50 protein-coding genes and 2 pseudogenes (1 of these 52 cut by a window edge) are annotated in these 55826 nt (G+C 71.5%); 18 read left to right on the top strand and 34 right to left on the bottom strand.

Features of this window, described 5'->3' with window-relative positions:
• Both ACWBNA_RS04915 and ACWBNA_RS04910 read right to left on the bottom strand, forming a co-directional pair.
• On the bottom strand, nucleotides 1-78 hold the 5' end (the start) of the coding sequence (locus tag ACWBNA_RS04915; RefSeq protein ID WP_482702658.1) for a DUF6233 domain-containing protein. Its footprint begins 342 nt before the window's first position; 78 of the gene's 420 nt are visible here — the first part of the coding sequence; its start codon is at nucleotides 76-78; its stop codon lies off the left edge, out of view.
• A 556-nt stretch (nucleotides 79-634) separates the two neighbouring features.
• A complete protein-coding gene (locus ACWBNA_RS04910) occupies nucleotides 635-1477 on the bottom strand; it encodes a hypothetical protein (protein ID WP_482702656.1) in 843 nt (280 codons plus the stop codon).
• Nucleotides 1478-1825: 348 nt separating this feature from the next.
• On the opposite strand from ACWBNA_RS04910, the gene gad reads away from it, so the two are divergent.
• On the top strand, nucleotides 1826-3340 hold the full coding sequence (gad, locus tag ACWBNA_RS04905) for a glutamate decarboxylase (protein ID WP_482702654.1): 1515 nt from the start codon (nucleotides 1826-1828) through the stop codon (nucleotides 3338-3340).
• 414 nt (nucleotides 3341-3754) lie between these two features.
• On the opposite strand, the gene ACWBNA_RS04900 is transcribed toward gad, so the two are convergent.
• The 3 genes from ACWBNA_RS04900 to ACWBNA_RS04890 form a co-directional block, all read right to left on the bottom strand.
• Nucleotides 3755-4399: a GAP family protein gene (locus ACWBNA_RS04900; RefSeq protein WP_482702652.1), complete on the bottom strand. Its 645-nt coding sequence runs from the start codon at nucleotides 4397-4399 to the stop codon at nucleotides 3755-3757.
• 438 nt (nucleotides 4400-4837) lie between these two features.
• Complete coding sequence (locus ACWBNA_RS04895; protein ID WP_482702650.1) at nucleotides 4838-5245, bottom strand: MFS transporter; 408 nt, start codon at nucleotides 5243-5245, stop codon at nucleotides 4838-4840.
• Complete coding sequence (locus ACWBNA_RS04890) at nucleotides 5203-5415, bottom strand: hypothetical protein (protein WP_482702648.1); 213 nt, start codon at nucleotides 5413-5415, stop codon at nucleotides 5203-5205. The genes ACWBNA_RS04895 and ACWBNA_RS04890 overlap by 43 nt, the downstream gene beginning before the upstream one ends.
• On the opposite strand from ACWBNA_RS04890, the pseudogene ACWBNA_RS04885 reads away from it, so the two are divergent.
• Nucleotides 5344-5499, top strand: a pseudogene (locus ACWBNA_RS04885) (ArsR family transcriptional regulator); the annotation flags it as partial. The gene ACWBNA_RS04890 and the pseudogene ACWBNA_RS04885 sit on opposite strands and share 72 nt — an antisense overlap.
• Before the next feature lie 125 nt (nucleotides 5500-5624).
• Here ACWBNA_RS04885 and paaE read toward each other — a convergent pair.
• The 13 genes from paaE to pdhA form a co-directional block, all read right to left on the bottom strand.
• Complete coding sequence (gene paaE, locus ACWBNA_RS04880) at nucleotides 5625-6728, bottom strand: 1,2-phenylacetyl-CoA epoxidase subunit PaaE (protein ID WP_482702646.1); 1104 nt, start codon at nucleotides 6726-6728, stop codon at nucleotides 5625-5627.
• Entirely contained in the window at nucleotides 6725-7243 is a 519-nt protein-coding gene (gene paaD, locus ACWBNA_RS04875; protein ID WP_482702644.1) for a 1,2-phenylacetyl-CoA epoxidase subunit PaaD, read from the bottom strand. The genes paaE and paaD overlap by 4 nt, the downstream gene beginning before the upstream one ends.
• Nucleotides 7237-8103, bottom strand: a complete 867-nt coding sequence (paaC, locus tag ACWBNA_RS04870; RefSeq protein ID WP_482702642.1) for a 1,2-phenylacetyl-CoA epoxidase subunit PaaC — start codon at nucleotides 8101-8103, stop codon at nucleotides 7237-7239. Before paaC ends, paaD begins: the two co-directional genes overlap by 7 nt.
• Nucleotides 8104-8154: 51 nt before the next feature.
• Complete coding sequence (gene paaB, locus ACWBNA_RS04865) at nucleotides 8155-8451, bottom strand: 1,2-phenylacetyl-CoA epoxidase subunit PaaB (RefSeq protein WP_482702640.1); 297 nt, start codon at nucleotides 8449-8451, stop codon at nucleotides 8155-8157.
• Complete coding sequence (gene paaA, locus ACWBNA_RS04860; protein WP_482702638.1) at nucleotides 8448-9386, bottom strand: 1,2-phenylacetyl-CoA epoxidase subunit PaaA; 939 nt, start codon at nucleotides 9384-9386, stop codon at nucleotides 8448-8450. The genes paaB and paaA overlap by 4 nt, the downstream gene beginning before the upstream one ends.
• A 94-nt stretch (nucleotides 9387-9480) precedes the next feature.
• The gene (locus tag ACWBNA_RS04855) at nucleotides 9481-10290 is read right to left on the bottom strand and encodes an enoyl-CoA hydratase/isomerase family protein (RefSeq protein WP_482702636.1); all 810 of its coding nucleotides are present in this window, start codon (nucleotides 10288-10290) and stop codon (nucleotides 9481-9483) included.
• 80 nt (nucleotides 10291-10370) lie between these two features.
• Nucleotides 10371-11237 (bottom strand): 3-hydroxyacyl-CoA dehydrogenase family protein, encoded by an 867-nt coding sequence (locus tag ACWBNA_RS04850; protein WP_482702635.1) that lies wholly within the window; start codon nucleotides 11235-11237, stop codon nucleotides 10371-10373.
• Nucleotides 11234-12040, bottom strand: a complete 807-nt coding sequence (locus tag ACWBNA_RS04845; protein ID WP_482702633.1) for an enoyl-CoA hydratase/isomerase family protein — start codon at nucleotides 12038-12040, stop codon at nucleotides 11234-11236. Before ACWBNA_RS04845 ends, ACWBNA_RS04850 begins: the two co-directional genes overlap by 4 nt.
• Nucleotides 12037-13218 carry a thiolase family protein gene (locus ACWBNA_RS04840; protein WP_482702631.1) on the bottom strand — a complete coding sequence of 394 codons (1182 nt, stop codon included), beginning with the start codon at nucleotides 13216-13218 and terminating at the stop codon, nucleotides 12037-12039. The genes ACWBNA_RS04845 and ACWBNA_RS04840 overlap by 4 nt, the downstream gene beginning before the upstream one ends.
• Nucleotides 13208-14911, bottom strand: a complete 1704-nt coding sequence (paaN, locus tag ACWBNA_RS04835; protein WP_482702629.1) for a phenylacetic acid degradation protein PaaN — start codon at nucleotides 14909-14911, stop codon at nucleotides 13208-13210. Before paaN ends, ACWBNA_RS04840 begins: the two co-directional genes overlap by 11 nt.
• A gap of 78 nt (nucleotides 14912-14989) precedes the next feature.
• Nucleotides 14990-16321, bottom strand: coding sequence for a dihydrolipoamide acetyltransferase family protein (locus ACWBNA_RS04830; protein WP_482702627.1), 1332 nt, complete (start codon nucleotides 16319-16321; stop codon nucleotides 14990-14992).
• Nucleotides 16318-17337, bottom strand: coding sequence for an alpha-ketoacid dehydrogenase subunit beta (locus ACWBNA_RS04825; protein WP_482702625.1), 1020 nt, complete (start codon nucleotides 17335-17337; stop codon nucleotides 16318-16320). The genes ACWBNA_RS04830 and ACWBNA_RS04825 overlap by 4 nt, the downstream gene beginning before the upstream one ends.
• A gap of 5 nt (nucleotides 17338-17342) precedes the next feature.
• Nucleotides 17343-18464 (bottom strand): pyruvate dehydrogenase (acetyl-transferring) E1 component subunit alpha, encoded by a 1122-nt coding sequence (pdhA, locus tag ACWBNA_RS04820; RefSeq protein WP_482702623.1) that lies wholly within the window; start codon nucleotides 18462-18464, stop codon nucleotides 17343-17345.
• 120 nt (nucleotides 18465-18584) lie between these two features.
• On the opposite strand from pdhA, the gene ACWBNA_RS04815 reads away from it, so the two are divergent.
• Nucleotides 18585-19085: an Lrp/AsnC family transcriptional regulator gene (locus tag ACWBNA_RS04815; RefSeq protein ID WP_482702621.1), complete on the top strand. Its 501-nt coding sequence runs from the start codon at nucleotides 18585-18587 to the stop codon at nucleotides 19083-19085.
• Nucleotides 19086-19096: 11 nt separating this feature from the next.
• Here ACWBNA_RS04815 and ACWBNA_RS04810 read toward each other — a convergent pair whose 3' ends face one another.
• Nucleotides 19097-20794, bottom strand: coding sequence for an aldehyde dehydrogenase family protein (locus ACWBNA_RS04810; protein ID WP_482702620.1), 1698 nt, complete (start codon nucleotides 20792-20794; stop codon nucleotides 19097-19099).
• Between the two features lie 5 nt (nucleotides 20795-20799).
• Nucleotides 20800-21846 carry a histidinol-phosphate transaminase gene (locus ACWBNA_RS04805; RefSeq protein ID WP_482702618.1) on the bottom strand — a complete coding sequence of 349 codons (1047 nt, stop codon included), beginning with the start codon at nucleotides 21844-21846 and terminating at the stop codon, nucleotides 20800-20802.
• A 376-nt stretch (nucleotides 21847-22222) separates the two neighbouring features.
• On the opposite strand from ACWBNA_RS04805, the gene ACWBNA_RS04800 reads away from it, so the two are divergent.
• From ACWBNA_RS04800 to ACWBNA_RS04790, 3 genes are all read left to right on the top strand, one after another.
• Nucleotides 22223-22882 carry a hypothetical protein gene (locus ACWBNA_RS04800; RefSeq protein ID WP_482702616.1) on the top strand — a complete coding sequence of 220 codons (660 nt, stop codon included), beginning with the start codon at nucleotides 22223-22225 and terminating at the stop codon, nucleotides 22880-22882.
• Nucleotides 22883-22986: 104 nt separating this feature from the next.
• Nucleotides 22987-23787: a hypothetical protein gene (locus ACWBNA_RS04795; protein WP_482702614.1), complete on the top strand. Its 801-nt coding sequence runs from the start codon at nucleotides 22987-22989 to the stop codon at nucleotides 23785-23787.
• 76 nt (nucleotides 23788-23863) lie between these two features.
• Complete coding sequence (locus ACWBNA_RS04790; RefSeq protein WP_482702612.1) at nucleotides 23864-26764, top strand: ATP-binding protein; 2901 nt, start codon at nucleotides 23864-23866, stop codon at nucleotides 26762-26764.
• Between the two features lie 10 nt (nucleotides 26765-26774).
• On the opposite strand, the gene ACWBNA_RS04785 is transcribed toward ACWBNA_RS04790, so the two are convergent.
• The 3 genes from ACWBNA_RS04785 to ACWBNA_RS04775 are packed head-to-tail and all read right to left on the bottom strand — an operon-like array spanning nucleotide 26775 to nucleotide 31922.
• Complete coding sequence (locus ACWBNA_RS04785; protein ID WP_482702610.1) at nucleotides 26775-28949, bottom strand: bifunctional serine/threonine-protein kinase/ABC transporter substrate-binding protein; 2175 nt, start codon at nucleotides 28947-28949, stop codon at nucleotides 26775-26777.
• A gap of 40 nt (nucleotides 28950-28989) precedes the next feature.
• Nucleotides 28990-31281 carry a bifunctional serine/threonine-protein kinase/ABC transporter substrate-binding protein gene (locus ACWBNA_RS04780; RefSeq protein ID WP_482702608.1) on the bottom strand — a complete coding sequence of 764 codons (2292 nt, stop codon included), beginning with the start codon at nucleotides 31279-31281 and terminating at the stop codon, nucleotides 28990-28992.
• The gene (locus ACWBNA_RS04775) at nucleotides 31281-31922 is read right to left on the bottom strand and encodes a hypothetical protein (protein ID WP_482702606.1); all 642 of its coding nucleotides are present in this window, start codon (nucleotides 31920-31922) and stop codon (nucleotides 31281-31283) included. Before ACWBNA_RS04775 ends, ACWBNA_RS04780 begins: the two co-directional genes overlap by 1 nt.
• Here ACWBNA_RS04775 and ACWBNA_RS04770 point away from each other — a divergent pair.
• Entirely contained in the window at nucleotides 31915-32172 is a 258-nt protein-coding gene (locus ACWBNA_RS04770; RefSeq protein ID WP_482702604.1) for a hypothetical protein, read from the top strand. The genes ACWBNA_RS04775 and ACWBNA_RS04770 overlap by 8 nt on opposite strands.
• 89 nt (nucleotides 32173-32261) lie before the next feature.
• Here ACWBNA_RS04770 and ACWBNA_RS04765 read toward each other — a convergent pair whose 3' ends face one another.
• The 5 genes from ACWBNA_RS04765 to ACWBNA_RS04745 all read right to left on the bottom strand — a co-directional run bounded on the left by ACWBNA_RS04765 (nucleotide 32262) and on the right by ACWBNA_RS04745 (nucleotide 37252).
• Nucleotides 32262-33101 (bottom strand): oleate hydratase, encoded by an 840-nt coding sequence (locus ACWBNA_RS04765; protein WP_482702972.1) that lies wholly within the window; start codon nucleotides 33099-33101, stop codon nucleotides 32262-32264.
• 4 nt (nucleotides 33102-33105) lie between these two features.
• Complete coding sequence (locus ACWBNA_RS04760) at nucleotides 33106-33336, bottom strand: oleate hydratase (protein ID WP_482702601.1); 231 nt, start codon at nucleotides 33334-33336, stop codon at nucleotides 33106-33108.
• 205 nt (nucleotides 33337-33541) lie between these two features.
• Complete coding sequence (locus ACWBNA_RS04755; RefSeq protein WP_482702599.1) at nucleotides 33542-33964, bottom strand: hypothetical protein; 423 nt, start codon at nucleotides 33962-33964, stop codon at nucleotides 33542-33544.
• 43 nt (nucleotides 33965-34007) lie between these two features.
• Nucleotides 34008-35222 (bottom strand): globin domain-containing protein, encoded by a 1215-nt coding sequence (locus tag ACWBNA_RS04750; RefSeq protein ID WP_482702597.1) that lies wholly within the window; start codon nucleotides 35220-35222, stop codon nucleotides 34008-34010.
• A gap of 317 nt (nucleotides 35223-35539) precedes the next feature.
• Complete coding sequence (locus ACWBNA_RS04745) at nucleotides 35540-37252, bottom strand: SulP family inorganic anion transporter (protein ID WP_482702596.1); 1713 nt, start codon at nucleotides 37250-37252, stop codon at nucleotides 35540-35542.
• A 359-nt stretch (nucleotides 37253-37611) separates the two neighbouring features.
• On the opposite strand from ACWBNA_RS04745, the gene ACWBNA_RS04740 reads away from it, so the two are divergent.
• From ACWBNA_RS04740 to ACWBNA_RS04730, 3 genes are read left to right on the top strand one after another with little or no spacing between them, the layout of a single operon-like run.
• Complete coding sequence (locus tag ACWBNA_RS04740) at nucleotides 37612-38517, top strand: universal stress protein (RefSeq protein WP_482702595.1); 906 nt, start codon at nucleotides 37612-37614, stop codon at nucleotides 38515-38517.
• 30 nt (nucleotides 38518-38547) lie between these two features.
• Nucleotides 38548-39570, top strand: coding sequence for a zinc-dependent alcohol dehydrogenase (locus ACWBNA_RS04735; protein WP_482702593.1), 1023 nt, complete (start codon nucleotides 38548-38550; stop codon nucleotides 39568-39570).
• A 5-nt stretch (nucleotides 39571-39575) separates the two neighbouring features.
• Nucleotides 39576-40451 (top strand): universal stress protein, encoded by an 876-nt coding sequence (locus tag ACWBNA_RS04730; protein ID WP_482702591.1) that lies wholly within the window; start codon nucleotides 39576-39578, stop codon nucleotides 40449-40451.
• Between the two features lie 15 nt (nucleotides 40452-40466).
• Here the strand turns inward: ACWBNA_RS04730 and ppk2 are convergent, their stop codons facing one another.
• From ppk2 to ACWBNA_RS04715, 3 genes are all read right to left on the bottom strand, one after another.
• Entirely contained in the window at nucleotides 40467-41270 is an 804-nt protein-coding gene (gene ppk2, locus ACWBNA_RS04725) for a polyphosphate kinase 2 (protein WP_482702589.1), read from the bottom strand.
• Between the two features lie 162 nt (nucleotides 41271-41432).
• Nucleotides 41433-42125, bottom strand: coding sequence for a CBS domain-containing protein (locus tag ACWBNA_RS04720; RefSeq protein WP_482702587.1), 693 nt, complete (start codon nucleotides 42123-42125; stop codon nucleotides 41433-41435).
• 41 nt (nucleotides 42126-42166) lie between these two features.
• Nucleotides 42167-42631: a cyclic nucleotide-binding domain-containing protein gene (locus ACWBNA_RS04715; protein WP_482702585.1), complete on the bottom strand. Its 465-nt coding sequence runs from the start codon at nucleotides 42629-42631 to the stop codon at nucleotides 42167-42169.
• A 553-nt stretch (nucleotides 42632-43184) separates the two neighbouring features.
• On the opposite strand from ACWBNA_RS04715, the gene ACWBNA_RS04710 reads away from it, so the two are divergent.
• From ACWBNA_RS04710 to ACWBNA_RS04690, 5 genes are all read left to right on the top strand, one after another.
• Complete coding sequence (locus ACWBNA_RS04710; RefSeq protein WP_482702584.1) at nucleotides 43185-44093, top strand: universal stress protein; 909 nt, start codon at nucleotides 43185-43187, stop codon at nucleotides 44091-44093.
• Between the two features lie 205 nt (nucleotides 44094-44298).
• On the top strand, nucleotides 44299-45222 hold the full coding sequence (locus ACWBNA_RS04705) for a carbamate kinase (protein ID WP_482702582.1): 924 nt from the start codon (nucleotides 44299-44301) through the stop codon (nucleotides 45220-45222).
• A gap of 154 nt (nucleotides 45223-45376) precedes the next feature.
• Entirely contained in the window at nucleotides 45377-47638 is a 2262-nt protein-coding gene (gene pflB / locus ACWBNA_RS04700; RefSeq protein WP_482702581.1) for a formate C-acetyltransferase, read from the top strand.
• Between the two features lie 5 nt (nucleotides 47639-47643).
• Nucleotides 47644-48381, top strand: a complete 738-nt coding sequence (gene pflA / locus ACWBNA_RS04695; protein WP_482702579.1) for a pyruvate formate-lyase-activating protein — start codon at nucleotides 47644-47646, stop codon at nucleotides 48379-48381.
• A gap of 446 nt (nucleotides 48382-48827) precedes the next feature.
• Entirely contained in the window at nucleotides 48828-49454 is a 627-nt protein-coding gene (locus ACWBNA_RS04690; protein WP_482702577.1) for a hypothetical protein, read from the top strand.
• Nucleotides 49455-49646: 192 nt separating this feature from the next.
• Here the strand turns inward: ACWBNA_RS04690 and ACWBNA_RS04685 are convergent.
• The 3 genes and pseudogenes from ACWBNA_RS04685 to ACWBNA_RS04675 all read right to left on the bottom strand — a co-directional run bounded on the left by ACWBNA_RS04685 (nucleotide 49647) and on the right by ACWBNA_RS04675 (nucleotide 54053).
• Nucleotides 49647-50145: pseudogene (locus ACWBNA_RS04685) on the bottom strand (pyridoxamine 5'-phosphate oxidase family protein).
• A gap of 201 nt (nucleotides 50146-50346) precedes the next feature.
• Nucleotides 50347-53022, bottom strand: a complete 2676-nt coding sequence (adhE, locus tag ACWBNA_RS04680; RefSeq protein WP_482702576.1) for a bifunctional acetaldehyde-CoA/alcohol dehydrogenase — start codon at nucleotides 53020-53022, stop codon at nucleotides 50347-50349.
• A gap of 302 nt (nucleotides 53023-53324) precedes the next feature.
• Nucleotides 53325-54053 carry a CBS domain-containing protein gene (locus ACWBNA_RS04675; RefSeq protein WP_482702574.1) on the bottom strand — a complete coding sequence of 243 codons (729 nt, stop codon included), beginning with the start codon at nucleotides 54051-54053 and terminating at the stop codon, nucleotides 53325-53327.
• Between the two features lie 743 nt (nucleotides 54054-54796).
• Here ACWBNA_RS04675 and ACWBNA_RS04670 point away from each other — a divergent pair.
• From ACWBNA_RS04670 to ACWBNA_RS04660, 3 genes are all read left to right on the top strand, one after another.
• Nucleotides 54797-55000, top strand: a complete 204-nt coding sequence (locus tag ACWBNA_RS04670) for a hypothetical protein (RefSeq protein WP_482702572.1) — start codon at nucleotides 54797-54799, stop codon at nucleotides 54998-55000.
• Entirely contained in the window at nucleotides 54997-55419 is a 423-nt protein-coding gene (locus ACWBNA_RS04665) for an ATP-binding protein (protein ID WP_482702570.1), read from the top strand. Before ACWBNA_RS04670 ends, ACWBNA_RS04665 begins: the two co-directional genes overlap by 4 nt.
• 17 nt (nucleotides 55420-55436) lie before the next feature.
• Nucleotides 55437-55826, top strand: a 390-nt coding sequence (locus ACWBNA_RS04660; protein WP_482702568.1) for an STAS domain-containing protein, incomplete at its 3' end; no start/stop codon positions are given.

The raw sequence follows: 55826 nt of genomic DNA, 5'->3' as shown, positions 1-55826 counted from the left end.
GATGCGCGCCAGGCACATGGCGTGCCACACCCGCAAGGTGTGCAGGCGATCAAGGTCGGGCGGCAGCTCATCGAACATACTTTTGATTCTATGCTCATGATCTACGCCTTGCGCCTCTCGCGTGCTCACGGTGATCCATGTGCGCTGCCCGGGACGGCTGCGGGAGGAGCTGGACCCGTGGTTCTGCAGCAGATGGCGGAGCTGTCCCGGTTGTGCAGGCGCTGACCGCGGACCTGGGTGGAGCTGAGGGGCGCGCTGCGCCATTACGGCGCGGAAGTCCCCTGAGGGAAGCGCCGCGGGGACGCACCCTCTCGCCTCTCCGCCGACGTCTGGGACGGTTTCGGGCAGCCCCCCACGGCCGCGGCGACCGCCTCCGGTTTGAGCCGGGCGCCTGGTGGCCTCCTCGCCGTCACCGCTTGCCGGTCGCCGACCGGGTGGGGCTGATGCCGTCGGCCTCCGGCATGGCCGCTTGACCTAGCTGACGAAGAGGGCAGACCTGGTCGGCGCCGACCAAGTGGGGAAGGCCATAGGCGCGGCCGACATGCCTGACTTCCCCACCCTTCGACGCCGTCGGAACCGGGCGGGCCGGTGAGGCGGTTGCTCGGTGTCAGCTCGCCTACGAGCCCTACGAGCCCTACGAGTGTTCGCCGAGTTGGAGGATGCCTGCGAGGGAGAAGCACAGGGCGCCGGTGAGGGTGCCCCAGTTGGCGATGTCGGCGTTGACCAGACTGCCGGTGGCAGGGCGAGTGAATGCTGCGAGCGCCGAGACCATGAACAGGACCGACCCGAGCTGGTTGACGGCGACGATCCACCAGCCGATGTTGTGCGGCCGGACGCAGAGCCTGCCGTGGCAGATCTCGACGAAGGCCAGGTGGCCGGAGAACAGGAAGAGGACACAGCCGATCACGTCGGGCGTCCAGATCAGCCGGTTGACCTGCTGGACGGTCAGACCCCGCAGGAAGGAGTCCAGCAGGTCGACGGCGAAGACGAGCGTGCCCGCGAAGAGGACGAACGTGCTCAGCCAGTCGACCCGCGCCGGCTCGTAGCTCCACCATTGCCAGCGACGGGTGACCAACCGCCCTTCGCCGCCGGCGGCGTGGCGGGGTGCGTTGATCACCTGGAGCAGCGAGACGTACCCGCCGGTGGTGAAGAACAGGCCGCCCGCGAAGTAGATCGAGGCGCACTCGGTGGCGTCGCCGGAACCGAATTGGGCGTTGGCAGCGCCTGCCGCGAACAAGGCCCCTCCGATGACGAAGGCGATCGCGGCAATGGCGTTGAGTCGGCGCAGCCGGGTGCGGGAAACGGCGTCCGCACGGATGTGACGAGGGGCCGCCGCGCTGACGGGACGGACGGAGAGCACCCCACGCCGCCGCGCGAGCCGGGACTCCCACACGGCCGTACCGCCGTCGGGAAGGTGCCAGGTGAGCCGGGTGGTGAACGGTCCCGCGCCTTCGGCACACTGCTCAGGTTGCCCCACGGCCCGAGCCTAGAACCCCAGGCAGGACCGAGGACGGGCGAAACGCCGTCCCGCCGACCCTCTGCGACATGCCGCATCCCGCACGCGGCATGTCGCCCGGGCGGAGCGGGGCGGGCAGGTCGAAAGCTCCGACACGCCGCGCTGCGCGATGCTCCCAGCCGATGCGTCGACGGGTTCGCCTGAGCCACAACCACCAGGACCGCAGCACCTGATCGAGGGGTAGTTTGACCCATCGTGCCTGTAGGCCGCCACGTGGCCCGCGGTGCGACGATCAACAGCAGACGCATGATCACCGGATGATCCGACCCGGACGTACTGCGGCTCAGAGCGTGCGCGGAGTGCCCCAGCGTGGAAGGAATCACGTCGCCGTCTCATCACGCTGCGGCCCAGGGGCTGTCAGCGACTCCGCGCCGGGTCCCGTTCGTGACCGGCGTGGGGTTCCGTCGTCTCGGTGTGTCCCTTGGCCGCAGTAGGCTCCGGCGCTGTTTGAATCGCTGCATGACCAAGCGCGATGATGCCGCTCTTTTCGGTAACCGATTCCTGACCGCGCCCGCTCCCTCGGAGACCTTCCCCGAGGAAGGCATGGCCGCGACGGACGCCATGAGGCTCGTGGATGTGGATCTCGCCATGGAGGGCGACCCGCAGCGCAACCTCGCCACGTTTGTCACCACCTGGATGGAGCCGGAGGCGCAACGGCTGATCGCCGAGAACCTCCACCGCAACTTCATCGACCATGCGGAGTACCCCATTTCCGCCGAGATCGAGCAGCGTTGCGTGCGTATGCTCGCCGACCTCTTCCACGCGCCGGGCAGGACGACTGGATGCCGGACCCAGGGCTCGTCCGAGGCGATCATGCTCGGTGCGCTGTCGCTGAAGTGGAAGTGGCGCGAGCGCCGCCAGGCAGCGAACCTTTCGACCGACCGGCCCAACTTGGTTTTCGGGGGAGACGTCCACGTCGTGTGGGAGAAGTTCTGCCGCTACTTCGACGTCGAGCCGCGGATCGTGCCGCTTGCCGAGGGCAAGTACACGATCGGCCCTGAGGACGTGGAGCCCCACCTCGACGAGAACACGATCGGCGTCGTCGCCGTCCTCGGCACCACCTTCACCGGCCACAAGGACGATGTCGTCGGCATCGACAAGCTCCTGCGGGACGTCCGCAAAGAGCGGGACCTCGACATCCCGATTCATGTCGACGGTGCCAGCGGTGCTTTCGTGTGGCCGTTCCTCTACCCGGACTCGAAGTGGGACTTCCGGCTTGAGCAGGTCCGCTCGATCAACGTCTCGGGACACAAGTACGGCCTGGTCTACCCCGGCATCGGATGGTTGGTTTTCCGTGAGGAGTCCGACCTGGCCGAGGACCTCGTGTTCTACGAGAACTACTTGGGCAAGACCGACGCGACGTTCACGCTGAACTTCTCCACCGGTGCGTCGATGGTGCTCGCGCAGTACTACAACTTCGTGCGGCTCGGTCGCCAGGGCTACACCTACGTCATGAAGATCATGCAGGAGAACGCCCGCGCGTTGGCGGACAACCTGCGGAGCAGCGGCCGCTTCGAAGTGATCGGGAGCGACCTCGAGCAACTGCCGCTGGTCGCTTTCCGTCTCGCCGGGAAGCACTCGTACGACGAGTCCGACATCGCCTGGCAACTCTCGGCCGAGCGGGGCTGGATGGTGCCGGCATACACGCTCCCGCCCAACGCGGAGAGCGTGAAGATCCTGCGCGCCCTGGTGAAGGAGACTCTGAGCCGCGAGCAGATCGATCACCTGAGCCAGGACATTGCCGACGCGTGTCATACGTTGGACAACAAGGGCGCGACCCACGGGATCGAGCGGAGCCAGGTCAAGCGCGGCACCGGCTACTGACGCACTGTGACAGGGGCCTTGAGCTGTGGCGTCGCTGGCCCTTGGTCGGTGCCATCCGGACTGCGGAGCCCGTCACACCGGGCTCAACGCAGGGCGCCCGGGGCATGGTTCGGTGGTGGAAGGTGATGCAGATGCACGCCGGGAGCTTGTGTCGGCTCATGGTGCGGAGCACGCCGCCTGGTTGGCTGCGAGCCGCTGACCCCGCACCTGCTCGCTGCGCCGCTACTCACCCGTCAGCCGCTCAGGCGCGACGACCGGTTCCAGAGCTCTAAGGTGATGATCTGATAGCTGCGGGAAGCCGCCCACGAGCGCGGTCGACAGGAGCAGGGATCTCGGGCGGGTGGTACCTGTCCGCAGCGGCAAGCGGGCTCCGGCACGTCCTGTGTCCTGGACGAGATCAGCCAGCCGTCCGTGTCAGGCGACCAGCTCGACGATGCTCCGGGCCGTCAGCCACAGGCCGAGAAGCAGGGAGAGCGTGACGATCAGCTGTTCCTGGTGCTGCTCCAGCCAGCTCCGCAGGGCGTTCAACCGGGCGTTCGCGGCCGCGGGCGCCCGGACCATGTACATCTCCATGACGATGAGGCTCAGTGTGGCCAGCAGGCAGTAGCCGGTCAGGGCCAGCCAGCCGGCGAGAGTGGAGAGGTTCGCGTCCACGGCGGTCGCGGCGCCGACGCCGACCAGTGCCCAGGGCTGCAGCAGCCATGCCAGGCCGGCTGCCGTGGCCGGGGAGGCGTTGTCGATCCGGGCGGTCCAGCGTGGCGGGCCGTGCGGGCGGGGCGGTCGACGGTGGCGGTATGCGCCGTACAGCACCAGTGCCAGGCCGATGGCGAGTTTCGCAACGATCGCGGCGGTCGAGGGCACGCTGTGACGGGCCGGAGGCTGACCGCCGGTCAGCAGCACCACGCAGGCGATCACCACGATCAGGTTGGCCAGCCACGACAACAGGAAGGCCAGGCCCTGGCGAATGCCGCGCCGCGAGGAGAGCAGCAGAATGAAGGCGCTGTTGTGCAAAGGCCCCAGGGTGACGGCCGTACCGATCACAACCAGGTCGAAGACCATCGGATCAGTCGCTCCTGGATATCAGGGCCGTCTGCCACCTGGACGGACGGACCGGTCGGCGGAGGAAGGCGGCGCTGCTGCGGTGCCGCATCTCGACTCTGCGGGTGGCGGCCCGGCCGGTCAAGCAGGCCACACCCGCATGGCGGCACCGGTCCCCCGGAGGACTACTTCCGGGCGAGCATGGCCTCGGCCCCTGCTTCGAGGGTGGCAGGTTGCTGCATCCACTCATCCTGGTTGACCGAGCCCGAACCCGCCCAGCGTGAAGCGCTCCGGGATCGGTGCAGGCTCCATGCGTTGACTCCACCGGCTGTCAGGAACGCGAGCAGCAGCGTCGCGGCCGATGCCGCAGTGCGCAGGGGGGTGATGATCGCCGAGGCTGTCATACGGGCCGGCCGCCGGGCCGGATGCCCGGATCGCCGCAGCCGGTGCCGGGCCGTGTCAGGCGGGTTCGGGCACCCGGCGCCGACTGGCGAGGACCACGAGGCCGCCTATGACCGCAAGGCTCATCAGGGCGGTGGCGAAGATGGTCGCTCCGGTGGTCAGTCCCACCGCGTCGCTGAGGTAGCCGGCCGGCACCGGCAGGATGCCCGCCGGAACGTAACCGCCCACGTTGAGCGCCGCGTTGGCCTCGGCCAGCCGCTCTGGTGGGACAGTGGAGTTGAGCAGGGACAGTCCGCCGAGCTGGCCCATGCCCTGGCCGGCGCCGGCCGGCAGCGCGGAGGCGATGAGCACGGGGACCGACGACATGTGCACGGCGATGATGAGCGTCACCATGCTGGCGGTGGTGCTGACCGCCCCAGCGATCAGGATCGTGCGCCGGCGCAGCTTCTGGACCGCGAACTGCACGCCGGTGGCGGCGAGGCCATGACGAACGCCATGGCCCCGGCGACGATCCGGCTGGTGGTGCCGAGCAGGCCGGACAGCAGCGAGGGGCCGAACGAGAGCACGAACGAGGCGCCCTGCGCGAGGCGGGCATCACCCGCCGGCGCCAGTACGGCCTGGAACGCCGCAGCCACGTCCGAGTCGACGACCTCAACGCCCGTTTTCCCGGCCTCCTGGACCTGGTGACGGCATGGACTCCGGACTCACCGTCACAGTGAGCTGACGCGGAAGGGCGCGGGCGTGGCTCGATGCGTGAGGCGACGGCGTACCAGGGCGTTCGTGTCTGCCTCGGCCAACCGCACGAGCCTTCTTCCTCGATGGGCCGGGTCTGCCTCCGACACTCTCACCTGTCGAAGTCGACCGTGAGAGTGTCGGAGGCGGCATAGGTCTGGCAGGTGAGGACGTAGCCTGCCGAGACCTCAGCCGGTTCCAGGGCGTAGTTGCGGCGCATGTCGGCGTCGCCGTCGGTGACGAGCGCGCGGCAGGTTCCGCAGACGCCGCCCTTGCATGCGAACGGCAGGTCCGGCCGGGCCTGTTGGGCGCCGTCGAGGATGCTGCGGTGGCGTGGCGCGGCGAACGTGGTCGCCCGGCCGTCCAGGACGACGGTGACCTCGCTCTCGGGGCCTCGGTCGGTGGTGTCTTCGCGGTCGGTGGTGGCCGGCGTGGGCGGATCCTCGTCCGCGTGGAACAGTTCCTGGTGGACACGGTCCGCCGGGACCCCGAGCGCGGTCAGCAGCGTGCGGGTGTCGCGCACCAGGCCGTGCGGGCCGCACAGCCACCAGTGGGCGACCTCCCGGACGTCGAGGAGCGCGCCCAGCAGTGCGGTGAGCCGCGCCGTGTCGAGGCGGCCGGAGAGCACCTCGGCCTCGCGCGGCTCGCGGGACAGGACGTGGGCGAGCTGGAAACGGGCCGGGTACCGGTCCTTGAGGTCGGCGAGTTCGTCCGCGAACATCACGGTGCCCGAGCGCCGGTTGCCGTACAGGAGCGTGACCCGCGCGTCCTCGTCCGCGGCGAGGACGGACGCGGCGATGGACAGCATCGGCGTGACACCGGACCCGGCGGCGACGAGCACCTGGTGGCCGAAGCCGCCGGTACTGGCCGGATCCGGGGTGAACGCACCGGCCGGGGCCATGACCTGCAGGGTGTCCCCGGCGCGTACGCCGTGCACGAGCCAGGAGGAGAACAAGCCGCCCGGTACCACGCGGACGCCGATGCGCGGCGCCGTACCGGCCGGTGAGCAGATCGAGTACGAGCGTCGTTCGTCGTGACCGTCGATCTCGCGGCGCACGGTGAGGCACTGACCGGGCCGGAACGCGAACTCGGCGGCCAGGTGGTCGGGGATGTCGAAGGTGAGAGCGGCCGCGTCGGCGCACAGCGGTTCCACGGCGGACACCCGCAGGGCGTGGAAGCCGGGGCGACGGTGGGACCGAACAGGGGACGGAGTCATGGCAGGTCCTTGACGTGAGGGAAGGGCTCCAGACACGTGCGGCACCGACGCAGTGCCGTGCAGGCGGTGGCGGCGAAGGGCGAGATCTCCTCGGTGTCGGCCGAGGCGCAGCGCGGGCAGGGAACCTCGGGCGGCTTGACGGTCAGGCTCAGCCAGGTCCGGGCCGGTGCGGGACCCGGCGCGCTGCGTGGGCCGGGCGGTGCGATGCCGTGCTCCGTCAGCTTGCGGCGGCCCTCGTCGGTGATCCGGTCGGTGGTCCACGGCGGGTCGAGCACCGTGACCACCCGAACGTCGGCGAAGCCGGCGGCCAACAGCCGGGCCGCCACCTCGGCGCGCATCTCGGCCACGGCGGGGCAGCCCGCGTACGTCGGGGTGAGCCGTGCGACGACGGTTCCCTCCGGCGTCACCTCGACGCCGTGCAGCACCCCGAGGTCGGCGAGCGTCAGCATCGGCAGTTCGGGGTCGGGGACCTCCGCGGCGATCCGCAACGCCCGCTCCGCGGACGCCGTCACCACGACGCGTCCGGATGGGCGCGGGCGACGCTCTGCAGTTCGGCGAGGAGGGGCGCCAGGTGCGGGGTGTGCTGACCGTTCCTGCCCGAACCCGCGACCGCGGACGCCGGCGGGTCGAGCGGGGACACCTCGGCGGAGCGGTTCAGCCCGGCGTCGGCGAGCACGTGGAACAGCTCAAGCCGGGTCCGCGCGGCTACGGCGGCTGGATCCGCGCCGAGGCGTGCGGCCGTACCGTCCGACAGCAACTCGTCGAGCCAAGGGGCGAGTTCGTCCAACGCGGCCCGCATCCGTGCGGCGGACTCGTCGGTGCCGTCCCCGAGCCGGACCGTCCACTCGGCGGCCCAGCGACGGTGGTAGGCCAGCTCCTTGACGCTCTTCGCGGCGATCGCGGCCAGCACCGGGTCGGGTGCGGTGGCGAGCGCCTCGCACACGGCCAGCCGCCAGACGGACAGCACCAGCAGGCGGGCGACGGTGAACGCGAAGTCGCCTCCCGGCAGTTCGGCGAGGCGAATGTTGCGGAAGTCCTCCGGATCACGGAAGTAGGCGTACGCGTCCTCGCCACGGCCCGTGCCGTCGGCCCGGCCCGCCCTGGCGTACAGCAGACGGGCCTGGCCGAGGAGGTCGAGTCCGATGTTGGCCAGCGCCAGCTCCTCCTCCAACTCCGGGGCGCGGGTGCACCATTCGGCCAGGCGCTGCGCGGTCACCAGGGCGTCGTCGCCGAGCGCCAGACAGCAGGCGGCGAGGTCTTCTGCGTCCACCCCGTCGGGCACTGTCTGGTCGACGCCGTGCAGCGGGTCGGTGAACCCGGTGCCGAATGCCCACCGCGAGCCCTCGCCGTCGACGTACAGGTCCTCTTCGGTCATGCGCTGCTCCTGGATGTTCCTGGGGGTTGTCGGACGTCTCGTCGGACGTTCCTAGATGTGGGGGACGTCGTCGGGGATGTCGTAGAAGGTGGGGTGCCGGTAGACCTTGTCGCCGCTGGGCGCGAAGAAGGGATCCTTCTCGTCGGGCGAGGAGGCGGCGACGGTGTCCGAGCGCACGGCCCAGATGCTCACGCCCTCGTTGCGCCGGGTGTAGAGATCGCGGGCGTGCAGCAAAGCCATGTCGTCATCGGCGGCGCGCAGGGAGCCGACGTGGACGTGGTTGAGCCCGCGCTTGCCGCGGACGAACACCTCGTACAGGGGCCAGTCGCCGGTGCTCGTCGTGCTCATGCCGCCGCTCCTTCCCGCAGCCGGGCGGTCCGCTTGACGGCGTGCGCGGTGGCGGCCCGCCGTACCCAGGCGCCCTCCTCGTGGGCGGCCCGCCGACGGGCGATCCGCTCGGCGTTGCACGGTCCGGCACCGGAGACGACCCGCTTCAGTTCGTCCCAGTCGGGGGCGGAGAAGTCGTGGTGGCCGCGTTCCTCGTTCCACCGCAGGTGCGGGTCGGGCAGGGTGACGCCCAGCTTCTCGGCCTGAGGGACGGTCATGTCGACGAAGCGCTGTCGCAGGACGTCGTTGGAGTGCCGCTTGATCCTCCAGGCCATGGAGCGCGCCGAGTTGGGGGAGTCGTCGTCGGGCGGGCCGAACATCATCAGGGACGGCCACCACCAGCGGTCGACGGCGTCCTGCACCATGGCGCGCTGTTCGTCGGTGCCGCGCATCATCGTCAGCAGCAGTTCGTAGCCCTGCCGCTGGTGGAAGGACTCCTCCTTGCAGACGCGGACCATGGCACGTCCGTACGGGCCGTACGAGGTGCGGCACAGCGGGACCTGGTTGCAGATGGCCGCTCCGTCCACGAACCAGCCGACCACCCCGACGTCGGCGAAGGTGCGGGTGGGGTAGTTGAAGATCGACGAGTACTTCTGGCGGCCGTCGATCAACCGTTCCGTCATGTCGGTGCGGTCGGCGCCGAGGGTCTCGGCCGCCGAGTAGAGATAGAGCCCGTGCCCCGCCTCGTCCTGCACCTTGGCGAAGAGGATCGCCTTGCGGCGCAGCGAGGGTGCCCGGGTGATCCACTCGCCCTCCGGCTGCATGCCGATGACCTCGGAGTGGGCGTGCTGGGCGATCTGCCGGACGAGGGTGGCCCGGTAGGCGTCGGGCATCCAGTCGCGGGGTTCGATGCGCTGGTCACGGGCGATGGTGTCCTCGAACAAGGACATGTTCATGGAGGCGGGTGTGTCTTGCCTGGGTGCCTTTCGCATGGGTGTCTCTTGCGGGGGTTTCGGTGACATGGGTGCTCCGTTCATGGATGACGGGCGGTCAGCGGCCGCGGAAGACCGGGCCGCGCCGTTCGAGGAAGGCGGTGACGGCCTCGCGGTGGTCGTCGGTGGTGCCGAGCCGCCGCTGGACGACGGACTCGCGCTCCAGCGCCGCCGGCAGGGCCGTGATGGCCGCCGACCGCAGCAGTGTCTTGGTCTCCCGGTGCGCGGCGGTGGGCCCGGCGGCCAGCGCGCGGGCCAGGGTCACTCCCTCGGCGGGGGCCGAGCCGTCCGCCACGACGCGGTGCACCAGCCCCCACTGTTCGGCGTCCCGTGCGGAGAAGGTGTCGCCGAGCAGCATGAGGCCGGCGGTGCGGGAGGGGCCGAGCTGCCGGGCCAGGGCGCGGGCGACGCCGGAATCCGAGGCGAGGCCTACACCGCCGAACGCGGTGGCGAAGCGGGCGCCCTCGGCAGCCACGCGCACGTCGGCGCAGAGCGCGAGGCCCAGTCCGGCACCGACGCAGGAGCCCTCGACCGCGACGACGAGCGGGATCGGCAGCGCGTGCAGCTCCTTCACCAGCGGGTTGTAGTGGTCGGGGATGTTGGCGAAGGCGGTGGCGGGCGAGGTCTTCAGCAGCTGGGCGTGCTCCTTGAGGTCCTGGCCGACGCAGAAGTGGCGACCGCGAGCGGTGATCAGGGCCGCCCGCACCTCACGCCGGGCGTCCGTGGTCAGCCGTCGGGCGGCCATGAGGAGGGCGCTGCGCAGGTGTGCGTCGAGCGCGTTGCCACCCGTGCGTCCGCGCAGTTCGATCACGGCCACGGCATCGGTGACCTCGTACGAGACACCGTGCGACGCAGGGCTCTCGCTCACTGTCGGCGGTCTTTCGGTCGATGTCGACGCTCTTTCGCTCACCGTCTTCGGTCGTTCGGTCGATGGCGACGGTCTCTCGCTCACTGCCATCGGTAGAACCCCTGACCGCTCTTGCGGCCCAGCTCACCGCGGGCGACCTTCTCCCGCAGCAGCCGCGGCGGCGCGAACCGCTCGCCGAGCGCCGTGTGCAGGTGCTCCGCGATGGCGAGCCGTACGTCGAGTCCCACCACGTCGGTGAGGCGCAGCGGGCCCATCGGGTGCCGGTAGCCGAGGCGCATGGCCGTGTCGATGGCCTCCGGGTCGGCGACCCCTTCCTCGGCCATGCGGATCGCCTCAAGACCGAGGGCGAGGCCGAGGCGGCTGCTGGCGAACCCGGGTGAGTCCTTGACGACGACGTCCTCCTTGCCGAGGGCGTGTGTCCAGCGGACCGCCGCGGTGCGGGTCGCTTCGCTCGTGTCGGGGGCCAGGACCAGTTCGACGAGGCCGGAGACGGGCACGGGGTTGAAGAAGTGCATGCCCAGGAACCGTCCGGGATGCCGCAGCACGGCCGCGAGTTCGGTGACGGACAGGGAACTGGTGTTGCTGGCCAGTACGCATCCGTCGTGCACGACGTCCTCGGCGGCGGCAAGCAACTCGACTTTGAGGGACGCGACTTCCGGCACGGCCTCGACGACCAGGTCGGCGTCGTGGGGCAGTTCGTCGACCGAGGAGACCACGGCTACCCGGTCCGGCACGCCGAGGTCCGACAGCCCGGCGAGGGTTCCGCGCTCGGCCGCCTGCCGAAGTCCCGTGGCGATCCGCTCCATCGCCGCGGCGGCCGCGGAACCGTCACGTTCCACGACGACCACGCGCGACCCGGCGGCCGCGAACGACTGCGCGATACCGGCGCCCATGCGACCGCCGCCGATCACCCCCACCACGGGCGGTGGTGCTGCTGCCGAGGTCATGCCCGGCCTCCCTTCTTCTCCAGGAAGCGCGTCATGCGCTCCTCCTTGTCCGGGCTCTCGAAGAGCACCGCCTGGGCGAGGTCGTCGGCCACGGGGTGGGCCCCCGAGGCGTCGGTGACGAGCTTCGTGAGCCGCAGGGCGAGCGCCGAGGAGCGGGCCATCCGGTCGAGCAGCGCGTGCGCCTCGGCGGTCAGCCGGTCCGCCGGTACGACGTCCATGACCAGCCCGCAGGCGAGTGCGGCCCGGGCGTCGAGGGTGCGCCCGGCGAGCAGGAGCTGCTTGGCCACCGACTCGCCCACCAGTTCGCGTAGCCGCCAGCACGCACCGGCGCCGGCGAGGATGCCCAGGCCCGGCTCGGGGTTGCCGAAGACCGCGTCCGTCCCGGCGATCCTGAGGTCGCAGGCGTACGCCAACTCGGCGCCGCCGCCCAGTGCCCAGCCCGGCACGGCGGCCAGGGTGGGCAGCGGCAGCCTGCGTACCCGCTCGAACAGGCGGCTGTTGATCCCCTCCAGCGCCTCGTCCCGGCCACGCCGCCGCAGTTCGCCGATGTCGGCACCGCCGGCGAAGACCCCGCCGTGCCCGGTGAGCAGCAGGAGCTTCGGGGAGCCCTCCAACTCCTCGCACACGCTGTGGAGTTCGGAGATCATGCGGCCGTTGATCGCGTTGCGGGCGGCGGGCCGGTGCAGGGTGACGACGACCCGGTCCTCGCGCTCCTCGACCGACAGCGTCTCGTACGCCGGTTTCCCGTACGGCGCGTTCACGTCCGGCGGCGTCTCGTGCGCCGGTTCGTCGCGCGTGTTCATATGCGTTCCACGAGCATGGCCACGCCCTGTCCGACCCCGACGCAGAGGGTCGCCAGGCCTCGCCGGCCGCCCTCCCGTTCCAGTCGGCCCAGCAGGGTGAGCAGGATGCGGGCGCCGGAGCAGCCGAGGGGGTGGCCGAGGGCGATGGCGCCGCCGTCGGTGTTGACGCGGTCAGGGTCGAGCTTCAGCCGGTGCATGACCGCGAGGGCCTGGGCGGCGAAGGCCTCGTTGAGTTCGATCGCGTCGAGGTCCTCGGCCGTCCAGCCCGCCCGCTCCAGGGCCTTGGTGGTGGCCGGCACCGGGCCGAGCCCCATCAGGCGGGGCTCGACCCCTGCCGAGGCCGTGGTGACGACTCGGGCGCGGGGAGTCAGCCCGTAGCGCTCCACCGCCGCCCCGCTCGCCACCACCAGGGCTGCGGCCCCGTCCGACAGCGGCGAGGAGTTGCCCGCGGTGACGATGCCGTCCTGCCGGAACGCGGTGCGCAGGCTGCCCAGCCTCTCCAGCGTGGTGGTCGGGCGCGGTCCTTCGTCCTCGGTCACCTCACCGTCCGCCACCGGCACCGGGACGATCTCCGCCGCGAAGCGGCCCGCCGTCCGCGCGGCCACCGCCCGACGGTGGCTGCGCAGCGCGAAGGCGTCCGCCTCCAGGCGGCTGATGCCGTCCAGGGCGGCGACCTCCTCCGCGGTCTCGCCCATCGACAGGGTCGTCGTCGCGGCGAAGCGGGGGTTGGTGAAGCGCCAGCCGAGTGAGGTGTCGTGGACGTCGCCGGGCCGGGCCCAGGGCGTGCCCGGCTTGGCCGTCACCCACGGCGCACGGGTCATCGACTCGACCCCGCCGGCCACGACCAACTCGGCCTCGCCCGCACGTATCGACTGAGCGGCGGACGCGACGGCCGTGAGCCCCGACGCGCACAGCCGGTTGACGGTGTATCCGGGGACGGTGTGCGGAAGTCCGGCCAGCAGTACGGCCATCCGCGCGACGTCCCGGTTGTCCTCACCGGCCTGGTTCGCGGCGCCGAGGATCACCTCGTCCACGGAGCCGGCCGGGGCCCCGGCGCGTCGCACGGCCTCGCCGACGACGAGCGCGGCCAGGTCGTCGGGGCGGACGGAGGCCAGCGCCCCGCCGTAACGGCCCTGCGGGGTACGGGCCCCGTCGATCAGGTAGACCTCATCGGACATCGGTGTGCTCCTCGTGCTCCTGGTCGGGTGCGTGGCGGCGGGACTGGAGGACGGAGAACCGGCCGGTGACGAACGCCGGGTCGGTCAGGGTCGCGTTGGCGGCCGGGTTGGCCGACGTGCCGTGGAAGTCGCTGAAGGCGGCGGACTGGTTGGGGAACACCTCGCCGGTCAGGTTCTCCGACAGGTGCACCCCCGCCTGAAGAGCCGTCGCACGTGACGCCGCCAGCACGTCCTCGCCGGTCGCGTACACGCAGGCGGTGAGCGCGCCGTGGCGCCGTACGGTGTCGTGCAGGACGCGCAGGGAGTGCGCGGTGTCGTCGGTGGCGATGACGAAGGAGACCGGACCGAACCACTCGTCCGTGTAGGTCTTCTCGTCGGCCTCGGCGTCGAGCCGGACCAGCAGTGGGGTGCGCACGACGGCGTCTGGGTGGTCGGGGTGTGACAGGGCACGGGAGGGATGCGCGATACGGCCCAGGGCGGTCGCCTCCTCCAGACGCGCGAGGACTCCGCCGTTCACGATCGCGCCGAGGGTGGCGGCGGCGCGGGTCGGGTCGCGGAGCAGGCGGTCCAGCGCGGAGCCCAGATCGGCGGCGAACTCGTCGGCCGTACGCGGACCTTGGTCGGTGGGGAACCCGTCGCGGGGGACCAGGATGTTCTGCGGGGTGGTGCACATCTGCCCGCTGTAGAGCGACAGCGAGAACGCGAGGTTGCGCAGCAGTCCGGCGTAGTCCTCCGTGGAGTCCACGACGACGGTGTTGAGGCCCGCCTTCTCCGTGTGCACGGCGGCCTGGCGGGCGTTGGTCTCCAGCCAGTCGCCGAACTCGCTGGAACCGGTGAAGTCCACGATCCGCACGTCGGGGTGGGTGGCCAGGGCGGGAGCGATGCGCTCCTCGGGCGACGAGGCGGCCAGCAGCACCAGGTCCGGGTCGAAACCGGCCTCCGCCAGCACCTCGCGGGCGATCCGCACGGTGATCGCCAGCGGCAGCACGGCCCGCCGGTGCGGCTTGACGATCACCGGGTTGCCGGTGACCAGGCTCGCGAAGAAGCCCGGATAGCCGTTCCAGGTGGGGAAGGTGTTGCAGGCGATGAGCACGGCCACACCACGGCCGACCGGGGTGAACGTCTTCTCCATCACCAGCGGTCCGCCCCGCCGCCGGGGCTTGCTCCAGCGCGCGGTGGCCGGGTGGCGCCGCTGCGCCTCCCAGGCGTACGCCACCGCTTCGAGGCCGCGGTCCTGGGCGTGCGGGCCGCCCGCCTGGAAGGCCATCACGAAGGGCTGGCCGGTGGTGTGCTGGACGGCGTGCGCGATCTCGAAACTCGCCGTGTTGAGGCGGGCCAGGATCTCGGCCGCCACGCCGGCCCGGACGTCGGGGCTCGCCGAACGCCACGCCGGGGCCGCGGACTTGGCGATCGCCACGGCGGCCTCGGGCGCCAGATGCGGGTAGCTGATGCCGAGGGGGAAGCCGTACGGCGACACCTCCGTGGCCGGGACGGTGCCGGCGCTGGGGTGCCCGTCGAGTGGGAACGGGCGGTCGAGGAGGGCGCGGAAGGCCCCCTCGCCCGACTCCGGCGTTCCGGCCCCGTACACCGAGGCGCTGGGGATTTCCGGATACGGCGTCCAGTAGCCGCGGTCTGTGGTGCGGGCCACCGCCTGTTCGAGCAGGGCCGCGTGGCGGGTGTAGAAGGCTGACATGAGAACTCCAGGCCGAACGTTCGGTCGGTTGGTGGGTGGAGTGCGCCCAGGCGCGGGGCAACAAAGGGGGAGGGTTGGTCAGACGTCGGCGAGCAGGACTGCCGGGCGCTCCACGCAGTCGGCCACGAAGCGCAGGAAGCCGCCTGCGGTACCGCCGTCGCAGACCCGGTGGTCGAAGCTGAACGACAACTGCGTGACCTTGCGGACGGTCAACTCACCGTCCACCACCCAGGGTTTGTCGATGATGCGGCCCACGCCGAGGAGCGCCGCCTCCGGGTGGTTGATGATCGGTGTGGAGCCGTCCACGCCGAACACGCCGTAGTTGTTGAGGGTGAAGGTGCCCCCGGTCAGCCGGTCGGGCGGCAGCTTTCCGGTCCGGGCCAGCTCGGTCAACCGGGCCAGTTCGGCGGCCAGTTGGACCGTCGTCAGTCGGTGGGCGTCGCGGACGACGGGGACGACAAGGCCGCGTTCGGTCTGGGCGGCGAAGCCCAGGTGCACCTCGTCGAAGCGCAGGATCTCCCGGCGTTCGGTGTCGACGGTGGAGTTGAGTTCGGGGTAGCGGCGCAGACCGGCGACACAGATGCGGGCGAACAGGGCCAACAGGCCGATGCGGCGGCCGGGTTCGGCGGCCTCCAGCGCCCTTTTGGCCTGGAGCAGGCCGGTCGCGTCCACGTCGACCCAGGTGGTGGCGTCGGGGATCTCGGTGCGGCTGCGCGCGAGCTTGTCAGCGACGGCCTTGCGGATTCCGCGCAGGGGGATGCGGACGGGGCCGTCGCTGGCGGGCTCCGGGGTGGCGATGGATGCGGTCGAGGCCGGTTCCTGTCGGGCGACGGCCTGTTCCACGTCCCGCCGCAGGACGACCCCGGCCGGACCCGAAGGGGCCAGCTCGGCGAGGTCGATCCCGTGGTCCCGGGCCAGCCGCCGGACCAGCGGCGAGATGACGCGGGGAGCATGCGCCTCCGTGACCGGTGCGGGTGCGGGTGCGGGTGCGGGCGTCGCCGTTGCGGCGGCCGTACGTCGGCGGCGACGGCGCGGCGCCGGTTCGTGCCCGGTGCCGTAGCCGATCAGGACGTTGCCGGAACCGGCCTGCTCCTCCTCGCGGTACCGCTCGGCGGCGGTGGTGTCCAAAACGGTCGGCTCCGGTGCTGCGGCTGCCCCAGCCCCCACCGTGATCAGCGGTTCCCCCACCCCCAGCGGCGTACCCGCCTCCGCGTGCAGCCGCAGCACCGTGCCCGCGTACGGCACCGGCACCTCCACCGCGGCCTTGGCGGTCTCCACCTCGACCACGATCTGGTCGATCGTCACGGTGTCGCCGACGGCGACCTTCCACTCGACGATCTCCGCGTCGGTCAGGCCCTCGCCGAGGTCGGGCAGCCGGAACAACTGCTCCTGCGACGTCGCGGTGGTCATGCGACCGCTCCCTTCACCAGGTGCCGGGTGTCGGGCTCGTCGGAGAACTGCAGGCGGTCGACGGCGTCGAGGATCCGGTCGACGCCGGGCAGGTGCGCGTGCTCCAGCTTCGGCGGCGGATACGGGATGTCGAAGCCGGCCACCCGCAGCACGGGAGCGGCGAGCGAGTGGAAGCAGCGCTCCTGCACCCGGGCGGCGATCTCCGCACCGACTCCGGCGAAGCCCTGCGCCTCCTGCACGACCACACAACGCCCGGTCCTACGGACCGACTCCGTGACGGTCTCGTCGTCGAAGGGCACCAGCGTGCGCAGGTCCACGACCTCCAGCTCGATCCCGTCCTCGGCGGCGGCCTCGGCCGCGGCCAGCGCCACCGGGACCGACGGGCCGTAGGCGACGACGGTGGCGTCACGCCCCGTCCGCCGGATCGCCGCCCGTCCGAACGGCAGCGCCCCGCGTGTCTCAAGGTCGGTGTCCTCGCGCGACCAGTACAGCTTCTTCGGCTCCAGGAACACCACCGGGTCGGGGTCCGCCACAGCGTCCCGCAGCAGCCAGTACGCGTCCTCGGCCGTGGCCGGGGTGACGACCTTCAGGCCCGGTGTGTGCGCGTAGTAGGCCTCGCTGGAGTCGCAGTGGTGCTCGACCCCGCCGATTCCGCCCGCGTAGGGGATGCGGATCACCATCGGTAGGCCGATCCGGCCCCGGGTGCGGTTACGGGTCTTGGCGACGTGCGAGGCGATCTGCTCGAACGCCGGGTAGGCGAAGGCGTCGAACTGCATCTCCACCACGGGCCGGAAGCCGCCCATCGCCATGCCGACCGCCAGCCCGACGATGCCGGCCTCCGCGAGCGGGGTGTCGAAGCAGCGCTGCTCGCCGAAGTCGCGGGTCAGCCCGTCAGTGATGCGGAACACTCCGCCGAGCGGACCGACGTCCTCGCCGAAGACGAGGACGCGTTCGTCCTCGCGCAGCGCGTCGCGCAGGGCGGTGTTGAGCGCCTGCGCCATCGTGACTTTGGCCATGGTCGTCAGTTCTCCTGGGTCTGGGCGGATTCGGCGAGCTCGACCGCCAACTGGGCACGCTGTTCGCGCAGTTGTGGGGTGGGCTCGGCGTAGACGTGGTCGAACAGCTCCAGCGGGTCCGGCACGGAGTCCGCGTTCAGGCCGGCGCGCACCCGTGCCGCCAGCTCCTCGGCCTCCTCCCGCAGGGCCGCCACGGCCTCGTCGGTGAGCGCGCCGCGCGAGCGCAGGTACGCCTCGAGGCGGTCGACCGGGTCGGCGGCCCGCCACTGGTCGACCTCGTCGTCCTCCCGGTAGCGGGTGGCGTCGTCGGCGTTGGTGTGCGCGTCCATGCGGTAGGTGTGCGCCTCCACCAGGACAGGACCCTGGCCCGCCCGCGCGTGCTCCACGGCCGCCGTCAGCACCGCCAGCACCGCGACCAGGTCGTTGCCGTCGACCTGCTCGGAGCGCACCCCGTAACCGATGCCCTTGTACGCCAGGGCGGGCGCCGCGGTCTGCCGGGCCAGCGGTACGGAGATCGCGTACTTGTTGTTCTGCACGAAGAAGACGACCGGGGCGCGAAAGACCGCCGCGAAGTTCAGCGCCTCGTGGAAGTCGCCCTCGCTGGTAGCCCCGTCCCCCACGAGCGCCATCGCCACGCCGTCCTCGCCCTTGCGGCGCAGCGACTCGGCCATGCCGACGGCGTGCAGCACCTGGGTGGCCAGCGGGGTGCACTGGGGAGCGACACGGGTGGCGGCGGGGTCGTAGCCGCAGTGCCAGTCGCCGCGCAGCAGCGTCAGTACCTCGACCGGGTCGATGCCACGGGTCACCAGGGCGACGGAGTCACGGTAGGTGGGAAACAGCCAGTCGTCCGTGCGCAGCGCGAGCACGGCGCCGATCTGGCAGGCCTCCTGGCCACGGCTGGAGGGGTAGACCGCAAGGCGGCCCTGCTTGGTGAGGGCGGTCGCCTGGGTGTCGAACCTGCGGCCCAGGACCATGCGCCGCCAGGCATCGAGCAGGGTCTCGACGTCGGGCTCGGTGTAGTCGGCCGGCGGCTTGGCGACCGGGGTGCCGTCCTCGGCCACGAACCGCACCGGCACCGGGGACGGCAGGAGGCCCTGGACCGTCTGTCGGAGGCTCTTCACAGACATGGAGGGCACTCGCTTTCTCTGGACACTTGACAGGAGAATGGTGACTACTACGGAATATGTGTTCAATAGCTCGGCCGAACTGGCGATGAACTGCCGATCACATAGGTCTTGGAGGACAAAGTGTCCGAGGAAAGCTCGCTGCCGACGGCAGTGGCCGGACGAACTGCCGTCCCGCTCGACGACATCGACCGGCAGATCCTGAGCCGGCTCCTCGAGGACGGCCGGATCTCGGTCCGGGCCCTCGCCGAGCAGGTGCACATCTCCCGGGCCAACGCGTACACGCGCATCGGCCGGCTCGTGGCCGAGGACGTCATCACGGGCTTCACCGCGCAGCTCAACGCCCAGCGGGCGGGCCTCGGCACGAGTGCCTACGTGACGCTGTCCACCGACCAGAACGCCTGGCGCGAGATCTCGCGCGAACTCCGGGAGATCCCCTACGTGGAACATGTCTCCCTCGTCACGGGCGACTTCGACGTCCTGGTGCTGGTGCGGGCGCCGGACAACCTGGCGCTGCGCAAGGTGGTGCTGGAGAGCATCCAGGCGGTGCCGGGCGTGCGCTCCACCCGCACCTGGCTCGTCTTCGACGAGGTGCGGGGGCGCGGTGCCACCTGGACGGTCTGAAACGGGTCCGGTCATACGTCGATGAGTTCGGCGGTGACCTCGAACCCGGCCGGTGCCGGGACGGCAGCCGCCGGCGGTGCGTGCCTCCGGGAGCGCACGACGCGGAACCGCCCGGTGACGAAGTGGGCGCCCGCGCCCGGCAGTTCGGCGAGGGCCGAGGACGGGTCGGCGGGCAGGTCGTCGAGGTTCTCCACCAGGTGCACCCCGGCGTCCAGCGCCGCCGTCCCGGCGGCGGCCAGCACCAACGGGTCCGTGGAGTGCACCGAGGCGTAGAGCGCCCCGTGCCGCGCCACCGTCCGGCGCAGGAGCGCCAGGCTGTGCGAGGTCGAGTCGGTACCCACCAGGAAGGTCACCGGTCCGGGCCACTCGCGCGTGTAGACCCGCTCGTCCGAGGCACGCAGCCGCACCAGCAGGGGGCTGCGCAGATCGGCCTCCGGGTGGTCGGGGTGGGCCACGGGGCCGGAGGCGTGCAGGACCGGGCCGTGCCGCGCGGCCTCCGTCAGAGCGTCGCGTACCTCGTCGGTGGTGACCGCGCCCAGCACCCTCGCCGCGCGGGCGGGATGCCCGAGCAGCCGGTCGACGGCGTCAGCGAGGTCGGCCCCGAGGTCCCGCAGCGTCTTGTGCCCTTCGTCGGTGCTCAGGCCCCGCTCGGGTACCAGGATGTTCTGCGGCGTGGTGCGCACCACGCCGTTGCATCGGCACGCGGCGAGGGCGAGACCCCGTACCAGGCTCCGGTAGTCGTCGGTCGAGTCCACGACCACGGTGTTCAGGCCGGTCCGGTCGGCGAACACGGTGGCCTGACCGGCGTGTTGCTCCAGCCAGTCGGCGAAGCGCGCGGAGCCCGTGAAGTCGACGATGCGCACCGCCGGGTGCGTGGCCAGCCGCCGGTGCACCTGCCGCTCGGGTTCCGCCACCGCCAGGGTCACGAGGTCGGCGGAGTGACCGGCCTCCGCCAGCACCTGCCGGGCGACCCGCACCGTGATCGCCAGCGGCAGCACCGAGCGCGGATGCGGAGCCACGACCACCGGGTTGCCGGTCACCAGGCTGGCGAACAGGCCCGGACAACCGTTCCAGAGCGGGAAGTCGGGACAGCCGACGAGCAGCGACACCCCACGGGGCACGAGGACGCAGGTCCCCCGCAGCGCGCGCGACCGCCCGCCCCGTTGGGCGCTCTCCCAGTGCTGGTCGGCCGGGAGACGTTCCGACTCGGCGAAGGCCCGGGCCACCGCCTCCAGGGCACGGTCCTGGGCGTGCGGGCCGGCGGCGCGGAAGGCCGCCTGGAGGGACTGTCCGGTGGTGTGGTGCGCGGCGAGGGCCAGTTCGTGGCTGCGCGTGTTGAGCCGGCGCAGGATCTCCACGGCGAGCCCGGCGCGCTCCTGCGGCCCGGCGGCCCGCCAGCCGGCCGCCGCCCGCTCGGCCGCCGCGACCAGCTCAGCGGGATCGCAGCGCGGGTAGGCGACGGCCGGACCGACGCCGTACGGCGACGACTCGGTGCGGACGAGGCCGAGCTCACCGGGCTGCCCCAGGTCGAAGGGCCGTCCCAGCAGCGAGCGGAACACCTTTCCCCCGGTGCGGGTCGACCTCATGCCCGCGTCGGCCGCGTCCTGGCCGGTCGCCTCGGTGAAGGGGCGACGGCACTCGCCGGCGGCGATCGCGCGGACGACGCTCTGCAGCAGCTCGCGGTGGCGCTCGTAGGGACCGGGGCGCATGGCCGTCAGCCTCTCCGGCTCGCGGCGAGTGCGAGGAAGGCGTCGTTCTCCTCCGGCAGCCCGACCGTCACCCGGACGCCCTCGCCGGGGAACGGCCGGACCACGACCTTCCCGTCGGCGCAGTGCCGGGCGAAGTCCGCGCTGTCGTCGCCGAGCGGCAGCCAGACGAAGTTGGACCGGGACTCGGGTACGTCGTGACCCAGCGCCCGCAACCGTCCGGTGACACGGTCGCGTTCGGCGACCGTGAGGGCGGCCCGCCGAGCGACCTCCGCGCCCTCGCCGAGGGCGACGACGGCGGCCCGCTGGGCGAGGGCGCTGACGCTGAACGGCACCTGCGTCCGACGCACGTGCGCGGCGATCCCGGGTGGCGCGACGCAGTAGCCGACGCGCAGTCCCGCCAGCCCGTACGCCTTCGAGAAGGTCCGCAGCACCGCCACGTTCGGCCGGTCGCCGAGGAGGGCGAGGCCGTCGGGGACCCGGTCGGGATCGGCGTACTCCCGATACGCCTCGTCGACGACGATCAGCACGTCCCGCGGCACCCGGTCGGCGAAGTCGCTCAGGGCGCGCGCCCCGACCGCCGTGGAGGTCGGGTTGTTGGGGTTGCACACGAAGACCAGCCGGGTCCGGTCGGTGATCGCCGCGGCCATGGCGTCGAGGTCGAGGGTGTGGGCGCGCAGCGGCACCCGCACCGCCGTACCGCCTGCCACGGCGGTGAGGATCGGGTACGCCTCGAACGAACGCCAGCCGAAGACGACCTCGTCACCGGGCCCCACGACGGTGTGCAGCAACTGCCCGCACACCTCGGAGGAACCGGCGCCGACCGCGATCCGGTCGGGCTCGACCCCGTGGTGCGCCGCCAGGGCCTCGACGAGCGAGGCGGCGTGCAGATCGGGGTACCGCGAGACGCCGCCGGCGGCCTCCGCGAGGGTTGCGGCCACCCCCGGCAGCAGGCCGTAAGGGGACTCGTTGCTGGCCAGCACGACGGCCCCGGGCAGTTTGAGGCCCGGGACGTAGGCGGGCAGCTGGGACAGGGACGCACGGACACGCACCATGCTGGTCTCGCTTCTGCAGCGCTGGGACCCGAGGCCTGGCCGTCGGGCACTTGACAGGCACATCGTGAAGAGAGGACGACAAGCGTTCAACAGTTTGGGAAATTCGGCTACGAATCGCCGAAATCGGGGCAGTGGATCGGCAAACCGTCTCCCGGCGAACCCTGCGGGACCTTTGGTGCGAGACGGACGGCACACCCCGTGTCGGACCCCGGGTCGCCTCCTTGATCACGAGACGGACACAGCGGCCCATCGAGGCCCCCGCCGCGGGCAAGGCGCCAGCAGACTGCTCGCCGCCCCGGGCAAGGCGCCAGCAGACTGCTCGCCGCCCCGGGCCGCGCGATGTCCGCGGCCCGTCCCGTTGTGATCGAGGGAGACCATGCACAGCACCCAGACCCGCTTGCGCCACGGAGCCCTGACGGCAGGCGCGGCGGTCCTCGCCGTACTCGCCGTCGGCTGCTCGAAGGCCTCCGCGGGCGCGCAGACCGGCGGCTGCCGCGAGGACGGCGACTGGTCGGGACGGCAGCAGGCCGCCTGGCTGCGGACCGCGGTCGCCTTCCACGGGACGGCCGACGGGGCCGGACCGTCGTACGCGAAGGCATCGGTCCTCGTCCGCCCACCGCGTACGGGCGATGTCCGGGTGCTGTGCCAACCGCTCGCCGTGCAGGTCGGGTTCTGGACCTTTACGGCCACGACGACGGGAACGGAGAGGGCGTTCGTCATGCGCTACCGGCTGTCCACGGACGGCAGTGGGACCCGGACCGTTGGCTTCCCCGTCGGCCTTCCCCTCACGCAGGACGGCACCTGCACCCGGGTCCTTGTGGCGGTGTACGCGGGCCCAGCCCTGGATGACGACCAACTGCCGAAGATGACACGGGACGTGGCCACCGCCGGGGACGCGGACGTGCGGTTCGGGACGGAGCGGATCGGTGCGCACCGGCTGCTCCCGGCGAAGGATTCCGCACAGTGTGACGCGGGCCGGTCGACGCCGACCCCCTCACCCACCCTGTCGACGAGCTGGGACATTTATCATCCGTGACGCGGTCACGACCGGGTCGTCGGCCGCAACCGTGGTCTCTTGTGCGGCGTGTGATCAGGTGGGCGGCTCTCGCCCGTCCTCGAACGCAAGGCGGGGGGCGACCGATGACGCAGGAGCAGACCGGGGACACGACCTCGCGGACGACACCGGGCGTGAGGCGGACCAGGACCGTGCGAGCCCGTGCGGTGCGCTGGATGTTCCGCCTCGTCATGGCTGCCCTGATCCTGCTGCTCGCCGTACGCACCTACGAGGAGACGGCCGTCGCGCACGCACGGTCGAACGGGTCGCTGCGCACGGCCGAGGCCACCATCACGAAGCTGACGTCCCACACGACGAGCGGGAGGGACGGCGGAGGGCAGGACGGCGGCAGTGGCGAATGGGTCGTCACCACCACGAACACGTTCGATTTGCGCTTCGACGACGGGACGAAGACCCTGAACGACGTCCCGGACCAGTCCGCGCACGACCTCCAGAAAGGACAGCGGGTTCAGGCGGGCCTGTGGCACGGGCGGGTCGTGGAGATCGACGGACGCGACGTGTGGCGCGGCTGGCACCCCGGGGGGTGGGACATGACGCTGTTCGTGACGTACCCGCTGATCATGGGGTATGTGATCGCACTCGCTTTGGCTGCCGCCGGGTACCTGGCCGGGCTGCGCGACGACCGAGTGCGGCTGGAGCAGCAGGACCGGATGGGGCCCTTGGGATTCGGGCTCGTCGTCGGGACGGCAGCGGTCCTCGCGCTCATCGCGTGCGGGACTTTGGGGCACTTCGCCGCCTTCTGGCCGCTCATTCCCATCGCCGCCGGAACCACGGCCGCGCTGGCGGGGCTACGGGGGAAGCTCCTGAGGGCCCGGATCCCCTCCGTCACGGACACACCCGGCGGGAGAGCACCGTTCCACGGGTGAGAGCCGGGGCTTCGACCGCCCTGTGGAACCACTCTGTAATGATCAGGCGAACTCGGTGGGGAACGGAGACGCGCTGGTGCCGACATGGGACAAGCCGGCGACGACGCTGGTCGGCAGAGCCGAGGAGACGACCCGGCTCGACTCGGTGATCGGCCGACTCGGGCAGGACGGCGTTCCCGCGGTCGTCGACATCGAAGCGGACGCCGGCATGGGCAAGAGCCGACTGCTGAGCGAGCTGTGCGCGCGGGCGCGACGGCGTGGGCTGACCGTACTGCGCGGCCGTGCCACGGAGTACGAGCAGTACAGCCCGTTCCAGACGTTCACCGACGCGTTCGCCGACGTCGATCACGCCTTCCTCGACTCGGACGCCGTGCCCGAAGCGGCGGCACCGGTGCTGCGCGGCACCGACAGCGTGCTGAGCGCCGCGTCGGGCCCCGCGAACCGCGATCGCTTCGGCCTCTATCGCGCCGTGGCGGACGTACTGAACAGACTCGGGGAGCGGAGCGGGCTGGTGATGGCCCTGGACGACCTGCACTGGGCGGATCCCGCGTCCCTGGAGCTGCTGGACCACTTGATCCGGCACCCCGCGCGTGGCCGGGTGCTGCTGGTCGTGGCGCGGCGGGGACGGCAGACGCCGCACTCGCTCGTCGCCGCTCTGACACGCGGCGTCGACAGCGGAGCCGTCCTGCCCATGGTGCTGCGCCCGCTGCCCGAGCGGGACTCCATCGCGACGCTGGCCTCCGACCTGCCCCCGCGTGACGCGAAGGAGATCTACGAATCCAGCGAGGGCAACCCGCTGTATCTCCTTTCCCTTCTGCAGGCCCACCGTCACGGCACGTCAGTGGGCCACGGCCTTCCCCGGGCCCACGACGACACCGTGTCCGGCGTGCCGAGCGGACTGGGCTCGCTGCTCCTGGAGGAACTGACCGCGCTGACCGAGGCACAGCGCCGCACCGTCGAAGCAGTGGCCGTCCTCGGCGATCACGCCACGCCCGCGATGCTGAGCCGGACGACCGGCCCTGGCGAGGCCGAGGAACTCGACGACTGCATCGGCGCACTGGTGCGGCGAGACCTGCTGCGCACGGGGACCGACGGTCGCTGGACCCTGCGTCACCCGCTGCTGCGGGCACTGGTCTACGAGAACACCGCGGCATCACGCCGCGCCGAGATCCACCGCGCCGCGGCGGACGAACAGGCGCGAGCAGGCGCCCCCGCGACCGAGCGGGCCCACCACCTCGAAAGGTCGCTGGTCGGCTGGGATCCCATGGCGGCGGCCGTGTTGAGCGAGGCGGCCGCCCAGTTCGCCCATACGGCGCCCGCGACCGCCGCCCATCTGCTGGACGTCGTGCTCCGGCTCATGCCCGACACACCCGTGTTCGCGCGCCGGCGCGGGGAGTTGACGCTGTCGCGCGCCAGAGCCCTCGGTACGGGCGGCAGCCTGCGGGAGAGCCGCGATCTGCTCCACACACTGATCAGCAGGTCCGGTCAGGACGACGACGCGTTACTGCGTGGGGACGCCATCGCGCTGTGCGCCATGATGGAACGGCACCTCGGACACTCCCCGGAAGCGATCGCCCTGCTGCAGCGGGAACTGGTCCGCATCCCCGGTCCGGAGCCGCGCCAGGCGGTCTCCCTGGGGCTCGCGCTGGGCATGGCCGCCCTGAACACCGTCTCCTACCCCGACGTGCGCGACGACGTCGAACGGACCCTCGCGGTGGCCCGCTCCCACGGCGATCTCATGGGAGAGATGGGGGCCTTGGCGCTGGCCTCGTTGGGCGAGGCCTACGAAGGGCAGACAGCGGCGGCGCAGCGATTCGCCGATGCGGCCGCCGGGCTCGTGGACGGTCTGACCGACCCCAGCCTCATCGAACTGTGCGAGTCGCTGGTGTGGTTGGCCTGGGCGGAAGCCCTGCTGGAACGCTATGCCGACGCGGAACGCCACGCCGACCGGGGCCTGGACATCGCCCGCCGCAGCGGCCAGGTCCACGTCCTGCCCCACCTGCTGAGCAGCAAGGCCTTCGTGCACCTCAACACCTGCCGGCTGCCGTCCGCCCTGGAGTCGGCAGAGGAGGCGGAATCCGTCGCACGCGCCATCGGCAGCAGCGACCTCCTGGCTTTCACCCTGACCTTCAAGGCACTGATCCTTCTCCTGCGCCGCCCCCTGGGCGACACCAGCGCCCTGACGACCGCCGAGGAGGCCGTGGCCACGGCCGGCCGCAGCAGCCACTGGTGGGCGTCGCTGGCCAGGTGCGTGCTCGGTCACACGGCGCTGGTGGGCGGCGACCCGCGCCGCGCGCAGGACTCGATCCTGAAGGCCGGGGGTCCCGAACTCCTGGGGCTGCAGCCCTCCGTACGGCCCGGCCAGCTGGACACCCTCGTCGGCACCGCCCTCGCGATCGGCGACGTGGAGCAGGCCACGCGCTGGGCGGCACGAGCCGTCGAGGAAGCCGACCGGATGGGGCTGCACGGTCAGCGCGGGGCGGCACTGCGCGCCGAGGCGGCGCTCGCCCAGCACCACGGCGACGCCCGCACGGCCGCGGACCTCTTCGAGCGCGCCGCGCAGGCGTACGCCCCCTCCGGCGCCGCGGTCTGGGAGGCGTACTCCCTGCTGCTGGCGAGCGTCCAGGCGCAGGCTGCGGGTGAGGGGCGGCGCGCTGTCGCGATGTGGGAGCGGGCCCGCCGTATCGCCGACGCCGGCGGCGCGCGCCTGCTGTCCGACCTGGCCGCGCTCGTGCGCCCGCAGGCCGGGCAAGCCCCGCGCGCACCCACGGAGCTCGACCAACTGACCGCACGTGAACGGGAGATCGCCGAGCTCGTCGCCGAAGGACTGAGCAACCAGGCCATCGCGACCAAGCTGTATCTCAGCCGCCGTACGGTCGAGACCCACCTGTCGGCCGTCTACCGGAAGGCCTCGGTGTCGTCCCGTTCGGCACTGGCGGGCCTCGTGACGCGTGCCGCCCTCGACCGGCGCACGTGAACACACAGGCTCACGTCGTGGCGTCCCGGTAGTCGCCGAGACAGCGGAAGGCGCCCCCGGTCGCCCGGAACAGGTACATCGCGTCCGTGTAGCGGTAGGTGGACGAGTCGTAGTGCAGCCGTTTGGTGATCCCCCGGTAGTCCGTCTCGCGCAACCGGCCCACGATCGCGTCCCGTTGCGGTCGGGACGTGCCCAGGGCCGTCATGGCACGGGTCACGAAGAGCGTCGCGTCGTAGGTCTCGACGGAGTACCAGGGCGGTGCGGTGCCGAAGCGTGCGCGGTAGGCGGTGACGAACGACTTCGCGGCCGGCACCCGGGTCGGATCGAGGAAGGAGGCCGCGAACACCCAGCCCTCGGCGGCCTCGCCCGCCGAGGTGAGGAAGCGGGGGTCGAGGGCGCGCTGCCCGGCCAGCCGCGCACCCGAGTAGCCGGCGGAGCGCAGCGCGCGGGCAAGCCGCGCGGCCCGCGCGTATCCGCCGCCGAACACCACCGCGTCCGCTCCCGCATCGGTCACCGACTCCGCGAGGGCGCGGAAGTCCTGAGCCGAGCCGTCCCCGGCGGCGAGGGTGTGCCGAACCGTGGTGCGCGGCCCGGATCGCACGGCCTCGTCGACGCCGGCGCACAGACGCCAGCTGAAGTCGCCCTCGGCGGCGTCGTCGATCAGTACCGTTTTGCGGGCCCCGGCGGTGCGCACGAGGTACGCGACGACCGGCGCGGCCAGGGTCGCGTCGTTGGGGCGGGTGGCCGCGTACACCCGGTACTTGTTGGTGTCCACCTCGTCGAGCCCGACCGAGACGGTGAGCATCGGCAGCCGTGCCTGCTGGTAGAGGCCGAGGGTGGCCTTCGCGCAGGCATCGGTGGACGGTCCGAGCACCGCGCGGACCCGGTCGTCGGCCGCCAACCGCAGGGCGATCCGCCGTGCCCGGTCCGTATTTCCTTCGTCGTCGTGCACCTGGAGAGCCAGGTCGAAGCGGCGGTCGGTGCGGGAGTTGAGATGGTCGACGGCGAGGCGGAGGCCGTTCTCCTGGGCGCGGCCCGTCGTACGACCGCTGCCGCTCAGGTCGGCGTGCAGGGCGACCACCAGGCGGGGGCGCGGGGTTCCGCCGTCCTGGGCGGATGTGGGGGCAGGACCTCGCGCCCTCCACCACGCCGCCGTTCCGCCGGCCGCCACGACTCCGGCGGCCGAACCCAGTACCAGGAAACGGCGGCGGGAAGCCCCTCCCGAGGGGACGGCTGTCGTGTCACCGGACGACGCGTCGGCGACCGTCGCCGCGGTCACCTCGGTGGCGTCTACGGCCGGCAGGGCGAGCACCGCGGCCGAACGACGCGCGATCAGCCGGATCAGGGACTCCGGCAGCCAGCCCTCGCCCTCGCCCCCGCCCTCGCTGTCCAGTGCCTGCCGTACGTCGGCCACGGTTGGCCGGGAGCCGGCCGCTTTCGCCAGACACCCCCGCAGCAGCGGCAGCAACGCCTGCGGTACGCCGTCCAGTTCCGGCTCGTCATGGACCGTGCGCACCAGCGTCTCGGCCGCGGAGCCGTGTCCGAACGGGCGCTCGCCCGTCACCGCGTACGCCAGCAGACAGCCGAGGGAGAAGACGTCACTGGCGGGCCCGATCTCCCGGCCCCTGCCCTGGGCCTGCTCGGGGGAGAGGAATCCGGGGGAGCCGACCACCATGCCGCTGGCGGTGAGCGCCGTGTCCTCCGGCATCCGGGCGATACCGAAGTCGATCACCCGAGGGCCGTCGACGGCGAGCAGAACATTGCCGGGCTTGACGTCCCGGTGCACAAGGCCCGCCCCGTGCACCGCGTCGAGTGCCTCGGCCAGCCGCGCGCCCAGGACGCGGACGGTCTCGTACGGCAGCGGCCCGCACTCCTCCACCGCCTCCGCCAGCGAGGGCCCCGGCACGAACGCCGTCGCGAGCCACGGCGACTCGGCGTCCGGGTCCGCGTCGAGCAGCGGCACCACCCAGGGGTTGGCGACCCGGCCCGCCGTCTCCACCTCACGGCGGAAACGGGCCCGGAATCCCGGGTCGTCCGCGTGCGCCGCGCGGATCACCTTCACGGCGGCGAGCGCGCGCCCGGGGGAGCGGGCCAGGTACACCACGCCCATGCCGCCCGCGCCCAGCCGGCGCAGCAGCCGATAGCCGGCGATCCTTGCCGGGTCGGCGCCGCGCAACGGCTCCATCAGCGGCCCGTCGGGTGGGCGCCCGGGACGTAACGCCCCATCAGGTCGACACCTGGAAGGGCGCCACGCCCTGGTACGCGAACCTGCCGCCGTCGACCTTCCACAGGTAGACGCCGCTGCCGTCGATGACCAGGGCCCCGGTGGTCTTGTCGAACGCGAGGTTCCTGGAGATGCCCTTGTAGGTGGCCGAGCGAAGTGCCGTCGTCAGGTTCTGCCGGGTGCGACGCCCGACGGTCAGCGAGCGCAGAGTACGTACGGCGAGCTGCGCCACGTCGTACGTCTCGACGGCGTACCGCTCCGGCTCCGCGTCGAAACGCTTGCGGTGAGCGGCCCTGAACGTCTTCGCCTCGGGCGCCACGGTGGCGTCCATGACCGGGGCGACGATCACCCAGCCGTCGGCCGCGTCCTGCGCGGCGGACAGGAACCGCGCGTCGAGCACTCCCTGGGCGGCGGCCCTGGCCCCCGGGAAGTCCCGACTGCTCAGTTCCCGGGCCAGCAGCGCGGCCCGGTCGTGATAGCCGGCGAACGCCACCGAGTCCGCACCCCCGTCGAGCAGGGCGTCCAGGATCGGCCCGAAGTCGGTGCGCAGTGCGCTGACCACCTTCGGTACGGCCGGCTGCCGTGCCTTGCGCAGGATGTTGGCCAGCGTGCTGCTGATCTCCCAGCCGTAGGCGTCCGCCGCGCGGTCGTCGACGATCCCGACCGTGCGCGACTTCGCGGTGCCGCGCAGATACGTGTCGAGGTAGAACGGCAGGATCGTGTCCGTCACCCGGGCGTGCAGGAAGGACCGGCTGCCCATCACCCCCAGCACGGTGGCGCCGGGCGACACCGCGATCAGGGGCAGCGAGGCCGCGTCGTACGTCACCAGCGAGGCCAGGGCGGTGGCGTCCGTGGTCGGACCGATCACGGCCAGCACCGAAGGGTCGGCGACGAGCTCCTTGGCGGCGGCGACCGACCGGGCCGGATCGCCGCCGTCGTCCACCGTCTTCACGGCGAGGGCGAAGGGGCTGCCCGGACGGGCGTTGAACTCGTCGACGGCGAGCCGCAGCCCCCGCTCCTGAGCCCGGCCCAGCGCCTTCTGATCGCCGGTCAGATCGCCATGCAGCCCGAGGGTGTACACGGGACCGCCGGCTTTCGGGGTGGCGTTGTCGTTCTCGCCGTCACGGGAGAGGGCCGCCCACGCGGCCAGTCCGCCACCGGCCGTGACGACCGCCGCGCCGCCGGTCAGGAGAAGGAAACGGCGTCTGCCGCCCGACCGGGGCTCAGGCTGCGCGGCCGCGGTGTCCGCCGCAGCGGTACCGGAGGACGCCGGGTCGACCTCGGTGTCGTCGATGGAGGGCAACGCGAGCCCGGCGGCCGAGCGTTCCGCGATCAGCCGGACCAACGGCTCGGGCAGCCAACCCTCCTCGGCGGGGTCCGGCCCCTTCTCGCCGGAGCCAGGCTCCTTCTCCCCGGCGGTCCCGTCCTCCTCGGGGTCTGGAGGAGATACGACTCTGAGGGCCACCCGGGGGTCGGGAGGCGCGGTGGGCGCGGCGGCCGTGAGGGCCTCGGACAGGGTCTCGGCCGTGGGCCGCAGCTCCGGGTCCTTCTCCAGACAGCTGCCCACCACCTCGGCGAGCTCGGCCGGAACACCCTCCAGATCTGGCGCGTCGTGCACCGTCCGGTACAGCAGTGCGTCGATCGACCCGGTGCCGAAGGGAAGGCGGCCGGTCGCCGCGAAGGCCAGCACACAGCCCAACGAGAAGACGTCTCCGGCCGGTCCCGGGTCCCCCGCGCCCTGGGCCTGCTCCGGCGGCAGGAACCCGGGTGTGCCGATCACGACACCGGTCGAGGTGAGCGAGGTGTCCTCGGGGTCGCGGGCCACACCGAAGTCGATCAGCCGTGGTCCGTCGAGCGCCAGCAGCACGTTGCCGGGTTTGACGTCCCGGTGCACGAGACCGGCCGCGTGGAGTTCTCCCAGGGCCTCGGCGAGCCGCGCCCCCAGCACCCGCAGGCTCGGCACCGGAAGTGGCCCGTGCTCGGCGAGGGCCTCGGCGAGCGAGGGACCGGGGACGAACGTGGTCGCGAGCCAGGGTTGCGCCGCCCCGGGGTCCGCGTCCACCAGCGACGCCACCCACGGGCTGTTCATCCGGCGGGCCGTCTCCGCCTCGCGCCTGAACCGCTCCCGGAAGTCGCTGTCTTCGGCGTACTCGGCCTGAATCACCTTGAGCGCGACCAGATTTCCACCGGCCGAGCGGGCCAGGTACACCACGCCCATGCCGCCGGCGCCGAGCCGTCCGAGCAGCCGGTAGTCCGCCAGCCTGGCGGGGTCGGAGGTACGCAGCGGTTCCATCACTTCCCCTTCAGCCGCTGCTCGACGCGCGTCAGCATCTGAGCCAGGGCCTTGCTGCCGAGTTCATTGGCTTCCTGCTCGGTGTAGCCGGTGCCGGCCGTCACGGAGACGGCCACGACGACCGTGCCCAGCCGGGCGAGCATCCACCGGTACGGCTGGGCGGCACCACCGTTCTCGACGAACTGCCCCGCCTCCAGCACGGAGTCGTCGGCGTACTCCTGCTCGCGGGCGCCGAAGGGGGTGCCGAGCGACGCCAGCCCTGTGATCCGCTCGTCCGACCTCGGCCGTTGCTCCGGGCAGCGCAGCACCTCTTCGAGGGTGGTGCTCAGCTGTTCGTCGGCGCCGAGGACGGAGGCGTGCACGGTCGCCACGGCCGTCACCTTGACCGCGCCCTTGCCGCCGCCCTTGTCGGCCGGCAGCCGGCTGTAGCGGGACGTGCTCGCCAGCACCCCGCGCGGAAGCTCCTCCCGCTGCCACCGGCACCCCTCGTTCAACACGGCCCAGGTGCCCGGGGTGCTCTCGGCCGGGGTCTGGGCGACGTAACCCCGCCCCCAGTCGTCGGGGACGAGTACGACGGACTCGGCCAGCAGGCGCCCGTCCTTCGCGGTCCGGGGCACGAGGGAGACATCGGGCGTGAACACGGAAGAGACGGCGGACGAACCGCCCGACGGGCTCACCCCGGCACTCGGCGAAGCACTGCCCGAAGTGCTGGGCGAAGCACTGGCCGCGGGCGAACCGCTGCGCTGGGAAGCCGCGTCTCCCGCCCCCTGGGCCGAACACCCGGCCAGCAGACTCCCCGCCACCAACAAGCTCACCCAACCAACCCGACTGTCACGGGAGTTGTCTGTCACTCAGTCCCCTCAACACCGTTCGCGCTGTCCGAGTCCCTGAACGTAGACGGCCGGGAGGAAAGGGGCCTCAGTGCAATTACGTATAGGGCTACGTAATTCGCCGCGGAGGTCGGCTGGTCGCGCTCCAGGTCACCGGCGGTGCATCGTCTCCAGGGCTGCGGCCAGCACGTGGGGATCGTGGTGGCCCTTGTACACCGCGGGCGGCCGTCGGTCGGACCGGAGGAGCTGTGCCACCGCCGTCCAGGCGGTGCGAACGGAGTACTCGAGGGTGAACACGACGTCGTCCGGCACTTCCGCGAACTGGCCGATGAAGGCGAGGTTCACCGATCCGCCGGGCACGACCTTGGGCCGGTCGTCGCGGCGGCGGGCCAGGAACTGGCTGGTGATGTACGGCATCACGCAGGGCACGACGGTGGAGGTTTCCATGACCCGCGCCGCCACCGCCTCGTCGAACGGCAGGTGGTGTAGGACCTCTTCGAGGATCTCGCGGCCCGAGCACATCGTCATCGGCCTGGGTGTGTGGTTGCCGGCGCGGCCGGGATGCAGGCCGTAGCCCCACCAGACGGTGACGTCCTCGGGCTGGCCGCGGTAGACGGGCTGGCGGTTGGCGACGATGGTGAGCAGCCAGTTGGAGTCGGTGAAGGTCATCAGGCCGCCCTTGCCGGTTTCCCGGCCGCTGAACTCCTCCAGGGCCTTGAGGAAGGCGGGATCCTTCGCGGTGACGGTGAACGACTCCCAGCGGGACTCCTTGACGTGTTTGTCGAAGGCGTCCGGGTTGCCGAAGTCGTCACGCCCGCGTGCCAGTCGGTGCCAGAGCAGCCAGGCGTCCGAGCGGTGAGGACGCGGGGAGGGTGCGGCGGTGTGCGAGCCGACGCTGGAGGCGTCGGTCATGGAGCCGTTGGTGACCAGAACCAGGTCGTCGGGGCCTACCTCGATCTGCTCGTCACGGCCGCTACGGGACAGGTGGATGCGCTCAACCCTCGTACTCCTGCGACCCGGTGCGAGCCCGAGGTCGGTGACGTGGCAGCCCGCCGCGCATGGAGTAGCCGGTGTTCGCCGTGCCGCCCGCGTCCAGGCTGCCGCCGATCTGCCGCTGCTCTTCGAAGAGGTGGATGTCCGCGCCGTCGAAGCCACCGTCGCGGATCAGGAACGTGGCCGCGGCGAGCGCCGCGATGCCGCTGCCTACCAGATATGCCTTCGCCATCACACAACTCCTGGTTCTCGCCGCCGATCGGGAACCGCCCACCTCACGGTTCCTGGGCCGGCGGGCGCCGTCATCGGGCCGTTGGTCACCTGTGTGGTCCAGATGGCCTCTGAGGCGGTCTCCACGGGTTCACGTGCAGGCGTGGGACAGGACAGGAACCCGGTCGGTGGACCGGTCACCGACCGGGCCCGTACTCACCAGGGGCTCACGCCGGGTGAGAATCCGAGGGCCTGTCGCTGTCTTCAGCAGGCCGTGGCCCAGCGGTCCCGCCGCGCCACGGCGGTGCCGGGGTTTGCCGACCGTGATGCCCGGCCTGGGCCGCCTTGTCGGTGTGGCGGCGCAGCCGGTCGTGGAGTTGGTCGACGACCTCCCGGCCGGTGGTCTCCTCGGCGAGCGCGACCACCTCACGCCGTCCGACGTGCAGGGCAGCCTTCGCCGACCAGGGGCGGTCCGCGTGGTGGGCCGACGCTCTCGTGATGTGCACCTCGCCGGTGACTGCGGGCAGTCCCGGCCTGCCCACGACGGCGTCGATCTTCGCGCGGGCGTACGCGAGCGTGTCCTCGTCCACCTCCCCGTCCGAACGCAGCAGCACGGTGGGAGTGGTGACTCGGGTGTCCTTGCCGGTCATGTCTGTTTCCTTCGTGGAAGGGCGATGGGATGCGCAGAGTCGTTCAGGCTGTCGGGCCGGGCAGCCACAGGTCGGGTCCGAAGACCTCGTACCGGATGCGCCTGGCCGGGACGCCGGCACGCAGCAACTGACCGCGCACCTCGCGCATGAACGGCAACGGGCCGCACAGGAACACGACGGCGTCGTCAGGCACTTCAACGCCGTTCAGGTTCATCAGGCCGGTACGGGCCTCGGGTTCTTCCGTGCCGGGCCGCTCGTACCAGAACAGGGCGCGGGCGTCCGACAGTTGCCCGGCGAGCCGACGGGTCTCGGTGCGCAGGGCATGGTCGGCGGGGGAGCGGTCGGCGTGCAGGACCAGGACCGGGCGGGGTGAGCCGAGGGCGGCGAGGTGGCCCAGGATGCCGGTCATAGGGGTGCAGCCGATGCCCGCGGAGACCAGCACGACCGGGGTGGTGGATTCGGCCGGGTCGTCGAGGAAGACGTCACCGAAGGGCGCGGACAGCGTCAGTTCGTCTCCCGTGCGGACCTGGGCGTGGAGCAGGTTGGAGACTTCGCCGTCCGGCTCACCGGCCGCCCCCGGCACCCGCTTCACGGTGATCCGCCGCAGCTCCCCGCCGGGGTCGGAGGACAGGCTGTACTGGCGCAACTGGCGTACACCGTCGGCCATCAGGGCGCGCACGCTCACGTACTGGCCTGCCCGTGCCTGCGGGGCTGGTTCGCCGTCGGCCGGGCGGAGCAGGAAGGACACGGTGTCAGGGGTTTCGGTGCGGCGCTCCACGACCGTCCACTGCCGCCAGATGTGGCCGGGCTCGATGCCTGCGTTCCGGTAGAGGCGGGCCTCGCGGCCGATCAGGGCGCCGGCCATCAGCCAGTACACCTCGTCCCAGGCGGCCGCCACCTCAGGGGTGACCGCGTCGCCCAGTACCTCGGCTATCGCGCCGAACAGGTACTTGTGCACGATCGTGTACTGGTCGTCGGTGACGCCGACCGCGGCGTGTTTGTGCGCGATGCGGTCCAGCAGGGTGTCGGGGCGGGTGTCCGGGTCGTCGAGGAGCGCGGTGGCGAACCCGGCGATCGAACCGGCGAGGGCGCGGCGCTGGGCCCCGCTGGCCTGGTTGCCGCGGTTGAACATTCCGTCGAGCAGCTCCGGCCGGTCGCGGAACATCGCGTCGTAGAAGCGTGTGGTGATCTCGTCGAGCGCTCCGGCCACGGCGGGCAGGGTGGCACGGACCACGGCGGTGGATTCTGCGGACAGCATGAAGCCTCCCAGGCAGGGGGGAACGAGGTGGGAAGTGCGCCGCATCGCATCGGGCGGCATCTTCTGTGTAGCAGGCACCGGCCCCTGTTTCGGCGCTGTTTCGCGGCCTTGGGCGAAGAGGGGCCGAACGGCCCAATGCATTCGGGAACACCGGCCCCCCACCGTGCTTCACGAGGGGACCGTTCGGCGCCGGGAGGACCTCCCGGCGGCCCTGTCCGCGGCCACTGTCCTGGTGATCGCCGACGGCGGCACGCCCGCGGAACCGGTTCCCAGACACCTCGCAAGCGGGGACTGCGGCGTCTGGCGCCCAGGGCGGTCTACTGGGCGCGGCACCACTTCCGGTACGCGGCCACGGCCGTCGGCAGGGTGGGGAAGATCCGCTCGCTGCCGACGGTATCCGCCAGGCCGTACGCCGTCAGGTCGTCCAGCAGGTCCTGCTTGACGCGGGCGAGGGCGAAGAGGATGCCGTGCTCGGTCAGTTCGCGGCGGAGTTCGTCGACGGCGTCCAGGGCGGTGATGTCGACCTCGACGTTGGCCTCGGCGTTGAGGACGAACCAGCGGACGGGGCTTTTCTGTTCGTCGACGGCGGCCAGCGCCCGGCGGCGGAAGTTCTCCGCGTTGGCGAAGAAGAGAGGGGAGTCGTAGCGGTAGACCAGGAGGCCCGGAATGGTGCTGGCCTGGGGGTAGTCGTCGACATCGTGCATGCCGGCCATGCCGGGCACCAGGCCCTCGACGGCGTCGTGCGGACGGGCCACCCGGGTGAGCAGCTCGGCCACGGACAGGCCGACGGCGACCAGTACCCCGTACAGGATGTCCAGGGCCAGTACCCCGGCGAGGCAGCCGAGCGCCAGCAGGAGTTCCCGGCGGCGGAAGGACGCCAGTCGCCGGAAGCCCGCCAGGTCGATCATACGGACGGCGGCGTACACGACGAGCGCCCCGAGGGCGGCCGAAGGGGTGCGGGCCAGCAGAGGGCTGAGGAAGAGCAGGACCGCCAGGACCACCGCTCCGGCGATCAGAGAGTACGCCTGGCTGCGGGCGCCGGCCGAGGAGGCGAGCGCGGTGCGGCTGGCGCTGCTGCTCACCGGGAATCCGTGCAGCGCGCCGGCGCCCAGGTTGGCCGCGCCCAGGGCCAGGAACTCCTGGTTGGCGTCGAGCCCGGGACCCTCCTCGTCACGCCGGGTGAAGGCCCGCGCGGTGAGGACGAAGTCGGTGTAGCCGACGAGGACGACACCCAGGGCGGGGAGGACGAGGCTCGGCAGGTCGGTCAGATCCGGCACGGTCGCGCCGGGCAGGCCCGACGGGACGTCACCGATCACCTTGATCCCGTGCCGGTCGTCAAGGTCGAAGACCACCACGGCCGCGGTGCCGAAAACCAACGCGAGCAGAGGCCCGGGAACCGTGCGGAAGAAGTGCGCCACCGTGAGGAGGAGCCCGATCATCACCGCGGAGAACACCACCGTGGCCAGATGGGCCCGCGGCAGGTGGCCCGCGAAGGACCACAGTTGGGGGAAGAAGGCCGAGCCTGTCGTGCGGACGCCGGTGAGTTTGGGCAGCTGGTCCACGATCATGATCAGCGCCACGCCTGTCAGATAGCCGATCAGGACGGGACGGGAGAGCAGGTCGGCGACGAAACCGAGTCGCACCGCCCACGCCACCACGCAGAGGAGACCGACCGTGATGGCGAGGGTGGCCGCCAGCGTCGCGTACCGGGCCGGATCACCGGCCGCGAGCGGACCGACGACCGTTGCCGTCATCAGCGCGGTCGTGGACTCCGGACCGACCGAGAGGAGGCGCGAGGAGCCGAGCAGGGCGTAGAGGGCGAGGGCGGGCAGGATCGCCCACAGGCCGGCGACCGGCGGAAGGCCGGCCACGCCCGCGTAGGCCATCACCTGCGGGACGAGGTACGCGGCGACGGTCACGCCGGCCAGCACGTCGCCCTTCAGCCACGAGCGCCGGTAGCCGAGCAGTGTCCCGAGTCCGGGCATCATGCGGCGCCATGGTGGAGCATGGCGGCCCGAGCTGTGGGACATGATCCTCCTTCTGCCGAAGGATCCCAGGATCCTCCGCGCCCTGGCCGCCCGGGAGATGCCGAACGGCCCGCGAGGGCATCGTCTCCCGGTTCAGCCCTCGCCTTCGACGCGTCGGGCAGCGACCATGCCCGGCGCCGGGCGTTCCGGGAGCGGGGCGGGGCGCTCGGACCGCTCGGCTAACGACATGGTTGTGTTCGCACGCGCCGCTCCGGCGCCGGCGGACATCGTGGGCACCGTGACGCCGGGTGTCTCTCACCTCATGGGGCCCATTGGCCCTCGATCGGGACCTGCGGCCTCTGCGTCGTCTCCCTCCTCGCCCACATCCTGAAAGCGGAACCCCGATTCAGGAGGTGGACAGTATGTCCCGCACCGTCACCGTGGGCCTCGACGGCTCGTCAGAGAGCCGTGCCGCCGCCGAGTGGGCGGCCCGCGAAGCGCAGTTGCGCGGCCTGCCACTACGGCTGGTGCACGTCTGGGAGCCCGTCCCGGAGCCCATGGCGCAGGCACCGCTGCTCGGTGCCGAGACTCAGCAGCACTGGAGCGAGCGCATCCCGCGCGAAGCTGCCGAAGAGCTCCGGCTGCGCCACCCCGGCGTGGACCTGACCGTGGACCAGGTCAACGGCCGTCCCGGCGAGGCGCTGGCGCGTGTGGCCCAGGACGCCGAGCTGCTGGTCCTCGGCTCCCGCGGGCTGAGCGGACTCGGAGGCTTCCTGGTCGGCTCGGTGGGACAGGAGGTCATTGCCCACACCGAGGTTCCCGTGGTCCTCGTGCGGGCGGCGGAGCAGGCCGCCGACGAGCACGCCGTGGACCCGGACGGCATCCCGTCCGCGGCGACCGGGCTACGGCCCGTCGTGCTCGGCCTCGACACCGACCGTCCCGACGACACGGTGATCGCCTTCGCCTTCGAGGAGGCCGCCCGCCATGTCGCGCCCCTGCGGGTCGTCCACGCCTGGAACCCGCCGCCCTATTTCGCATACGGCCTGCCCGCCGACCCCCAGCTCAACGCGGAGCTGGGCAGGCAGGACGCCGCCGCGCTGGCCGACGTGATGCACCGCTGGAAGGAGAAGTACCCGGCCGTCGAGGTCGTCGAGGAGTCCGGTTGGGGCAGTCCCGCCGTCCAACTGGTCGACGCCTCACGCGGGGCCTCCCTCGTCGTCGTGGGCCGTCGCATCCGCCGAAGCCCGCTCGGTACCCACATCGGGCCCGTCACCCACGCCGTCCTGCACCATTCCACCGCCCCCGTCGCCGTCATCGCGCACGCCTGACGCAGCCGCGACGAACGAGGAGAAGACATCATGAAGGCAGCGGTCGTACGAGCCTTCGGCGAGCCCCTGGTCATCGAGGAACGACCCGACCCGGAGCCCGGCCCCGGCCAGGTCCGCGTCCGGGTCGAGGCGTCCGGGCTGTGCCACACCGACATCCACGCCGCCCGCGGCGACTGGCCCGTCAAGCCGAACCCGCCGTTCGTGCCCGGTCACGAGGGCGTGGGCCTGGTGGAGAAGCTCGGAGAGGGCGTCACGCATCTCGCCGTCGGGCAACGCGTCGCCGTGCCCTGGCTGGGCAAGGCCTGCGGGCGGTGCGAGCACTGCCTGTCCGGCTGGGAGACGCTGTGTGAGCAGCAGATCAACACCGGCTACGGCTGTGACGGCGGGTACGCCGAGAAGATGCTGGCCTGGGCCGACTTCGCCCAGCTCGTGCCCCAGGGCATCACCGCCCTCGACGCCGCCCCGCTGACCTGCGCCGGCGTCACCACGTACAAGGCGCTGAAGGTCGCCGGCGTCCGGCCCACCCAGCTCGTCGCGATCTCCGGCGTCGGCGGGCTCGGCCACCTGGCCGTGCAGTACGCGAAGATCGCCGGTGCCCAGGTCGCCGCGATCGACGTCACCGACGAGAAGCTCGAACTCGCCGCGGAGCTCGGCGCCGACCTCGTCATCGACGCCCGCAAGCACGATCCCGGGGAGGTTCTCAGGCGGTTCGGCGGTGCGCATGCGGCGATCGCGCTCGCGGTGAACGAGGACGCGTTCGCCGCCGTCAACTCCGGGCTGCGGCGCGGCGGCAAGCTGGTGATGGTGGCGCTGCCGGCGCACGGCACGGTCCAGGTACCGATCTTCGAGACCGTCCTCAACGGCACGTCCGTCATCGGGTCGATCGTCGGCACGCGGCAGGACCTCGCCGAGGTGTTCCAGCTGCACCGGGCGGGCCGGACGAGGGTGATCTACGAAACCCGGCCGCTGGCCTCGGTCAACGAGTCCATCGACGACGTTCTGCAGGGCCACATCAAAGCCCGGATCGTCTTCGACCTCGGCGCCGGGCGGTGACGACGATGAGGGAACCGCCTCTGGTCGTGGGCGTGGACGGCTCCGAGCCGAGCCTGCGGGCCGTGGACTGGGCGGCCGACGAGGCAGCCCTGCGCGGGGCGCCGCTGCGAGTGGTGTACGCCTCGCTGTGGGAGCGGTACGAGGGCACCGCCCTCGCCGCCGACCTCGGCAAGCCGTCCGAGCAGGTGCGGGCCGACGGCATCATCGAGGGCGCGGCCCGCCGGGCGCGGGCCCGCCACCCCGACCTGAAGGTGTCCGCCGACGTGCTGCCGGAGGAGCCGGAGTACGCCCTGGTGAGGGAAGGCCGGTACGCCGGCGCCCTGGTCCTGGGCACCCGCGGCCGCAGCGGCATCACCGAACTGCTCCTCGGCTCGGTGAGTCTGACCGTGGCCGCCCACGCCCACTGCCCGGTGATCGTGCTGCGTGGCACCCACGACAACCAGGTGACGCCCGTGGTCCGCGGACGCGTCGTCGTGGGCGTCGGCGAGCACCCGGACCCGTCGGCGGCCGTGCGCTTCGCCTTCGAGGAGGCGCGGCGGCGCGGGGTGCCCCTGGAGGCCGTACGGGCCTGGCGGTGCCCCGCACACGAGACCACCGACCATCCGCTGTTGTCCGGGGAACCTGCCCGTGTGTACGAGGCACAGGCGGCGAAGACGCTGGAAGCGGCGCTACGCGACGCCCCGGAAGACGTGGACGTGCGCCGGCGCACCGTCGAAGGCCCCGCCCGCCGGGTGCTCCTGGATGCCTCGCACGAGGCCGACCTGCTCGTCGTCGGCGCTCGCCGCCGCGAGGGTCACCTCGGACTCCAGCTCGGCCGGGTCGCCCACGCGGCCCTGCACCGCTCCGCCTGCCCGGTCGCCGTCGTGCCCGAACGGGCGTGAGACAGGTACCGGCTGTCACAGGCCGGCCGCGTGATCGGGGACGTACGTCTGCAGATCACGCGGCGGGCGCTGGTAGCCGGTCGACGGCGGCCGCTCCGGCAGTTCCAGCACCGGCGGCGGCACCTCCTGGTAATGCACGGAGTCCAACAGGTGGGCGATCATGTTGAGCCGGGCCCGGCGCTTGTCGTCGCTCTCGACGACGAACCAGGGCGCCTCCGGGATGTCGGTGTGCACCATCATCTCGTCCTTGGCCCGGGAGTACGCCTCCCATCGAGTGATCGACTCCAGGTCCATCGGGGACAGTTTCCAGCGCCGCGTCGGATCCTCCAGCCGGCGCCGGAAGCGATCCTGTTGCTCGGTGTCGCTCACCGAGAACCAGTACTTGCGCAACAGGATCCCGTCCTCCAGCAGCATCCGCTCGAAGACGGGGCACTGGCGCAGGAACAGCTGGTACTCCTCCTTGGTGCAGAAGCCCATCACGTGCTCGACACCGGCGCGGTTGTACCAGGACCGGTCGAACAGCACGATCTCCCCGGCCGCCGGCAGATGCTCGACGTACCGCTGGAAGTACCACTGGGTGCGCTGGCGCTCGGTGGGCTTGGGCAGGGCGACGATCCGGGCGACGCGAGGGTTGAGATGTTCCGCCACCCGTTTGATGGTGCCGCCCTTGCCGGCCGCGTCCCGGCCCTCGAAGACGACGACCAGACGGGCCCCCTCTGCCCGCACCCACTCCTGCAGCTTCACCAACTCCGTCTGCAGCCGCAGTAGTTCCTTCTCGTACGCCTTGCGCGGCACCTTCTCCGCGTTCTTGCCGGCCATGCCGCCTCCACCGCTCGGTGACTCCGGGGAGCCACCGCGCCCAGGGTCGAATGCCAGAACAGCACCGTACTGACCTCCGCGCACCCGCGCACCGTGGTGGCGCGTCCTGCGCCGCCCGACCTCGGCAGGTTCACTCGGGCCACCGGGACGGAGGCCAGTGGATCACCGTTTGCGGGGCGCCCTGCCTTCGGTGGCCGACTCGGGAGAACCGCCGTGCTCGGAGAGATCGAAGTCCACGTTCACGACGCCCTCGACGGCCCGGATCAGACGTGCGGCCACCGGCACCAGGGACGTGTCCCGGATGCGGCCGCTGAGCGTCACGACACCGTCCCGTACCGCCACGCGTGCGGATGACGCCGGGGAGGGGAAGAGGTACGACACCACCTCCCGGCGCACCTCCTCGGCGATCTCCTCGTCGTCGCGCAGGAACACCTTCAGCAGGTCGGCGCGGCTGACGATGCCCTGCAGCACGCCCAACTCGTCGACGACCGGCAGTCGTTTGACCTTGGCGCGTGCCATGGTCCGCGCGGCCTGGGCGAGCGTCGCGTCCGCCTGGACGGTGAGGGCCGGCGAGGTCATCAGCTCTTCGGCGGTCGCCGCGCCGGCCTTCGCGAGGTCGGACAGGCGTCGCAGCTGGGTGTACCGGTCGGGGTCGCTGTCGCGGAACTCCTCCTTGGGCAGCAGGTCGGCCTCGGAGACAATGCCGACGACGCGCCCCTCGCCCTCCAGGACGGGCAGGGCGCTGACCTTCCAGTCCTGCATCATCCGCACGATCTCCTTGAAGGCGGCCTCGCGGCCGATTGCGGCGACGGTCGCGCTCATGACGTCGCTCACGATGTGCGGGGTGCCGTGCATGGTGGCTCCTTGGTCGTTGTCGCTCCGGCTCGCAGGGGTGGTCACAGGAGGCTGCCGCTGCCGTAGGGGGCGTACAGGTCCAGCAGCCGAGTGCGGGCGGAACGCAGGCGGTGGGCGAGGACGTCGCCGACCCACTGGGCGACGCTCTGACCGAGTGCGGGATCGTCCCGGCACAGCGAACGGATCGCGGTGGCGTCGAACTCGTACGCCCGCACCGGACTGGTGGCCTCGGCACCCAGGTGCCAGGCGTGCGGTGCGAACAGCCAGGACCAGCCGAGAAGTTCATGGTGCCCGAGGGTCTCGATCACGGCCGCGCGGCGGCCGGGCACGTGCATGTCGAGGGCGACGGTGCCGGTGCGGATGATCCAGAACCGGTCCGCGCGCCCGCCCTCCTCGAACAGACGGGCTCCCTCGGGGAACGAAACCTCCCGGGCGAAGCGCATCAGCCGATGCCGGTGCTCGGCGGGCAGCGCCCGCAGCATGCCGGCCGTGGGGGGAACGTTCATGATGGGCCTCCGATCAGGGCGTACGTACCTGCCACGTCCAGCGTGTGCCCGTGCCCCGTTGCCCGACCATGGGCCACCCGGCCCTCTGGCCGGGCCGCCCGGTACCCCGCGAGAGCCCTTGGGCCCCTGGGCCGGGAACGGGCCGGGCGGTTCGATGAAGACGAGAGACAACCCGCTGAAAGGGGGTGCTCATTGTGGGTACGTCACTGACGCCGGAGTTCTGGAGGCTGTTCGCCATCCTCCTGGTGATCTCCATGGCGGTCACCTTCGTGCTCAGCGCCGCGCTCGACGCGCTGGCGCTCCGTGCGCAGCGGCGCCGTGTCCGTCGCCGGCCGGCGCTCACGCGGACGACCGGAGGGTCCCGTCGACCCGACAGGACCTTGGTCCGTCGCTGAGCCACCAATGTGCGCGCGGAGCCTGGATCGCGGGGCCGGAGTGGGGCCGAAAGGTTCCACGAAGGGGCTGTACGGCCCCTGCGCACCAAGCCGTTCCTGCACGACGCTCGAACCGGACGAGCAAACGGGCTCGGGCCTGGACGGAGGAGGTAGACAGCATGCTTCGCCACGTCACCGCAGGTGTCGACGGTTCCACCGAGAGTCTCGCGGCCGCTCACTGGGCGGCCCGGGAAGCCCTGCGTCGCGGAGCCGCGTTGAGGCTGGTGCACGCGTGGGCCTGGCATCCCCGACCGGCCGCCTCCGTACCCATGGGCACGAGCGAGCGCGAGTGGGCCCAGCAGACCCTGGACCGAGCGGTCGGCAGCGTCCGGGCCGCACATCCAGGGCCGCGGATCGTCGAGCAGTTGGTGTCCGGCTCCGCGGTCGACGCCCTGCTCGCTGCGCCCGAGGAGGCGGAGTTGCTGGTGCTCGGCTCCCGCGGGCTCGGCGGTGTCGCGGGCTTCCTGGTCGGGTCCGTGTCCCAGCGGGTCGTGGCCAGGTCGCTGCGCCCCGTGGTGCTCGTCCGGGCGGGCGAGGCCGCCGCCGACGAACACCTCGCGGTGTCCGACGGGGTCTCGCCGGAGGAGATTCCCGGGACCCCGTACCGCGATGTCGTCCTGGGGCTGGACACCCGACGTCCTTGCGACGAGCTGATCGAGTTCGCCTTCGAGGCCGCGTACCGCTACGGAGCCGCACTGCACGTGGTCCACGCCTTCAGCGTTCCGTCGGCCGACGGCGCCGACCTTCACGCGGTCACAGGATCCGGGCCGGAGCTTCTCGCGGCACAGGAACGCGCCGTCGTCGCGACGCTGCGTCCGTGGTGCGAGAAGTTCCCCGAGATCTCCGTGACCGAGACCGTCTCCGAAGGCTGGGCGGCCACCGCACTGGTGCGCGCGTCGTCCAGGGCCTCCCTCGTCGTCGTGGGGCGCCGCACCCGCGACGGCCACCTCGGTACGCACATCGGGTCCGTGACGCACGCGGCGCTCCATCACATCGGCTGCCCCGTCGCAGTCGTGCCGCATGCCTGAACCGCTTCTCCAGGCACCCGCCGCCCGCCGCCGGCCTCACGACCACCGCATCCGCCCGGACCGGAACTGCCGCGACCTCGACGGGCCGGAGAGTCATCAACGGGGCCTTGGCCCCGCTCACCTGTGCCGCCTTCGACCAGACAGGCGGAGAACCGGCTGCACGTCATCAAGGCCGTGCCGGTCGCCCACCCTGGAGGACTGAACCGTGCGCATCGTGATCGCCCTCGGCGGCAACGCCCTGCTGCGTCGAGGTGAACGCCCCGACGCGGCCGTGCAGCAGGCGAACGTCGACCGGGTGGCCACCGCTGTCGCCGGCCTCGCCCTCGAACACGAGGTCGTCATCACCCATGGCAACGAGCCGCAGATCGGCCTGCTCGCCATGGAGAGCGCGGCCGACCCGGTGCTGACCTCCCCCTGTCCGCTGGACCTGCTGGGTGCCCAGACCGAGGGCCTGATCGGCTCGCTGCTGGTCCGGGCCCTGTACGACACGCTGCCCGGCCGCAAGATCGCCGCACTCGTGACCCACACCCTGGTACGGACCGACGATCCGGCCTTCGTGCGGCCCACGAAGCGCGTCGGCCCGGTGTACCCCAGGGATGTCGCCCGCTCCCTCGCACGAAGGCGCGGCTGGCACATCGCCAAGGACGCCATCGGGTGGCGCCAGGTCGTCGCCTCACCCGCACCCCAGGGGATCGTCGAGACCGAGATCATCCACGACCTGCTCACCTGCGGCGCGCTGGTCATCTGCGCCGGCGGTGGAGGCGTTCCCGTCACCGCCGACCACGACACCGGCGCGCTGACCGGCATCGAGGCTGTCGTCGACAAGGACCTCACCGCCGCCCTGCTGGCCGAGGAACTCAAGGCCGACTTCCTGCTCATCCTCACCGACGTGCCGAACGTCTACGCCGACTACGGCACCCCCGGCCAGCACCCCGTCCTCGACGTCACCCCCGACGACCTGCGCCGCGGAGGCTTCCCCGACGGCTCCATGGGGCCCAAGGCGGAGGCCGCAGCCCGGTTCGTCGAACGCACCGGCGGTCTGGCCGCCATCGGCGCCCTCGACGCGGCCTACGAGATCGTCCACGGCAGGTCGGGGACCCTCGTCCGCCCCGAGCTGCCCATCGGCTGAGGCCCGCAAAGGCGGGGCGGGTGGGCCGAACGGCCCCACGGGCCGGGACGGACGGCATCGTTCACAGGCCTGTCCGGCACTGCCCGCGAACACGGCGCAAGACAAGTATCTGCAGTGAGAGACGCACGTATGCGACAGGAGAGGACACCCGGCGATGACCACCACGGTGACAGCTGGCAGCCGAACGGCAGAGGCATGGCGAGGCTTCGCCGGCTTGCACTGGCGCGACGGCCGCATCGACGTACGCGACTTCATCCAGGCCAACTACACGCCTTACGAGGGCGACTCGGCGTTTCTGGCCGGTCCGACCGAGCGCACTCTCGCCGTCTGGCACAAGGTCAGCGCGCACTTCCCCGAAGAGCGGCGCAAGGGAATCCTCGACGTGGACCCGGGCACCCCGTCCACCATCACCTCGCACCGGCCGGGCTTCATCGACCGCGACCGGGAGCTGATCGTGGGCCTGCAGACCGATGCCCCGCTGCGGCGGGCCATCATGCCCAACGGCGGTTTGCGGATGGTCGAGAACAGCCTGAAGGCGTACGGATACAAGGCCGACCCCTTCGTCACCCGCGTCTTCGGCTCCTACCGCAAGACCCACAACGACGGTGTCTTCGACGCCTACACGCCCGAGATGCGCGCCGCCCGCAAGGCAGGCATCGTCACCGGCCTGCCGGACGCCTACGGCCGCGGCCGGATCATCGGCGACTACCGACGCGTCGCGCTGTACGGCACCGACCGGCTCATCGAGTCCAAGCGGGCCGAACGCGCCCTGCTGGACGCACGGCTCTCCAGCCCGGACGTCATCCGCGACCGTGAGGAACTGGCCGAGCAGATACGGGCGCTGGGTGAACTGACCCAGATGGCGGCCTCGTACGACTGTGACGTCTCCCGCCCCGCTGCCACCGCCCACGAGGCCGTGCAGTGGCTCTACCTCGGCTTCCTGGCGGCGGTGAAGGAGCAGAACGGCGCCGCGATGTCGCTGGGCCGGACCTCCACGTTCCTGGACGTCTACGTGCAGCGGGATCTGGAGGAGGGGCTGATCGACGAGACCCGGGCGCAGGAGTTGATCGACGACTTCGTGATCAAGCTGCGCATCGTGCGGTTCCTGCGCACCCCGGAGTACGACGCGCTGTTCTCCGGCGACCCGACCTGGGTTACGGAGTCCATCGGCGGTATCGGCGCCGACGGGCGCACGCTGGTCACCCGCACGTCGTTCCGCTTCCTGCAGACGCTGTACAACCTCGGTCCGGCCCCGGAGCCCAACCTGACCGTGCTGTGGTCTCCTCAACTCCCTGCCGGATTCAAGGAGTTCTGCGCCCAGGTGTCCATCGACACCAGCGCCGTGCAGTACGAGTCCGACGACCTGCTGCGCCCGCACACCGGCGACGACACCGCGATCGCCTGCTGCGTCTCGGCGATGACGGTGGGCCGGCAGATGCAGTTCTTCGGCGCCCGCGTCAACCTGGCCAAGGCACTGCTGTACGCGATCAACGGCGGCCGGGACGAGATGACCGGTGAGCAGATCGCTCCCGAGGCGCCCGCCCTGACCGGCGAATACCTGGAGTACGGGGAGTTGTCGGCCGCGTACGACCGCATGCTGGACTGGCTGGCGGCCACGTACGTCAACACGCTCAACGTCATCCACTACATGCACGACAAGTACGCCTACGAGCGCATCGAGATGGCGCTGCACAACCACCCGGTGTACCGCTACATGGCCTGCGGGATCGCCGGACTGTCGGTGGCCGCCGACAGCCTCTCCGCCGTCAAGCACGCCCGGGTGAAGGTGATCCGGGACGACACCGGCCTGGCCGTCGACTACGAGATCCAGGGCGAGTTCCCGGCGTACGGCAACAACGACGACCGTGTGGACGCCCTCGCCGTCGACCTCGTGAAGTCCTTCATGGCCAAGGTCAGCCGACACCCCACCTACCGCAACGCCGAGCACACCCAGTCGGTGCTGACCATCACCTCCAACGTGGTGTACGGCAAGCACACCGGCAACACCCCCGACGGCCGCCGTGCCGGAGAGCCCTTCGCGCCCGGCGCCAACCCGATGAACGGCCGGGACTGGCACGGGGTGGCCGCCTCCGCCCTGTCGGTGGCCAAGCTGCCCTACGAGCAGGCCCGCGACGGCATCTCGCTGACGACCACGATCACCCCCGAGGGGCTGGGGCACAACCCGGCCGAGCGGCCGGGCCACCTGGTCGGCATCCTCGACGCCTACACGGCCTCGGGCGGCTTCCACATGAACGTCAACGTCCTGGACCGGGCGACGCTGGAGGACGCGATGGAACACCCGGAGAAGTATCCGGAGCTGACGATCCGGGTCTCCGGGTACGCCGTCAACTTCGTCCGCCTCACCCGCGAGCAGCAGCTCGACGTGATCAGCCGCACTTTCCACGGATCGCTGTGAACGTCATGACCGAGCCGGTGACGGGCCGGATCCACTCCTGGGACCTGTCCACGGGAGTGGACGGTCCCGGGACCCGGTTCGTGCTCTTCGTCAGCGGCTGCCCGCTGCGCTGTCTGTACTGCGCCAACCCGGACACCTGGCACATGCGCGACGGGAAACAGACCACCGTCGACGAGGTCATGGCTGAGATCGAGAAGTACCGGCCCTTCATCACCGCCGCCGGCGGGGGAGTGACGCTCACCGGCGGCGAGGCCCTGCTCCAGCCCGCGTTCACGGCCTCGATCTTCCGCCGCTGCAAGGAACTCGGTCTGCACACGGCCCTGGACACTTCCGGCTTCCTCGGCGCCCGCGCCACCGACGCACTCCTCGCCGACACCGACCTGGTCCTGCTGGACATCAAGTCCTTCGACGTCACCACCTACCGGAAGCTGACCGGCGGCGAACTCACGCCCACCCTGAACTTCGCCACCCGCCTGAACCGTCTCGGCAGGCGGATGTGGATCCGCTACGTCCTGGTCCCCGGCTGGACCGACGACCCCACGGCCGTCGACGGACTCGGCGCGTTTCTGGTCGGCCTCGGCAACGTGGACCGCGTGGAGATCCTGCCGTTCCACAAACTCGGTGCGGCCAAATACGACGCTCTCGGCCTGCCCTTCGCACTCCGGGACACTCCGAGCCCGGGACCCGAACTCGTCCGGAGGGTCCAGGAGCAGTTCCGGGAGCGGGGCCTGACCGTGTTCTGAACGGCTCGGTCCCGGTGCGGCTTTGTCTCACCAGGGATGGGTCCGGATCACGACGCGAGCGCGGCTGCTCCTGGGACCTCGGTGGCCTGAAGCCCGGCGTCGGCCTCGACGTGAACGGCCCGGTCGGAATCCTTCGACCGGGCCGCTGTCGTGTTCGACGGAGGCGTCGCCGGCCTCGCGGTGCGTGCCGCGGCCGTACAGCCGTGGGGCGGTTCGGAGAGGTCAAGTGCCTGCGCCACCAAGAGAGAACCCACCTCCTCGGCGCCGGTCTGCCCTAGGCGCCGCCGGTCCCCGGGACGTCTGAACGGTCCGGCCGATCCGGGACGTTCGGCCCGGTTCTCCGGCCCTTGCAGCCTCTCCGAACTGCCTTGCAAGCGCGGCACATTGGAGATGCAAAGAGAGTCGCCGACACCCCCACGCATCACCTGTTGGAAGGGATGAACATCATGGCAGTCCACGACCACCCGCAACGGCACCCGGGATTCCACTTCCCGTCCCTGCGGAGGACCCGGACGGCGGCACCGGAGTCCGCCGACACGACCACCGCGGCGGTGACGGCGACCCCCGCGTACGTTTTCGCCGGGCTTCGCGTCCTGACCGGGTTCGTCTTCCTGTGGGCGTTCCTGGACAAGACCTTCGGCCTCGGTTACGCGACCCACTCCGGCAACGGCTGGATCGACGGCGGCTCACCGACCAAGGGCTTCCTCAGCGGCGTGGCCGTCGGGCCGATGGAGTCCACCCTCCAGGCTTGGGCGGGCGACGCCTGGGCGGACTGGCTGTTCATGCTCGGCCTGCTGGGCATCGGCCTCGCCGTCACCGCCGGTATCGGGCTCCGTCTCGCGGCCGTCGCCGGCACCGCGATGATGGCCCTGATGTGGATCGCGGAGTGGCCGCCGGCCAAGCACCTGTCCGACGGCACGGCGAGCATGTCGACCAACCCGTTCGCCGACTACCACCTCATCTACGCCATCGTCCTGATCGCCCTCGCGGTCGCGGGCGCCGGCGCGACCTGGGGTCTGGGCAAGGCGTGGGCGCGGCTGCCGTTCGTCAGCCGCAACCGCTGGCTGCTCTGACCTCCACACCCAACAGACCGGGGCACCGCCGCAGCAAAGCGGCGGTGCCCCGGTCGTATGCGCCGCCCGCCACCAGCAGTGCCATGACCGGCGCCCGTGCGCTGCACACAAGATCGGCGATCCGGCGCATGGGCAGACCTGCTCGACTGGCCCGCGCTTGTCGAATGCCTTCATGCTCCCCGCCCCGTCAGGTCACGGAGCTGCTCGGCCCATGACGTCCGCGCCGTGTCCGGGTTCAGGCGTCGGCGGACCGTCGGTCGCCATGAGCCGGATTCCGGTGATCAGGTCGGGGCGGATGCGGACCGCGTAGTCCATGGTCTGCTGCACCCAGATGCAGCATCGCCCGGTAGCGGGTCAGCTCCAGCGGGTCGGTCACCACGTGGGCGTATCCGGTGGCCACGACGCTCCAGCCGAGGTGTGCGTCCGGGTCGATGGTGTCGGCTTCGTAGGCGATGACGACGCCGGGCAGGCCGGCCTGGCGGGTGTGCGAGGCGAGTGCCGCACCCTCGGCAGCGCGGATGATGATGTCGCCGTCGTCCAGAACGTGGTTGACCGGGCGGACGGTCGGCAGCGCATGCCGGGTGAACACGATCCGCCCCAGGGACACGCTGCCGAGCAGCCTCAGGGCCTCGGTACTGTCGAGCTCGACGCTGCGGCGAGGCCCGGGAGAGGCCACCAGGTAGTTGTGGATTCTCGTGGCCGGCTTGCGTACGGACTCGTCGCTCACTTCATGCCTCTGGTTACGGCCCCCGATTTTCGGTGGGTCGAGGCAGGGATCTGGCACTGGAAAGGGAGGGGAGGTGGGGCCGTAGACAGGCCCCAGGGGGTCGATCAAACAGCGGTTCGATCGCCTCGCTGGGGCCGTTCGGCCCACGCCACCGTCCGACCGGCCCTACTCGCCGGGCATGCCGGCCGGTCCGTAGTAGGCCGCCCGCATGAGCTGCCGCATGTCGTCGAGCATCGGCATGCGTGGGTTGGCCGGCGCGCACTGGTCCTCGTAGGCGTTGAGGGCCTGCTGGGGCAGGGCGTCCAGGAAGGCACGCTCGTCGACGCCGAGAGCCTGGAAGGACGGCTCGATGCCGGCGGCGGCCCGCAGTCGTTCCACCGCGGTGGCGAGGGATTCGACGCCCTCGGCCGGGGACGCGGCGGGCAGTCCCAGGGTGCGGGCGATGTCCTGGAAACGTTCCGGGGCCCGGTAGTTCTCGTACTTCGGCCAGCCGGTGAGCTTGCTCGGCACGGTCCCGTTGTAGCGGATGACGTGCGGCAGCAGCACGGCGTTCGTACGCCCGTGGGCGATGTGGAAGGTGGCACCGAGGGTGTGCGACATGGCGTGGACGATGCCGAGGAAGGCGTTGCCGAAGGCCATACCGGCGATGGTGCCGGCGTTGTGCATCTTCTCCCGTGCCTCGGCGCTGCCCGCACGGTCGTTCACCGCGGCGTCGAGGTGGTCGAAGACGAGCCGGATGGCCTGCAGGGCCGGACCGTCGGTGAAGTCGTTGGCGTAGACGGACACGTACGCCTCGATGGCGTGGGTGAGGGCGTCGAAGCCGCTGTCGGCGGCCAGGGCGCGCGGCAGGTCGGCGGTCAGCAGAGGGTCGACGATGGCCACGCTGGGGGTGAGCGCGTAGTCGGCCAGCGGGTACTTCTTTCCGGTGGCGGGGTCGGAGATGACGGCGAAGGGGGTGACTTCGGCGCCCGTGCCGGAGGTGGTGGGGATGCACACCAGGCGGGCGAGCTTGCCCAGGACGGGGAAGCGGAAGGCGCGCTTGCGGATGTCGGAGAACTTCTGCCGCATGTCGGCGAAGTCCAGGTCCTTGCCGGTGGCCTGCTGCTCGTACAGCAGCCACATCACCTTCGCCGCGTCCATGGGCGAGCCGCCGCCGAGGGCGATGATGGTGTCCGGGCGGAAGTCGCGCATCAGGCGGGCGCCACGCTGCACGGAGTCGATGCTGGGCTCGGGCTCGACGTTGTCGATGATCTGCAGCGTCACGGGCTCGGGACGGCGCTGCAGCACGCGGGCGACGCGGTCGACGAAGCCGAGCCTGGTCATGGTCGCGTCGGTGACGACGGTGACGCGGTGCACGTCCGGCATGGACGCCAGGTAGCGGATGGACCCCGGTTCGAAGTAGATCTTCGGCGGGACCTTGAACCACTGCAGGTTGTTGTGCCGGGTGGTGACCCGCTTGATGTTCAGCAGTTGGGCGGCGGAGACGTTGTTGGACACCGAGGTGCTGCCCCAGGAACCGCAGCCCAGCGTCAGCGAGGGCAGCAGGCTGTTGTAGATGCCGCCGATCGCACCCTGCGAGGAGGGCGCGTTGACGATGACCCGCACGGTCTTCATCCGCATGCCGTACGCCTCGGCCACCGCGCGGTCCTCGGTGTGCACGACGGCGGTGTGGCCCTGGCCGTGGAAGGCGACCATGTCGGCGGCCAGGTCGAAGCCCTGCTGCTGAGAGCCGGCCCGCAGGACGGCGAGCACCGGGCAGAGCTTCTCGCGGGTCAGCGGCTCGTCCGGGCCGACCCGTTCCGCCTCGACCAGGATGACCGAGGTGCCCTCGGGCACGCTGAAGCCGGCCTGTTCGGCGATCCATTCCGGGCTCTGCCCGACGGCCGCCGCGTTGACCTTGGGTTCGCAGCCACCGCCCGCGGCCTTGTCGGTGGGGAAGAGGAACGCCTCCAGCCTGGCCTTCTCCTCGGCGGTGGCCAGGTGGGCGTGCAGGGTGCGGAACTCGGCCAGGGCGGCGTCGTAGATCTCGCTGTCCAGGATGACGGCCTGCTCGGAGGCACAGATCATGCCGTTGTCGAACGACTTGGACAGCACCAGGTCGTTGACGGCCCGGCGCAGCTTCGCGCTCTTGTGTACGTAGGCGGGGACGTTGCCGGCGCCCACGCCCAGCGCGGGCTTGCCCGCCGAGTAGGCGGCCTTGACCATGGCGTTGCCGCCGGTGGCGAGGATGAGAGACACACCCTCGTGGTGCATCAGCGCTCCGGTCGCCTCGATGGATGGCTGCTCGATCCATTGAATGCAGTACTCCGGCGCGCCCGCGGCGACGGCCGCGTCGCGCACGATGCGGGCCGCCTCGGCGCTGCACTGCTGGGCGGAGGGGTGGAAGGTGAAGACGACGGGGTTGCGGGTCTTCAGTGCCATGAGCGCCTTGAAGATCGTGGTGGAGGTCGGGTTGGTGACGGGCGTGACCGCGCACACGACGCCGACCGGTTCAGTTATTTCGATCATGTCGTCGATGTCGTCACGGGCGGTGACCCCGACGGTCTTCATGCGGCCCATGCTGTGCGTGACGTGCTCGCACGCGAACATGTTCTTGGCCGCCTTGTCCTCGAACAGGCCGCGCCCGGTCTCCTCCACGGCCAGGCGGGCCAGCGCGGTGTGCTGGTCGAGGGCGGCGACCGAGGCCTTCTTGACGATGTGGTCGACCTGCTCCTGGGTCAGCGCCTCGTAGTCGGAGAGCGCCTTGAGCCCGTTCGTGACCAGTCGGTCCACCGCGATGGCGGTCTCGGACGGCGTGCCTTCGGGAGCGGCCGCTCGGGTTCGGGCGTCCTGTCGAGTCATGGGGATTGCGCCTCCGTCGTCGAGGTCATGGGCCGGAAGACCGGCAACCTGTCGTGTATGGGGGAGCACACCGCGAGGGATGGGTACCGCTCCCACCAACACCGTGTCGCACACGGGAGCCGCCACCCAGGCACCGAAGGTCCCGGCCGGGGTCCGACCGGCCCCGGACCGCCGGGCCGGTCGGAACCGTCCCGGCGGCGGTGGCGCAGTGAGGCGGTGGTCAACGGGACCGTGGGCGTCACCCGACGGACAAGAACGGTCTGGTGCCGTCCAGCTGGACGTCGCCGATACGGCGCCGGGGATCACCGCTCGGGGAGCCAGTGGTGGGCGATCCGACGCGAGGGGTGCTTCTCGGGGGGCCGGGTGTCGTCGATGCGGAAGGTGAGGCTGCTCATCACGCCCACGACCCCGTCCACCCGCCAGGTCAGCTGGAACACCAGCGGAATGTCGCTACGGCGGTCCAGGCGCCCTTCCAGCCTGGCCATGCCGTCGTGGACCGAGACGATGACGGTGTGGGGCGGCAGGCACATGGCGCGGGTCAGGACCTCGTCGAGGATTTCCTGGCGGATCTCCTCGTCGGTGCGCAGGAAGACCCGCAGCAGGTCACGGCGGGTGGCGATGCCGATCAGACGGTCCTCCTCGTCCACCACGGGAAGCCGTTCGACGTGGTGGCGCTCCATCACCCGCGCGGCGTCCGCGACGCCCTGTTCCGGGTGCACCGTGATCGCGGGTGTCGACATCAACTCTCCGGCGGTCATGGCACGGGCCTTGGCGGCCGCGACCCGCGCCTTCCGGCGCAGGGACGGCAGCCGCAAGCGGCGTCCTCGGTGGTCCTGTTCGGCCTGGGCCGCCTGTCGGCGCATCAGATCGGTCTCGGAGATCACACCGAGGACCTTGTCGTCGGCGTCCACGACCGGCAGGCCGCTGATGCGGTGCCGGGCCAGTAGTTGTGCCACTTCCTTGAACGGGGTCTCCCGGCGCGCCCGGATGACCTCGGAGGTCATTACCTCGCCGACCTTGGAGGTTTTCACGGCAGTTCCCTTCTCCACTGGTGCCTGCGGAGCACAATCGGTTCTTCGATGCGCACGGCCCCTGCGGGCCGGCCCTGATCCCCCGGGGTGTCGTGCCTCGCGATGGGCACCGCGGGCCAGGACTCGCGAGTGAGGGCGGCTGGTCCGCCGCTGCCGTCCCGTTGGACTGTCCCGGGCAGCCGGCCTCCGATGCCTCTTCAGCCTCCCCTGTACCGGCCTGATGGCGCAGGGGCCAACTGGTCCAGGGTCCTCGGACCGGACCGCCCTCTTCTCGGCGGCACTCGGTCCGGGAACGGAACCGCCCCACGGAGAAAGCCAGGAAAACCGCCCCACCGCAGATCCGGGAGAGAGGAACCGCAACCACCAAGCACGGTATGGCAGTTGGCATGGCTATGCGGGGTCCTGGCTGGACCGGCCCGTTGTGTACGTTCCGGCCGCGAGCGCCGTCGGCGCCGTCGGGGTACGACGTGTGGCGGAGAGTTCGGTCGGATCACATCTCGAAGACGATGCGGGCCTTGATCCGCCCATCGAGGACTTCGGCGATGGAGTCGTTGACGGTGTCCAGGGGCGGGGCCTCGTAGATGACCTAGGCGTTGTGGCTGCTCCAGGACGCCACCCGAGGGGGCCTGGTCCGTCTCCGGCGTGAGACGCCTGTGGTCCGCCCGGCCGTCCATGTCCCGGAGTACGGACGGCTGATCGTCCGGACTCCCGCGCAGGACTGCCGGCCGTTGTTCCCCTGTCACGTGGAGAAGACCAAGGCGGTGCGCGGGAGCGGCTGGACCGTGACCGTCACGGGCTCGGCCGAGGTGATCAGCGATCCGGATGAGGCCGTGCGCCACCGCCGTAAGCTGCCCGGCCGGGTGCACGGCGCGCCCGAGACCCTGGTCCGTGTTCGCCCGCATGCCGTGACAGGGTTCCGCCTCGCCCACGCCGAGGCCGTCCGATGAGCGCCCGGCTGGAAACTCTGCCCCTGCGGCATGTGCTGACCCTGTCGGCGATGGGCTCGGCGGTACGGATCGCCCGCGAGACCACCGAGCAGGTCCTTGACGAGTGGGGCATCAGCCGACGGCATCCCACGGTGGATCCGGCGCTGCTGATCCTGTCCGAACTGGTCACCAACAGCGTCCAGCACGCCGCCAGTGTGTCCCCGAACGTGACCGTGATCTACGCGGCCGGCTCGGACACGTTCGCATTCGCCGTGCACGATCGCCATCCCTACCAGCCCGCGCTGTTCGCCGCGGTGACGGGAACGGGCGGCGGGCTGGGCACCGTCATGGAGCTGACGCTGGGTCTGGGCGGCACCGCCGTCATCCGCGGTGACGCGCACGGCAAGGGAAAAAGCATCTGGATCACCCTCCCCCTGTGAAAGATCGAGGCAGCAGGATGACCATCGAGTGGTGCTACACCATCCATTCTGACCTGGGCGTCCTCTCCCTGGCCGGACACCTGGGCCCCGAGGCGGTGGCCCGGTTCACCGGCGCGATCGGGTGGGTCCAGGCGCGGGGCACCGGGCCAGTCATCCTGGACCTGACCGAGCTGCGCGGCTGGTCGCTCGGCGGCCGGCTGGCTGTCACGCAGGCGGCCCGCCGGCTCGAGGACGAGGGACGGCGCCTGGAACTCGCCGCGATCCCCGCGGACTGCTCCCTGCTCCCCGACGGCACCCGTCCGCCGATCCCCGTGCACCACGACCTGCCCACCGCCCTCGCCGCTCACCGAGCCGTGGTCGGTGAGCGGCGCCAGTGGTGCAGCGACGCGTGGCCCGGCGAGCCCCCC

Source organism: Streptomyces sp. Q2, assembly GCF_056820935.1.
Note: the sequence above shows the minus strand (reverse complement) of the source record. Positions and strands in the feature narration are given on the sequence as shown.

What these genes read in the sequence shown, in the direction of transcription:
- paaC (WP_482702642.1), bottom strand. Translation starts at nt 8,103, where the DNA reads ATGACCGAAGAGGACCTGTACGTCGACGGCGAGGGCTCGCGGTGGGCA.
- ACWBNA_RS04715 (WP_482702585.1), bottom strand. Translation starts at nt 42,631, where the DNA reads ATGAACGTTCCCCCCACGGCCGGCATGCTGCGGGCGCTGCCCGCCGAG.
- ACWBNA_RS04795 (WP_482702614.1), top strand. Translation starts at nt 22,987, where the DNA reads ATGACGCAGGAGCAGACCGGGGACACGACCTCGCGGACGACACCGGGC.
- ACWBNA_RS04800 (WP_482702616.1), top strand. Translation starts at nt 22,223, where the DNA reads ATGCACAGCACCCAGACCCGCTTGCGCCACGGAGCCCTGACGGCAGGC.
- ACWBNA_RS04785 (WP_482702610.1), bottom strand. Translation starts at nt 28,949, where the DNA reads ATGGAGCCGTTGCGCGGCGCCGACCCGGCAAGGATCGCCGGCTATCGG.
- ACWBNA_RS04845 (WP_482702633.1), bottom strand. Translation starts at nt 12,040, where the DNA reads ATGAACACGCGCGACGAACCGGCGCACGAGACGCCGCCGGACGTGAAC.
- adhE (WP_482702576.1), bottom strand. Translation starts at nt 53,022, where the DNA reads ATGACTCGACAGGACGCCCGAACCCGAGCGGCCGCTCCCGAAGGCACG.
- pflB (WP_482702581.1), top strand. Translation starts at nt 45,377, where the DNA reads ATGACCACCACGGTGACAGCTGGCAGCCGAACGGCAGAGGCATGGCGA.
- pflA (WP_482702579.1), top strand. Translation starts at nt 47,644, where the DNA reads ATGACCGAGCCGGTGACGGGCCGGATCCACTCCTGGGACCTGTCCACG.
- ACWBNA_RS04690 (WP_482702577.1), top strand. Translation starts at nt 48,828, where the DNA reads ATGGCAGTCCACGACCACCCGCAACGGCACCCGGGATTCCACTTCCCG.
- ACWBNA_RS04805 (WP_482702618.1), bottom strand. Translation starts at nt 21,846, where the DNA reads ATGGTGCGTGTCCGTGCGTCCCTGTCCCAGCTGCCCGCCTACGTCCCG.
- ppk2 (WP_482702589.1), bottom strand. Translation starts at nt 41,270, where the DNA reads ATGGCCGGCAAGAACGCGGAGAAGGTGCCGCGCAAGGCGTACGAGAAG.
- ACWBNA_RS04755 (WP_482702599.1), bottom strand. Translation starts at nt 33,964, where the DNA reads ATGACCGGCAAGGACACCCGAGTCACCACTCCCACCGTGCTGCTGCGT.
- ACWBNA_RS04900 (WP_482702652.1), bottom strand. Translation starts at nt 4,399, where the DNA reads ATGGTCTTCGACCTGGTTGTGATCGGTACGGCCGTCACCCTGGGGCCT.
- ACWBNA_RS04665 (WP_482702570.1), top strand. Translation starts at nt 54,997, where the DNA reads ATGAGCGCCCGGCTGGAAACTCTGCCCCTGCGGCATGTGCTGACCCTG.
- paaE (WP_482702646.1), bottom strand. Translation starts at nt 6,728, where the DNA reads ATGACTCCGTCCCCTGTTCGGTCCCACCGTCGCCCCGGCTTCCACGCC.
- ACWBNA_RS04745 (WP_482702596.1), bottom strand. Translation starts at nt 37,252, where the DNA reads ATGTCCCACAGCTCGGGCCGCCATGCTCCACCATGGCGCCGCATGATG.
- paaA (WP_482702638.1), bottom strand. Translation starts at nt 9,386, where the DNA reads ATGAACATGTCCTTGTTCGAGGACACCATCGCCCGTGACCAGCGCATC.
- pdhA (WP_482702623.1), bottom strand. Translation starts at nt 18,464, where the DNA reads ATGTCTGTGAAGAGCCTCCGACAGACGGTCCAGGGCCTCCTGCCGTCC.
- ACWBNA_RS04750 (WP_482702597.1), bottom strand. Translation starts at nt 35,222, where the DNA reads ATGCTGTCCGCAGAATCCACCGCCGTGGTCCGTGCCACCCTGCCCGCC.
- ACWBNA_RS04740 (WP_482702595.1), top strand. Translation starts at nt 37,612, where the DNA reads ATGTCCCGCACCGTCACCGTGGGCCTCGACGGCTCGTCAGAGAGCCGT.
- ACWBNA_RS04735 (WP_482702593.1), top strand. Translation starts at nt 38,548, where the DNA reads ATGAAGGCAGCGGTCGTACGAGCCTTCGGCGAGCCCCTGGTCATCGAG.
- paaB (WP_482702640.1), bottom strand. Translation starts at nt 8,451, where the DNA reads ATGAGCACGACGAGCACCGGCGACTGGCCCCTGTACGAGGTGTTCGTC.
- ACWBNA_RS04730 (WP_482702591.1), top strand. Translation starts at nt 39,576, where the DNA reads ATGAGGGAACCGCCTCTGGTCGTGGGCGTGGACGGCTCCGAGCCGAGC.
- ACWBNA_RS04710 (WP_482702584.1), top strand. Translation starts at nt 43,185, where the DNA reads ATGCTTCGCCACGTCACCGCAGGTGTCGACGGTTCCACCGAGAGTCTC.
- paaN (WP_482702629.1), bottom strand. Translation starts at nt 14,911, where the DNA reads ATGTCAGCCTTCTACACCCGCCACGCGGCCCTGCTCGAACAGGCGGTG.
- ACWBNA_RS04825 (WP_482702625.1), bottom strand. Translation starts at nt 17,337, where the DNA reads ATGGCCAAAGTCACGATGGCGCAGGCGCTCAACACCGCCCTGCGCGAC.
- ACWBNA_RS04720 (WP_482702587.1), bottom strand. Translation starts at nt 42,125, where the DNA reads ATGCACGGCACCCCGCACATCGTGAGCGACGTCATGAGCGCGACCGTC.
- ACWBNA_RS04850 (WP_482702635.1), bottom strand. Translation starts at nt 11,237, where the DNA reads ATGACCTCGGCAGCAGCACCACCGCCCGTGGTGGGGGTGATCGGCGGC.
- ACWBNA_RS04810 (WP_482702620.1), bottom strand. Translation starts at nt 20,794, where the DNA reads ATGCGCCCCGGTCCCTACGAGCGCCACCGCGAGCTGCTGCAGAGCGTC.
- ACWBNA_RS04760 (WP_482702601.1), bottom strand. Translation starts at nt 33,336, where the DNA reads ATGGCGAAGGCATATCTGGTAGGCAGCGGCATCGCGGCGCTCGCCGCG.
- ACWBNA_RS04780 (WP_482702608.1), bottom strand. Translation starts at nt 31,281, where the DNA reads ATGGAACCGCTGCGTACCTCCGACCCCGCCAGGCTGGCGGACTACCGG.
- ACWBNA_RS04840 (WP_482702631.1), bottom strand. Translation starts at nt 13,218, where the DNA reads ATGTCCGATGAGGTCTACCTGATCGACGGGGCCCGTACCCCGCAGGGC.
- ACWBNA_RS04830 (WP_482702627.1), bottom strand. Translation starts at nt 16,321, where the DNA reads ATGACCACCGCGACGTCGCAGGAGCAGTTGTTCCGGCTGCCCGACCTC.